The sequence below is a fragment of the Microbaculum mangrovi genome (genome assembly GCF_051390635.1).
Classification (GTDB): domain Bacteria; phylum Pseudomonadota; class Alphaproteobacteria; order Rhizobiales; family Tepidamorphaceae; genus Microbaculum.
Window position 1 is genome coordinate 903,160 of record NZ_JBPODT010000002.1, and the last position, 56,614, is coordinate 959,773.

Genomic DNA, 56,614 nt, shown 5'->3' on the forward strand with positions numbered 1-56,614 from the left:
GCCAAGGCTAGCGCATTCCCGCTATTCAGTTTGTTAACAGATTCTTAAATGGATTCGGGTCGCCACTTGACGACTCACTCGGCTGCTTCCTTGCGGGGAATCAGCGCGCCGTCGCGCTTGCGCAGGGCCGCTTCCGCATTGCCGATATAGCCGCGTGTCAGCGGAACGGTCTCCAGCTTCCTGGAGAGCTGGATCTGGAAGTTCATCATGCCCTGATTGCGGAACGAGATTTCCGATCCGGCCAGGTAGAATTCCCACATCCGGCAGAAGCGCTCGTCATAGAGGCCGGCCGCCTTCTCGCAATTGGCCAGGAAGCGGCGGCGCCACTCCTTCAGCGTCTCGGCGTAGTGCAGCCGCAGGATCTCGATGTCGGTGACGAACAGGCCGGTCTTCTCGATCACCGGCAGCACCTCCGACAGGGAGGGGATGTAGCCGCCGGGGAATATGTACTTCTGGATCCACGAGTTGGTCTCGCCGGGCGGGCCGAAGCGGCCGATTGAGTGCAGCACCATGATGCCGTCGTCGGTGAGCAGATCGCGCACCTTCTCGAAGTACTCCTGATAGTGGCCGACGCCGACATGTTCGAACATGCCCACCGAGACGATCCGGTCGAACTTGCCGTCGAGCGTGCGGTAGTCCTGAAGGCGGAAATCGACGCAGTTGTCCATCTCCATCTTTTCGGCGCGCGACCGGCTCAGCGCATGCTGTTCTTCGCTGAGTGTGACGCCGACGACGGAGACCGGATGGGTCTCGGCGATATAGAGGCCGAGACCGCCCCAGCCGGAGCCGATGTCGAGCACGCGCTGGCCCTTCTCGATCTGCATCTTGGCGGCCAGGTGCCGCTTCTTGGCGAGCTGGGCCTGCTCCAGCGTGGCCGTCGGGCTCTCGAAATAGGCGCAGGAATATTGCCTGTCGGAATCGAGGAACAGGTCGTACATGCGCCCGTCCAGATCGTAGTGATGGGCGACGTTGTCCTTGGCCCTGCCGATCGGATTGAACTGGCGGACGCGGCGGGTGAGATAGCGGTAGACGCGCTCGGCGATGATCCACCACGGCAGGTGCGTGGGATCGTCGCGGCGCAGGACTATGTCGAGGAAATCGTAGATCGAGCCTTTTTCGACGACGAAAGTGCCGTCCATGTAGGCTTCGCCTAGCTTCAGCTCGGGATTGGAAACAACCGCCCGTTCCACCGCCGCCGTCGTGAAGCGAACATGGACGGGTTCGCCCGTGCCGTCCCCGTAAACCCGGGTGACGCCCTTGTGATCCGTGACGTGCAGGTCACCTTCCCTGGCGACCTTCGACAGAACGTAGTGAAGCAGACCGTTCATTTCCCCCGGTCAACCCGATCCAGACTGCGACGCTGATCGAAATTAAAACATCAAGCGGCGGTCGGGTTCAATCGGGTGAATAGGGGTGACGGCCGGAAATTTCCGGCCGTCGTAATACCGGTGTTCAGGATTTTTCGGCGTCCGCGTCCTCGGCGGCGTCCGTTTCGGCGGACTCTTCCGACTCGGCCTCAGTACCTTCCTCGAAGAACTCTTCGGCTTCGGCCTCTAACTCTTCTTCTTCCTCTGCCTCGATCGTCACGTCCTCGCCGCGCGCCTGACGCTCGGCTTCCTCTCCGGAGCGGGCCGCATTGACGACGACGGTTGCGTCGACTTCCGGATGCAGGCGTACCGGGACCTCGGTCAGGCCCAGGGTCTTGATCGGTGCATTAAGAACGACCTGGCCGCGGGTGACCGAGAATCCGGCTTCGGTCAGCGCATCGGCGATATCGCGGCTCGACACCGAACCGTACAGCTGGCCGCGCTCGCTGGCCTGACGGATCAGCACGACGGCAAAGCCGTTCATCTTCGAGGCGACGGACTCGGCTTCCGACTTGAGCTCGAGGTTACGGGCCTCGAGCTGGGCGCGCTGCTGGTCGAAAAGCTGGCGGTTGGTCTCGGTGGCGCGCAGCGCCTTTTTCTGCGGCAACAGGAAATTGCGCGCGAAACCGTCGCGCACGCGCACGATGTCGCCCATCTGGCCGAGTTTGGCTATGCGTTCGAGAAGGATGACTTCCATCACTTTTACTCCCGGAATGGATTAGTGGATCCTGGTTCCGGCAGGACGCATGCCGATCGGCCGCTGGCACTCGGGTGCCCGAAACGCGCGATCGGCAAGTCCGGTACGATGGTCTTCGTCATCGTCTCAGCTGTCCCGCCGGTTCGGCGGTTAGAGCCGGCTATTCGATGGAATGCCGACCCAACCAGAAGCGCCGCGGACATGGCCCGCGGCGCGGCGAAATCGATACTTATTTCACGATATAGGGCAGAAGGCCCAGGAAACGGGCGCGCTTGATCGCCTTGGCGAGTTCACGCTGCTTCTTCTGCGACACCGCCGTGATGCGGCTCGGAACGATCTTGCCGCGCTCCGAGATGTAGCGCTGCAGCAGCTTCACGTCCTTGTAGTCGATCTTCGGCGAGTCGGCGCCGGAGAACGGGCAGGTCTTGCGACGGCGGTGGAACGGTCGGCGGACCGGCAGCTGTGCGATATTCGGAATGGACATTATTCTTTACCCCCCTCGCTGGCGGACCCTTCGCTGGCTCGCGGACGGCGATCGCCCCGGTCACCGCGGTCACCTCTGTCGCCCCGGTCGCCTCTGTCACCGCGGTCGCCTCTGTCACCACGGTCGAACCGGTCGCGCGGTCCGCGGCGGTCGTCGCGATCGCGGCGGGCCAGGATTGCCGACTGGCCTTCCTCGTGCTCTTCGACGCGGATGGTCATGAAACGAAGGATGTCGTCGCTGATGCGCATCTGACGCTCCATCTCGGCCACCGCGGCGTGCGGGGCTTCGATGTTCATGAGCGAATAATGCGCCTTCCGGTTCTTCTTGATCCGGAACGACAGGGGGCGGACGCCCCAATATTCCGTCTTTGCGATCGATCCGCCATTCTGTTCGATGACGGTCTTGTACTGTTCGGTCAGCGCCTCGACCTGCTGCGCCGACACGTCCTGGCGGGCCAGGAACACGTGCTCGTAGAGTGGCATTGTAACTTGCCTTTCCGTTTCACCGATGGTCGCCTTCGGCGCAAAGCCTCTTCGAAGCCTTAAAGGAAAGGCGTTCGAAACAAGGTCTCGAGAGCGGAGACACGGGAAGTCGGACAACGCGCCCTGCCGGTCTTGAAAGCCAGCCTTCCGTTCAGCCTCCGGCCAAAGCACGACCGGAACGGCGCTGATATACTCGATCGGTCCGAAAACGCAAGCATAACGGTGCATGCCGGTCCCGCGCGGATCCCTGCCGGCGATCGAAACCGCGCCAGCCTGAAAGCGGCGCTGTCAGGTGTTTTTCTCTGGCTATAAACCCACGGGGGTATACACAGCTACGCGGCGGCACGTCTTGACATACCGGCCGCCAGCGTGTCTGTGCGGGCCGCAATCCGGCGAGACGTGCCGGCACGAGGTATTTCAGGCAAGCGAGATGACTACGGCATTCGTGTTTCCGGGGCAGGGCAGTCAGGCTGTCGGCATGGGCAAGGCCCTGGCCGACGCCTATCCGGCCGCGCGTGCCGTATTCGAAGAGGTCGACGAGGCGCTCGGCGAAAAGCTGTCGGCGGTGATCTGGGACGGCCCGGAAGACCGTCTGACGCTTACCGAGAATGCCCAGCCGGCGCTGATGGCCGTCTCGATGGCCGTCGTCCGGGCTTTGGAAGCCGAAGGAATCGCGGTCGGGTCGGCGGCGCGTTTCGTCGCGGGCCATTCGCTCGGCGAATACTCCGCTCTGGCCGCCGCAGGGGCGCTGACCCTTTCCGACACCGCAAAGTTGCTACGGACCCGCGGCAAGGCGATGCAGGCCGCCGTTCCGGTCGGCGAGGGCGCCATGGCCGCGTTGCTCGGCCTGGACTACCAGGCGGCGCTCGAAGTGGCGCAGGAGGCGGCGCAGGGCGAGGTCTGCCAGGCCGCCAACGACAACGCTCCCGGTCAGGTCGTGGTCAGCGGCGCGAAGGCCGCGGTCGAACGCGCCTGTGAAATCGCGACCGCCAGGGGCGCGATGAAGGCGATCATGCTGCCGGTAAGCGCCCCGTTCCATTGCGCGATGATGGCGCCGGCCGCCGAGGTGATGCAGGCGGCATTGGCCGAAACCGCGGTGAAGGCTCCGGTCGTGCCGGTGGTCGCCAACGTCGTCGCGGGTCCCGTATCCGACCCCGACGAGATCCGCAGGCGGCTCGTCGAGCAGGTCACCGGCACGGTCCGCTGGCGCGAATGCGTCGAGTGGATGGCCGGGCAAGGCGTGACCGACTTCAAGGAAGTCGGTGCCGGCAGGGTGCTGACGGGCCTGACGCGCCGCATCGACCGTTCGCTCAAAGGCGCCGCCGTGGGCGCCCCGGACGACATCGCGGCGTATCTCGCCTCGCGATCCTGACGGCCGGAAGCGCAGGGCGCCGCCGTCATCATTTGGAGGTTACATGTTTGATTTGACGGGAAAGACAGCGCTCGTGACGGGCGCGACCGGTGGCATTGGTGGAGCCGTTGCCCGCACCCTTCATGCTCAGGGCGCGACGGTCGCCATCTCGGGAACGCGGCAGGAAGCGCTCGACGCGCTCGTCGCCGATCTCGGCGAGCGGGTTCACCCCGTCGTCTGCAATCTCCAGGACGCCGAAGCGGTCGACGGCCTCGTCGGCAGGGCCGAGGAGGCGATTGGCGACCTCGATATTCTCGTCAACAACGCCGGAATCACCCGCGACAACATCTTCATGCGCATGAAGGACGAGGAATGGGACACGGTTCTGGCGGTGAACCTGACTGCGGCCTTCCGGCTCACGCGCGCCGCGGTGAAGGGCATGATGCGTCGTCGGTCCGGGCGAATCATCGGCATCACCTCGGTCGTCGGCGTCACCGGCAATCCCGGTCAGGGCAACTACGCCGCGGCGAAGGCGGGCATGATCGGCATGTCCAAGTCCCTCGCCCAGGAAGTCGCTTCCCGCGGCATTACAGTTAATTGCGTCGCTCCCGGCTTCATCGAGACGGCGATGACCGACGCACTCAACGAGAAGCAGCGCGAGGCTGTTCTCGGCCGGGTTCCGGCCGGGCGTCTCGGCACCTCTGACGACATCGCCGCTGCGGTCCTCTATCTGGCCAGCGACGAGGCGGCATATGTGACAGGGCAAACCCTCCATGTGAACGGAGGAATGGCAATGATCTGAATGCGTTCGCCGCCGATCCCCAACAGGCTGGATCGAGGCGGGCGAATTCTGGTCAATATCGGGAAAGTGTGTTACTAGCCGCGAGCCTCGGGTATCGGCCGCACGGTCGAGAACCCGGACAGAATACGGATGCGGCATCCGAAGGAGGCTTGGTCCGCCTTGCGCCCTTCCCGATAATCTGAACGGCACTAGTGTAAACGATATTTGCTATCGGGGATGACAGGATGAGCGACATTGCAGAACGTGTGAAGAAGATCGTCGTCGAGCACCTCGGCGTTGAGGCGGACAAAGTCACCGAAAACGCCAGCTTTATCGACGATCTTGGCGCCGACAGCCTTGATACGGTCGAGCTCGTGATGGCCTTCGAGGAAGAGTTCGGCTGCGAGATTCCGGACGATGCCGCCGAGACCATCCTCACGGTCGGCGACGCGGTAAAGTTTCTCGAGAAGAACGCGTCGTGACATCGGGCGGGACAATCGGTTCATGGTCCGTTTGTCCCGCGCCGCTTGCCAGTCAGTGAAGCATAATCCGGATCGTCCTAGATGAGGCGTGTGGTCATTACCGGCCTCGGCATGGTTACGCCGTTGGGCTGTGGCGTGGAGCCTACCTGGAATCGGCTGCTTGCCGGCGAGAGCGGCGCGAGCAAGGTCGAGGATTTCGACGTCTCCGACATTGCCTGCAAGATCGCCTGCCGCATTCCGCGCGGCGACGGCACCGACGGCACCTACAATCCGGACGACTGGATGGAGCCGAAGGAGCAGCGCAAGGTCGACGACTTCATCATCTTCGCGATGGCGGCCGCCCAGCAGGCGCTCAACGATGCCGACTGGCATCCCGAATCCTATGAGGATCAGACCCGCTCCGGCGTGCTGATCGGATCAGGAATCGGCGGACTGTCCGGCATCGCCGCCGGTGCCAAGCAGCTCGAGGAGAGAGGCGCGCGGCGTTTGAGCCCGTTCTTCATTCCTGGCCGACTGATCAATCTGGCGTCGGGCTATATTTCGATCCGCCACGGCCTCAAGGGCCCCAACCACGCGGTCGTGACCGCCTGCTCGACGGGCGCGCACGCGGTCGGCGACGCCTCGCGCATGATCATGCTGGGCGATGCCGACGTCATGGTCGCCGGCGGTACCGAAGGCGGCGTGTGCCGGCTGGCCTTGGCGGGCTTCGCGTCCTGCCGGGCGCTCTCGACCGCCTTCAACGATGATCCCAAGCGCGCCTCGCGGCCATATGATCGCGATCGTGACGGCTTCGTCATGGGCGAGGGAGCCGGCGTCGTCGTGCTCGAATCGCTGGAGCACGCCCAGGCGCGCGGCGCCCATATCTATGCCGAGGTGATCGGCTACGGCATGTCCGGCGACGCCTACCATATCACCGCGCCTTCGGAGGACGGAGACGGCGCCTACCGCTGCATGCAGGCGGCGGTGAAGCGGGCCGGCATCGACGTTTCCGAGATCGACTACGTCAACGCGCACGGCACGTCGACGCCGTTGGGCGACGAGATCGAGCTGGGCGCGCTGTCCCGCCTCGTCGGCAATGCCGCGGGCCGCATTTCGATGTCGTCGACGAAGTCGGCGATCGGCCACCTGCTCGGTGCCGCGGGCGCCGTCGAGACGATCTTCTCGGCATTGGCGATTCGCGACAACGTGGCCCCGCCGACGCTCAACCTCGACAATCCCTCCGTGGACACGCCGATTGATCTCGTGCCGCACACCGCGCGCAAGCGTGAGATCAATACGGTCCTGTCGAATTCCTTCGGATTCGGCGGCACCAACGCATCTTTGATTCTCCGTCGCCTCAACGGCTGATCGCACGCGTTCTGTTGGCGGCGAAGCGTTCCACCGTTTCGCCGCAATCCGCAATACCATCAGGGGTGGTTTTCCGTGCGCGGGATATTCAGGAGTCGTAAGGTGACCGAGGGCCATTCCGAAGAGCCGGTCGACGGACACCGGGTTTCGCCGCGCAGTCCGCGCGAAGCCTTGCAGCCCGAACCGGCGCCGCCGCCGCCGGCCGCCTCGCGACGCGCCAAGAACAAGTTCGTCGTCATGGCGAGCGGCATCTTCACGTTCCTCATGCTCCTGGTCATCGGTCTCGGCGCTGTGCTGTTCATCGGCAAGTACCAGTTCGACACGGCCGGCCCCCTCGATACGGCGGTGCATGTCAACGTCCAGCGCGGCAAGGGCGTGCGCGAGATCGCCCAGCAGCTCCAGCGCGAAGGCGTGATCGAGCAGGCCTGGGTGTTCGTCGGTGGCATTTTCCTGAACAAGGCGCAGGATGACCTCAAGGCAGGCGAATACGTGATCCCCGAGCATGCCAGCATGCGCCAGGTCATGGACATTCTGGTCGAGGGCAAGGCGATCCTGCATCAGGTGACGATCCCGGAGGGCTATACCAGCGAGCAGATCGTCGCCAAGCTGAACGCCGATGCGATCCTGATCGGCGAGATCGACGAAGTCCCCGCCGAGGGAACGCTGCTGCCGGAGACCTACAGTTTCGACCGCGGCACCAGCCGGGCGCAGATGATCGAGCGGATGAAGCGTGCCCGCGAGCGCGTGCTCGAGGAGATCTGGAACCGCCGCGTCGACGAACTGCCGGTCTCGACCCCCGAGGAGCTGGTGGTGCTGGCCTCGATCGTCGAGAAGGAAACGGGCAAGGCCGACGAGCGCCCGCGCGTTGCCGGCGTGTTCATCAACCGCCTGAACAAGGGCATGCGGCTGCAGTCGGACCCGACGATTCTCTACGGCCTCTACGGCGGCAAGGCGTTCTTCGAGCCGCGCACCATCACCCGCAGCGAACTCGATGCGCCGAACGCCTACAATACCTATCAGATCAACGGCCTGCCGCCGACGGCGATCGCCAATCCGGGCCGCGCCGCGCTCGAGTCCGTGGCCAATCCCTCGCGCACCGACGAGCTGTATTTCGTCGCCGACGGCACCGGCGGCCATACTTTCGCGGCGAGCCTCGAAGAGCATAACCGCAACGTCTCGAAGTGGCGGCAGCTGGAGAAGCAGCGCCGCGAGCGTTCCGCCGCCGAGGCCGAGGAAGCCGCCAGGCTCGAAGCCGAGCGCGAGGCCGCCGAGGAAGGCAAGGGCGGCACGTCGCTCAAGGGGCTCAATCTCAACGTGAACTGATCGCGCGCCGCCGGCCTCGGCTTGTCGCTGTGGCGGAGGCCGGATAAGTTCGCGCCGAACCGGCGGGAACCGCGTTTTCCGCTTTTCCTAGACCGTCGATCCGGAAAGAAAAAATGGCGCTCGCGAGCATGACCGGCTTCGCCCGGGTCGAAGGCACCTTCGGTGATTACCGCTGGCACTGGGAGATCCGCTCCGTCAACGGCCGCGGCCTCGATCTGCGCCTGCGCCTGCCGCAGGGCTTCGACCGCCTGGAGCCGGCGTTGCGCGAGCGGGCACAGAAGCGCCTGTCGCGCGGCTCGTTGTCCGTTAACCTGCAGATGCACCGGGCCCAGGCCGCGGGTACGGTCCGGATCAACACCGACGCGCTGGACGCGGTTCTCGCCGCCTGCGAGACGCTGACCGCGACAGGCAAGGTCGAAATGCCGCGCGCCGACGGGCTGCTGGCGCTCAAGGGGGTCGTCGAGACCGAGGACCAGATCGAGGACGAGGAGACGCGGGCCGCGCTCGACAAGGCTCTGCTTGAGACCTTCGGCGACGCCCTGGGCCATCTCGTCGAGATGCGGCAGAGCGAAGGCGCCCATCTGGCCATCGTCCTGGCGGCGCGCATGGACGAGATCGAGGCCCTGGCCGGCGAGGCCGGCGCCAATCCGTCCAGGACGCCGGAAGCGATCGAAAAGCGGCTCGCCGACCAGGTCCGGACGCTGCTCGAATCGGCCCCGGCGCTGGATCCGCAGCGCCTGCACCAGGAAGCGGTCCTGCTTGCCACCAAGGCAGATATCCGCGAGGAGCTGGACCGCCTGAATGCCCATGTAGAGGGCGTGCGGGCCTTGCTCTCGGGGACCGGCGCGGTCGGGCGCAAGCTTGAATTCCTCGCCCAGGAATTCAACCGCGAGGCCAACACGATCTGCTCGAAGTCGAACGACGTGGCGCTGACGCGGGTCGGGCTCGAGCTGAAGTCGGTCGTCGATCAACTGCGTGAACAGGTTCAGAATGTCGAGTGAGATGCCAAAGGGCGGGTCGCTGAAACGCCGCGGCCTGATATTGATCCTGTCCTCGCCGTCGGGGGCCGGAAAGACGTCGATCTCGCGCTCTCTCCTCGGCGAAGAGAACAAATCGGACCAGTCCATCCATCTGTCCGTGTCGGTGACGACCCGCAAGCGCCGGCCGAGCGAGGTCGACGGCGTCCACTACAATTTCGTCTCCACCCGACAGTTCGAGTCGATGCGCGACCACGACGATCTGCTGGAATGGGCGGAGGTGCACGGCAACTACTACGGCACCCCGCGCGAACCGGTCGAGAATGCGCTGAGCGAAGGCAAGGACGTCCTGTTCGACATCGACTGGCAGGGAACGCGTCAGGTCCTCGAAAGGATGCGCGCCGATACCGTCGCCGTGTTCGTCCTGCCGCCGACCGCCGCCGAGCAGCGCACACGGTTGGAGCGGCGCGCCGAGGACGACAGCGAGGTCATTGCCCGTCGCCTCGCCAATGCGCGCGACGAGATTACGCACTGGACCGAATACGACTACGTGCTCGTCAACAACGATCTCGACGAGAGCGTCGCCAAGGCGCGCGCCATCCTGAACGCCGAGCGCTGCCGCCGCGAACGCCTCGTGGACCTTCCCGACTTCATCGCGACGCTCGACCGCGACCTCGCCGCCGAAACCGGCTAGGCGGACGCGGCGAAGGCGCGCGTCAGCGCTAGGAAGTCGTCGACCGGTATGTCTTCGGCACGACTCGTCGGATCGATTCCGGCTGCCTCCAGCAGGGTTTCGGGGTGCGCGGCGAGGCTTTTCAGGCTCGACCGCAGCATCTTGCGCCGCTGGCCGAAGGCGGCCGCCGTCACCCGCTCCAGGTCCTTGAACCGGATTCCCTCAGGCATTTCCTTGGGCTCGATACGCACGACGCTCGACGTGATCTTTGGCGGCGGCGTGAAGGCGCGCCGGTCGACGTCGAACAGAATGCGGGCGCTTGAACGCCATTGCGACAGGATTGACAGCCGCCCGTAGGTCTTCGATCCGGGCGCGGCGACGATCCGCTCGGCGACCTCGCGCTGGAACATCAACGTCAGCGAGTCCCACCACGGCGGCCAGGCATCGGTACCGAGCCAGCCGACGAGCAGAACCGTGGAGATGTTGTAGGGCAGGTTGGCGACGATCCGGGCCGGCCGCTCAATGCGTTCACCGAGATCGAGTTTCGTCGCGTCGGCGGCGACGATTTCGAGCCGTCCCGGAAACGCGGCAGCCAGGTCCTCCAGAGCCGCGATGCAGCGATCGTCCTTCTCGATGGCGACGACCTTCCGCGCGCCCTCCAGCAGCAGTGCGCGGGTCAGGCCGCCCGGTCCCGGGCCGACCTCGGCGACCGTCACGCCATGGAGGGCGCCGGATGTCCGGGCGATACGGCGGGTCAGGTTGATGTCGAGCAGGAAGTTCTGGCCGAGCGACTTGCGCGCCGCGAGCCCGTGGCCGGCGATGACCTCGCGCAGGGGAGGCAGGTCCGGCGGCAGGTCGGGCTCGTCCGGCATCACGGCCGCGCGGACATGCGCCACGCCATCCGTATCGCGGCGACGAAGCTCGACGGATTGGCCTTTCCGGTGCCGGCGAGAGAGAGTGCCGTGCCGTGATCCGGCGATGTGCGCACGAACGGGAGACCGAGCGTCACGTTCACCGCGTCGTCGAAGGCGATCGTCTTGATCGGGATCAGCGCCTGGTCGTGATACATGCAGATGGCCGCGTCGTAGCTGCGTCTGGCGCTCGCGTGGAACAGGGTATCGGCCGCCTGCGGCCCGTGCGCGCCGATGCCTTCGGCGACGAGTGCCGCCACCGCGGGCGCGACGACGTCGCGATCTTCCGTTCCGATCCGGCCGCCTTCGCCTGCATGGGGGTTGAGTCCGGCGACGGCGAGGCGCGGGGCGGCGATACCGAATTTCGCGGTCAGTTCCCTGGCGACGATCCGCGACGTCTCTACGATCAAATCCTCGGTGAGCAGCCGCGATACGTCGGCGATCGGCACATGGACGGTGACTGGCACGACGCGCAGCTCGTCCGAGGCGATCATCATCACCGGATAGGCGTCGAGGCCCCGACGGCGGGCCAGATCGCCGAGGAACTCGGTATGGCCGGGAAACGCAAAGCCGGCATCGTAGAGCGTTTCCTTCTGCACCGGGGCCGTGACGACCCCGCAGGCCCGGCCGTCGATCACGTCGGTGACGGCGCGCTCGATCGCCTCGAGAACGGCAGGTGCGTCCTCAGTCGACGGATTGCCGGGTGTCCCGGCGCGGACGCGGCTTTCGAGCCGCATAACGGGTATCCCTTCGCCGAAGGCCGCGTCGACCTCGTCGGGGCATTCAACTGTGATGACGGGAACGGGAACACCGGCGGATTTCAGGCGTGAGGACAGGAAGTCCGGATCCGCGAGGCAGTAGAACGGGCAGGGCGGGCCAGCCCGCAGGGCTAGCCAGGAAAGACCGATGAGCTCCGGACCGACACCGGCCGGCTCGCCCATCGTCACAACGAGCGGATCGCGGGACATCTGTTGAGGCCCGCTCAGCGATACTCGATGACGGCGCTCTGCTTCAGGTCGATCAGGAGCCGGCGCGCCAGACGTTCGCCCTGTTCGTTCATGAGCTCGTTCTGGACCTGTTTGCGCGCGGCGGACGTATCCTGGATTTCCTCCCGGTCGCAGACGCCGAGTAGGTCGATCGCGATCGGGCCCTTGTTCGGGCTGGTAATCCCGCCGACCGGAATATCCTTCAACTCGCCGACGACGTTCGGGGCAATGTCGGCCAGGTTCCGGCGAACCGAATCCTTGACGACGATATCGCGGAACGACTTGGCGAGATCGCGGGCGCTGTCGCAACCGGTGTATTTGGACCGGAACGCCTGGGCATCCGCCGTGCGCTGGCGGATATAGGCGTCGGAACTGTCCTGCGGAATGATGAAGATGATCTGCTGAATCTCCAGCTCGACGCTGGTCGACGGCAGTTCCTCGCCCTTGCGGGCGAGGGCGACCTCGATGTCGCGGTCGCGGATATTGACGCTGGAACGGAACCGCGCCCGCACCACGTTGCGCCATGTCAGGTCGGCCTCAAGGCGCTTCTTCAGGGTCGAGGGATTGACCCCCAACTGCTGGAGGGCCTGGCCGAACTGGCTCGGCGACAACTTCACCCGGCTGGCGATGGCGTCGAAAGCCTGATCGACTTCCGCCGAGCTCACCGAAATCCCGACGCGCCGGGCGGCCTGCATCTTCAGCCGCTCGTCGATAAGCTCGTCGATGGCCTTCTGCTTCGGGTTTGCAGTCCCGCGGGCGGTCGCCTGGATCAGCTTCTGCCGTTGCACGATGTCGTATTCGGTTACCGGCTCGTCGTTGACGAGAATCGCGATCGACGTGGCGAATGCGGTTTGCGCCGAACCGGCGACGATAGCGCTCGCCGCGCCCGCCGCCATCAGCGCCGAGAACGCCACTGCGCGGGAAAACCGCAGAAAACCAGAAAGTCCGGTGAAGTCATTCATCCGATATGCCCAGATATCATGATCAGCGCATGCCATTCGATTGTGGCAGGCACATGGCTGGCCGGGGCCAGCCCCTGGCCTCGGCTTTCAATGTCTAGTCGTTTCGGTTGCCGATGGATTGCGAGAACTTGCCTTCCGTCAGGGAGCGCAGGGCAAACCGGAACGTAATCCGCTCGTCCGGCTCCTGATCCAGATCGCGCGCATATTGCCTCTGATACGCCACGGCGATCGTCACGCACTCGTTTTCGTAACCGAAACCGAAGGAATTCGAAATCCATTGCGGAGAATGGTTCGGCTGCGGGGATGACGGCGGTGTGCCGGAGATTTCGTAGCGACCGCCCGCCCAGACCGACCAGTTCTCGTCGATTTTCAGCTTGGCGACGCCCTGGATTTCCTCGCGATCGACGATGAAGCCCTGTTCGGGGTCCGCGGCGATGTTCGAGTAGATGACCGACGACGATACCGCGCCGTAGCCGCCGCTGACTTCAAGGTCGTAGCGCTTGTTGTCGAAATCCGACTCGTCGAGACGAATGCGGTTGACGATCTGAAGCGACGAGATCGGCGAGAAGTAGAGCGAGGCCACATAGTCGGACCGGTCGGTTTCCAGTCCGGAGCCTGTCGGGAACGGGTTGTCGCCGGCGAGCAGGTAGGACTGGCCGAACACACCGCCGATCTCGATGCCGGACTCGGTCTGAGCCGTATAGCGCACGCCGACATTGGCGCGCGTGCCGCCGTCCATCCGGTCGTATCCGGAGAACTTGTCGATCTGGAACAGGTTGGTGTCGTCGAACACCAGGCTGAGCGCGTCGTTGTTCGGGATGATCGCGTTGTCCTGCGCGTCGGGCCGCGCCACGAGTTGGGCGATCGGTTCGACGATCTGATAGCCCCAGTTGTTCGAGATCAGGATCGGATAACGATATTCGATGCCGACCGCAGCCATGCCGCGGATGATCGTATCGTCACCGTTCGGCATGAAATTGTTGAGGACGCTGATGTTGGTGTAGCCGTCGCTCAGGTACGGATCGTCGACGCTGAACGCATAGGCGTCGCCGCGCATCGACACGAAGGGGGTGAACACCTGGCCGAAACTGTCCGTGATCGACCGCTCCCAGCGCAGCTCCGCTATGGCCCGATTGGTCGTGCCCGGGACGCCGATCAGTTCGCAGGTCGTCGACCGCGCCTGGGCCAGGATGCTTGCCGATGTCACGCCGGCGGACAGATCGGAAAGCCTGCTCGGATTGTTCAGGTAGCCATAGGGACATCCCAGATCGGGGTCGAGCTGCCTGGCATACGGGAACAGCGGCCGGAATTCGGCATCCGAGCGCGACAGGCTGAGCGAATTGAAGTCGAGCGACAGCCGTCCGCCCAGGACGGATTCATCGAATATGTAGTTGTAGTCGATGATCGGGTGAATGACCGGCTGCGAGTCCTCGTTGAACCGGTAGGGATCCTGCAGGATCTGATAGTGCACGATCCGCGCGTCGAACCAGTTCCGGGCGCTTTGCCCCGTCAGGAAGAGCTGGTCGCGGAGTTCGTTGCGGTTCGTCAGGTTGTACGTCCGCATGAAGGTCTGGTCGGTCTGCAGCGTCCCGTCCCAGCCCCATTTCCAGAAGTCGTTGATCTGGAACAGGCCTTCCGTCTGCACGACGCCGCGGAATTCCTTCTGGCTGTCAATGCGGTAAGGCTCGAACTGATCCGGATCGAGCTGGTAGATGCCGGCGCCGCGCACCAGGTAGCCGCCTTTGGCGAAACGCTGCCGCCATTCGAATTCGCCCAGCGGCCCCTGGATCGTATAGGGCGTCACCGAGACCGTCAGGTCGTAGTCGGGCGCAAGGGCAAAATAATAGGGAACTTCAACGCCGTAGCCCAGGTTCTTATTGTAGATGAAGCCGGGGCGGAGGAATCCGGACCGCTGCTTCACGGTCGGGTCGGGGTGGCTGAAGAAGGGCAGGTAGGCGATCGGCATGCCGAACAGCTCGAAGCTGGCGTCCTCGTAATAGACGGTCTGCTCTTCCTGATTGTGGATGATGCGCTTCGCCTTGATCTGCCAGAACGGCGGCTTCTCCGGATTCTCCTGGCACGGCTTGCACGCGGTATAGACGCCCGTGTTGAACACGGTGACGTTCTCGTCGAAACGCTCCGCAGAGGTCGCGGCGAAACGAGTCTCGTCGGGCGTCACCAGGGTCAGCTCGTTGACGAATCCGTCGCGGAAATCGTCGGTCAGCTCGACCGCGTCGGCATAGATCACGTTCTTGTCAGGCGCCGTGATCTTCACGTTGCCGCGGGCGAACACTTTGCCGGTCTTCTGGTCGTAGTCGACCCGCTCCGCCTCGACGGTATAGCCCTTGTAGTAGATATCGACCGCGCCCGCGGCCGACACCATGTCGTTGTCCAGGTCGTAGATGAGTTCATCAGCCTCGAGCAGCATCCGCGCATTGGGATCGCTGTCGATGATATCGGTCATCGTCGAGGTCGTGGGGACCTGGGCAAACGCCGGCGGCGCCGCGGCGACAAGCGCCACGCCCATGAGAACTGCGACAATGCCTGGCATCGTGCAGCGAGTCCGATCGAGAATACGCGGATCGGCAGCCATCACTAGCCGTCTTCCTGGTACAGCAACACAGTCGTTCCGATGAGCATGGCCACCAGAGGTGGTGTCCACGCAGCAGCAAACGGCGTCACCGCACCGGCGGCGCCGAGATCCCCCACCAACTTTGAAACTACATAAAGCACGAAGCCGGCAACCACGCCACCGAGAATCATTCGTCCGATATTGCCGAACCTGAACACGCGAAGCGAGACGGTTGCGGCAATCAGCACCATTGCGCACAGGAGTAAAGGACGCGCTAAGAGAGTCTGATATTGCAGCTGGTACTGAAGGGCCGGCAAACCGGCCTTTCTGGCCGTATCGATCTGTTTGGGCAGGTCCCAGAACGAGATTGTGTCGGCGGATGCCAGCCGCTCGGAGACCTGCGTCTTGTCCAGATAGGTGCTGAGCAGATAGGAGCGGTGGAACTGGGGCGGCAGGCCGGGCTGAATCAGCCATCCGTTGTTAAGACGCCACCGTCCGTCTTCCAGAATGGCCGATTTGGCCTCGAATCGTTCGCGAAACGCGCCGTTCTGGTCGAAGATGATCGCGGTCACGCGGCGAAGCTTCCAGCCGTTCGGCGAAGCGCTCCTCGCGTGCAGCACGGACTGGCCGTCGACGCCGTCCTGGCGCAGCCAGATCGCCCGCCCGCCCCAGCCGAACGGGCCCGAATAGTCCCCGAATGATTCTTCGAACAGCGCCTCATGCCGCCCCTTCAGATTCGCCGCGAGCGGATTGTAGAGCGTCGTCGCCGCGATGCCGAGAACGAGCGCGATGATCAGCGCCGGCGCCGTGAACTGCCATACCGACAGACCGGCCGCGCGCGCCACGACCAGCTCCAGGCTCTTGGTCAGCACCAGGAACGTCATCATCGCCGCGAACAGGACGGAGAAGGGCAGCACCAGCTCGGTCAGCGAGGGCAGGCGATAGAGCGAGAGCAGCAGCACGACGCCGATGCCGACATCGTGATTGCCGGCCCGGCGCAGGTTCTCCACCGTGTCGACCAGGAAGATCAGCGCGATACAGGTGCCGAACACCCCGATGAGGTTCAAAAGGAACCGCTTCGACATATAGGTCGCGAGGGTCTTGTCGAAGATCATCGCGACGCCCCCCGGCCGGTGAGGCCGCCGCGGCGCATCAGGTCGGTCACCGCCTCTGAGATGGAGGCGAGCGCGCGCAAAGGCCTGAGGGTGTTGAGGTCGATCTTCGGCAACGTGGGAATCGCATCGGCGATCAGGGCCATCCGCTGCCCGTTGCCGAACGCCATCCAGGCGGCGCCGGCAATGCCGACGAGCGGCGTCACGTACATCGGAACCACCGCCCAGGCCTCGCGGGCGGCCATGTTCGACGCGCTGAAGCCGATCGTGCGCAGGATGGCCATGGCGGCGATCGCCAGGACGATCGAGTTGCCGCGTCCGGTGCGGTTGGTGCGCGGATAGCCGAGCGTGGCCAATGTGATGAACACGAAGGCGAGCGGGTAGAGGATGCTGGAGATCCGTTCATGGATCTCGGCCCGGAACTTGCCAGGAAACTTCTGATAGTACTCGTCGTTCGGATCGGGATTCAGCAACTCCGACATGCGCATTTCGCGCGGCCGGTACGCCACTTCCCCGCTGCCGACCGTCAGGTTGGAAAGATCGAAGATATAGCGATCGAAATTGATGACCGTGATCTCTTCCGGTTTGCCTTCCTGCTGATGCATGCTGCCGCGGTGCATCGTCAGGTAGGCGCGCTCGCCGGTGCGCACGATGCGGCCTTCCTCGGCGAGATAGGTCATCAGCTTCTTCGGGTCGCGCTCGTCGTGGACCAGCAGGCCCGCCAGCGTGCCGTCGGGGTTTCGGTCGCGGATATGGAACGTCAGGCCGTTCTCGACCGTCGTGAACAGGCCTTCCTTGACGATGTAGGTCAGCACGTCGGCGCGGATCGAGGCGATCGTGTTGCGCAGCGTTCGCGCGCTTTCCGGCATGACGTAGAGGCTGATGAAGCCGGTCAGGATCGTGACGATGAGACCGAGGACCACGAAGGGCTTGAAGACGATCCAGGGCGACGTGCCGGCGGCATGGACGATGACCAGCTCGCTGTCGGCATTGACGCGGTTTAGCGCGTAGAGGCAGGCGATGAACAGCGCCACGGGCGCGATGACCATGATCAGCGCCGGCAGGGCGAGCATCGTCATATAGAGGAACAGCCACAGGGTCTGTCCCTGTGTGGTCAGCAGGTCGATTTCCTTGAGCGCCTGCGTAACCCACACGACGCCGGTCAGCACCAGGAGTGCTATCACGAAGGCGCCCGCGACGATGCGGAATATGTAGCGGCCGATAAGGTTCATCCGCTTAAAGCCTTACGCGCCTCCAACTCGCCGGCACCACGCCGACCCTGCATTCGCTAATCCGTCTTGATGGCGAGAATGCGCCGTTTTCGGGCCGCGCTCGCGCACCGACGGTCCCGCCCCCTCGCACCATCTTGTCGGATGGTGTATTGGGAGACGCTGCGCCGATCAAGCGATTGTAACATCTTGAAATAGATTTGAACCAGTCGAGGTCCCATCTGCCATGTCAGACCTGCCGAAAGTCAGTTTTTCGAAGCTTTCCGAGCCCTCCAAGGGTGTCGCCGTGCTGTTCGCGGGCGAAAAGGCCGCTTTCGGCCCCATCGGAAAGGCGCTCGACGACTCGTCCGGCGGCGCGCTGTCCAGGGCGGCGAAGACGGCCGAGTTCACCGGCAAGTCGAAATCGTTTCTCGACGTCATCGCGCCCGCCAACCTGGCCCTCGACCGGGTCCTCGTCGTGGGAACCGGCGACGCCGCGAAGCTCAAGGATCTAGACTGGCAGAACCTCGGCGGGGCGATCGCCGCGCGGCTGACCAATGGCACGCAGACCGCGACGGTGGTGATGGAACTGGCCGACGGGACATCGCCCGGCGAGCAGGCCGCCGCTCTGCTCGGTGTCGGAGCCAAGCTCTCCGCCTACCGTTTCGACCGTTACAAGAAAAAGAAGCCGGACGACGAAAAGCCGAAGAATCCGCCGCGCAACGTCGTGGTGGCGACGGATGGCCACACCGCCGCCCGCAAGGCGTTCGCGCGGCTCGATGCGGTCAGCGACGGCACACTGCTCGCCCGTGATCTGGTCAACGAGCCTGCCAACGTGCTCGGCCCCGAGGAATTCGCCAAGCGGGCGAAGGCGCTGACGTCTCTCGGCGTCGACGTGACGGTCCTCGACGAGAAGGAAATGGGCCGGCTCAAGATGAACGCGCTGCTGGCGGTCGGGCAGGGCAGTGCGCGCGAGAGCCGGGTCGTCGTGATGCGCTGGAACGGTCTCGGCAAGACCTCGAAGAAGAAGCCCGTCGTCTTCGTCGGCAAGGGCGTCGTCTTCGATACCGGCGGCATCTCCATCAAGCCGGCCGCGGGCATGGAGGACATGAAGGGCGACATGGCGGGCGCGGCCTGCGTCGTCGGCCTCATGCACGCGCTCGCCGCGCGCAAGGCAAAGGTCAACGCGGTCGGCGTCATCGGTCTCGTCGAGAACATGCCCGACGGCCTGGCGCAGCGTCCCGGCGATATCGTCACCTCGATGTCGGGCCAGACCATCGAGGTCATCAATACGGACGCCGAAGGCCGTCTGGTGCTTGCCGACGCGCTGACCTACGTCCAGAAGAAGTTCAAGCCGGGCTTCATCATCGACCTCGCGACCCTGACCGGCGCCATCATCGTTGCGCTCGGCCACGAATATGCCGGCATGTTCGCCAACGACGACGAACTTGCCGCGCGTCTCACCGCCGCCGGCGAGGCGACGGGCGAGAAGGTCTGGCGGATGCCGCTCGGGCCCCAATACGACAAGATGATCGACTCCCGCTTCGCCGACATCAAGAACACCGGCGGCCGATTCGCGGGCTCGATCACCGCGGCGCAGTTCCTCAAGCGCTTCGTCGACGACGAGACACCATGGGCCCATCTCGACATCGCCGGAACCGGCATGGCCTCGCCGAAGACCGACGTCAGCAAGACCTGGGCCTCCGGTTTCGGGGTCGGCCTGCTCGACCGGCTGGTTGCCGACAACTACGAGGATTAGTGGCGGCCGGCCCGGCCGCGGGACGCGAAGGCCATGACCGAGGTCCTGTTCTATCATCTGGAACGCCGCCCGCTCGAGGCGGTCCTGCCCGCGCTCCTGGAGAAATGCCTCGAGCGCGGCTGGAAGGCGGTGGTACAGGGCGGCACGGCCGAGCGCCTCGACGCAATCGACGGGGTTTTGTGGACCTATCGCGAGGATTCCTTCCTTCCCCATGGAACGGTGGCCGACGGGGATCCGGCGTTTCAGCCGATCTATCTGACGACCGACACCGACAACCTGAACGACGCGACGGTCCGCTTCCTGGTTGACGGCGCCGAACCGCCGGATCTCGCCGGTTACGAGCGGGCGATCTTCATTTTCGACGGCCGTGACGAGGAGGCGGTTTCGCAGGCACGCGTTCAATGGAAGCAGGCCAGCGGCCAGGGGCACGACGTGACCTACTGGCAGCAGAACGACGCCGGCCGCTGGGAGCGCAAGGCGTGACCGGGTCGGACGGGCGCGGAGACCGGCTGGCCTGGTTCGACGAGCTCTATCGCCGCGCCGGCGACGATGCCGATGCCGTGCCCTGGTCCCGCACCGGACCGCACCCGGGGCTGGATCGCTGGGCGAAATCCGCGGTCGGCCAGGGCGCCGGTCATACCGGCAGGGCGATCGATGTCGGTTGCGGGCTTGGCGACAACGCGGAGTTTCTCGCCGGCCTGGGCTACGACGTGACGGCCTTCGACCTGTCCGAAACCGCGATCGGCTGGGCGAAACGCCGGTTTGCCGAAACGACCGTGGATTATGCGGTCGCCGACCTGTTCTCGCTGCCTGCCGCGTGGCTCGGGGCCTTCGATCTCGTCAGCGAGGTCTACACATTGCAGGCGCTGCCCGCCGACCTTCGCCAACGGGCGCTGCGGGCGATCGCCGGTCTGGTCGCACCCGGCGGGCGCATCGTCGTCGTTTGCCTGGCCCGGGACGAGGACGAGCATGCCGACGGGCCGCCGTGGCCGCTGGCGCGATCGGAACTGTCTGGATTTGGCGATGCCGGATTGGTGCTGGCCTCCTTCGATGAGGCGAGGCTCGGCGACAACCAGCGACGCCATTTCATCGCCGTCTACGAGAGGACATAGCCGGAACCGAAAGCCGTTCGGCTCTCGGCTTCAATCGATGCCCGCTCGGTCCCGCCTTTGCGCGGATTCACTGAGGCGGCGGGCACGTGGCCGTCCGGACCGTCGTACCGTTTATGTCTAGGCCGTGGCTCCCTCGAGCGCGGCACCGGCGTCCAGCCAGTCTTCCTCCGCCGCGGCGAGGGCTTCGACCGTGCGTGCCCGTTCGCGCGACAGGTCGGCGCCCTTGGCCGGATCCTTCGTGAACAGATCCGGGTCGGCGAGGCGACCGTCGAGATCGGCGATCTTCGATTGCAGCGTCTCCATCCGTTTCTCGGCGCTCTTCTGCCGATTGCGCAGCGGCTGCAATTCGGCGCGCTTCTGCGCCGCCGCGCGGCGCTGATCGCCCCGATTGGCGGTGATCGTTATCGTTTCGGTGTTTTCCGGTACCGAGTCGTCGCCGGACAGGACCCGCTTGCGGTAGTCCTCCATGTCGCCGTCGAACGGCACGACGGTGCCGCCGGTGACCAGCCAGAGCCGGTCCACCGTCGTCTCGATCAGATGCCGGTCGTGGCTGATGACGATGACCGCGCCTTCGTACTCGGCGAGCGCCCGCACCAGCGCCTCGCGTGCGTCGACGTCGAGGTGGTTGGTCGGCTCGTCGAGGATCAGCAGATGCGGACCGAAGAAGGTGGCCAGTCCGAGCAGAAGCCGCGCCTTTTCGCCGCCCGAGAGCTTGCTGGCCGGAATATCCGCCTTTTCGATACCGAATCCGAGTTGTGCGGCCTTCGAGCGCACCTCGGCTTCCTTGGCGTCCGGCATCAGCCGGCGCACCTGTTCGGTCGGCGACAGGTCCGCGGAGAGCTCGTCGAGCTGATGCTGGGCGAAGAAGCCGACGGTGAGCCTGTCGGCGGCGTGCATCCGTCCGTCGCTGGACTGCAACCGGCCGGACAACAGCTTGGCCAGCGTGCTCTTGCCGTTACCGTTAGATCCCAGCAATCCGATGCGGTCGTCATGATCGAGCCTGAGGCTCAGGTGCCGCAAGACCGGCTTGTCTTCGTAGCCCACCGCGGCGCTGTCGAGCTGGATGATCGGCGAGGCCAACGGTTTCTCGGGCGAGGGGAAGTTGAACGGGCGAACGGACCCGTCGACGAGCGCCTCGATCGGCTCCATCTTCGACAGCGCCTTCAGGCGGCTCTGCGCCTGCCGCGCCTTCGAGGCCTTGTAGCGGAACCGGTCGACGAAGGCCTGCATGTGCTTGCGCTGCTCGTCCTGTTTCCTACGCGCCTTTTCGGCGAGTGCCTGTTTCTCGCGCCGCTGCCGCTCGAACTGGTCGTAGGTGCCGCGATAGACGGTGAGCGATCCCTGATCGAGGTGGACGATGGTGTCCACGGCCGTGTTGAGCAGATCGCGGTCGTGGCTGATGACGATCATCGTGTGCGGATAGCGGGCGAGATAGCTCTCCAGCCACAGCGTGCCTTCGAGATCGAGGTAGTTGGTCGGCTCGTCCAGCAGCAGGAGGTCCGGTTCGGTGAACAGCACGGCCGCGAGCGCCACCCGCATCCGCCAGCCGCCGGAGAAGGATTCCAGCGGGCGCTGCTGCGCGGCCTGGTCGAAGCCTAGGCCGGAGAGGATTCGGGCCGCCCGCGACTCCGCCGAATAGGCGTCGATCTCGCTCAGGCGCGCGTGGATTTCGCCGATCCGTGTCCCGTCCTGCGTCGAGTCCGCCTCCGCCATCAGGCGCGCGCGCTCGGTGTCGGCCGACAGCACGAAGTCGATCAGCGAGGTCGGGCCCGCCGGCGCTTCCTGTTCCACCGTGCCGATCCGCGCTTTCGCCGGGAAGCCGACCGTTCCCGACTCCGCGGCGACCTCGCCCTTGATGAGTCGGAACAGGGTCGTCTTGCCGGTCCCGTTGCGCCCGACGAGACCCGCCCGCGCGCCGGCGGGCAGGATTACGGTGGCGCCGTTCAACAGCGTGCGGCCGGCGATGCGGTAGGTAAGGTCGGTGATCTGCAGCATGGCGCTTATTTGCAGGTTGCCGGGGCTCTCGGCAAGGCCCCGCGCCTCTCTCTTTTGGTCATTCTGCCGTTTGGTCCGCTCGTGCTAGCATTTTCCGGCCGGCCCCGTGTGGGCTGGCGTTTTACGGGGAACCGAAAAGAGGGAGAGCGAACAATGTGCGTACCTGGCTGTCATGAAGCGGTAATGCATCAGTTGAGCCGTCGCGGTTTCTTCAAGGGGGTGGGAGCAGCCGCGCTGGCTGCGACTGCGGTGCCGGCGGCCGTGGCGCCGGCGCGGGCCGCCCCGACGAGCTTCTCCAAGGTCGTCGACCTGACCCATGCGCTGCCGGAGGACTTCCCGACCTTCTTTGGCCAGCCTCAGCTTGAGATCGAGAACGTCTACAAGTTCGACAAGGACGGCTTCAATCTGAACATCTGGCATCTCAACGAGCACACCGGCACCCACATGGACGCGCCGATCCATTTCTCCAAGGACGGCCAGACCGCCGATCAGGTCGAAGTCGAGAAGCTCGTCGTTCCGATCGCCGTAATCGACGTGAAGGCGAAGGCCGCGGAGAACGCCGACTATCAGTTGACGCCCGACGACATCGCCGCCTGGGAGAGCGCCAACGGCCAGCTTCCGGACGGCTGCTGCGTCGCCATGAACTCCGGCTGGGACGCGCACGTGAAGAGCGACAAGTTCCGGAATGCCGACGGCGACGGCGTCATGCACTTCCCTGGCTTCCACGCGGAAGCCGCCGACATGATGATCAAGGACCGCAACGTCCTCGGCATGGCGGTCGATACGCTGTCGCTCGACTTCGGCGGATCGAAGGATTTCAAGACCCACTACACCTGGCTGCCATCCGGTCGCTGGGGCATGGAATGTATCGCCAATCTCGACGCGATACCCGCAACCGGCGCCACACTTGTCGTCGGGGCACCGAAAATTGTAGGAGCGACGGGCGGCCCAAGTCGTCTGATCGCGCTGATTTGACGTACCGGGCCGGTGGAGCGTTTCCGCCGGCCCACTAATCTTCTGGTTTTCGGCGGCGGGGCGCGCGTTGAACTCAAGGAGGCTTTCGCCATGCGGATATTAGCGCTTGCACTGTTCGCCGTCGCCCTGGCTCTTCCGAGCACGGCATTCGCCGAGGGCCCGGGTAGCTTTGCCCGCTACAAGGGATATTACGGCGGGGCCATACGCCTCGAAGCGAACTATGTGGCCCGCGACACCTGCCAGGCGGCGATCGATGCCCGACGCGGCGCACCGCCAGGCCAGGCCGTCGCGCCGCTGACGATCCCCGTCACCATCGTCATCGGCCCCAATCCGCGCGGCTGCGGCCAGAGCCGCCTCGTCCAGAGGGTGATGACGGTCGGCGGCCCCACCAGCACCGAGCTGATCCAGATTTTCTTCGTCAATCCCGCCGGCCGTATCCTGAAAATAGAGAAAATCTCAATCTCGACATTTTAGTCTGGCAAATGAACGAAACGAGGGCCCCGGCGTCGCACCCGGGGCCCGAGTCGTGCGATAATCGTGCTCGCCGAAACTGTGAGGGCTTATATGCCGTTTTCAAAACTGACCGGGCTCCGGAGCCTGTTCGCCGCGACCGCGCTGGTCGCGATGTCGTCCGCATCCGCTATCGCAGGGCCGCCGTTCTGGGGCGCGACCTACGCGACCAGCTACGGCGTCGACGCGCCGGACAGGTTTGGCGGTGGCCTGCCGGTTCATGTCTCGGCGCGCCTGCCGGGCAATCTGGCCTGCACGCGTCTCGTCAGCGCGAAGCTCAACGACCCGCCGCCCTATCCGCGTGTCACCGACTCGCTTCGTGCCGCGCGTGTCGACGTGGTGGTGGAACCGTCGTCCTGTCCGCCGGACGGAAAGGCCAGCTGGTTGAAGTTCGTCGTTCCGCACCCCGTCCAGGCCGATATCCTCAACCTCGTCTACATGACGCCGGACGGAAAAGTGATCCACAGCGAAAAGGTGCACATTTCCCTGGGCACCGGCGGCAAGTACGCGAAGTAGCGCGACGTGCGGCGCGATCCGGTTTCTCAGTCCAGACCGATCCCCGTCTCGCGCTGATACAGGATCAGATCGAGGGACGGGGCATCGCCTGCGAGTTGCGTCAGCAGGCAATGCACCTGGCCCCGGTGATGGGTCTGGTGATTGAAGAAATGCGTCAGGGCCGGCGACAGCGGCTGATGGATGTCGGTCGGGTTGGTGATGGTGCGATAGCGGAACCGGCCCGCGAGATCCGTATCCGACAGGCTGCCGACATAGGCCTGGATGCGGTCGTCCTCCGACCGCCGGGCCATGCGCAGTTCCGCGAAGTCGTCGAACAGGACCGCGTCGAGCCGGGTCGGCGCGCCTTGGGTCCTGGTGAACCGCCCCATCCAGATGCGGTCGCCCACGAGGATATGGTTCAGGGTACGGTGGATGGACCCGAAGAAAGCCCCGTGCTCCTTGCGGTACAGATCGTCGGGCATCGCCGCGGCGGCGGCGTAGAGCCGCTCGTTGGCCCAGCCGTTATAGCCCGCCATCATCTCGAAATGCGATTTCACGGCCGCGCGTCCTCCCTATTAGGTAAGTAACGCTGTCATAAATTGACGTCGCGGTAAAGCGGGACCGGCACGGGACCGGGTGCGGGCGGGACGCGATCGTCGCGCCTTGCGAGGGCGCGGCGAGCCCGGTATAAGCCGCGCGACCGCCGGTATCCGGCATTTCCAAATTCAGCGAACCCACCATCAGCAAACGAGGTCGAGCCGACATGGCGATCGAGCGCACCCTTTCCATCATCAAGCCCGACGCGACGGCGCGGAACATCACCGGCAAGATCATCGACAAGCTGGAGAGCGCCGGCCTGCGGGTCGTCGCCCAGAAGCGCGCCAAGTGGTCGCAGGCCGATGCCGAGGCGTTCTATGCCGTCCACAAGGAGCGTCCGTTCTTCAACGATCTGGTTGCCTTCATGACCTCCGGTCCGATCGTCCTCCAGGTCCTGGAAGGCGAGGGCGCCGTTGCCAAGAACCGCGAAGTCATGGGCGCCACGAACCCGGCCGACGCCGCCGCCGGCACGATCCGCAAGGACTTCGCCGAGAACATCGAGCGCAATTCGGTGCACGGCTCCGACAGCGTCGAGAACGCCGCCAATGAAATCGCCCAGTGCTTCAAGGCCGAGGAAATCGTCGGCTAGCGCGGGCCTCCGCTCGCTCTTCCCAGAGGCCGGCCGCTTGGCCGGCCTTTTCTTTTGCCCGGCCGCCTATTACCGTTCCGCGTCCCCGGAGACCCGGTGAGAAGGAGGGGGCGTCCGATGAACAAGCCGCTCGATTTGCGGATCGGCCACTCGGCCTGTCCGCATGATTGCCCGTCGACCTGTGCCCTCGACGTCGAACTGATCGACGCGCGCACGATCGGTCGCGTCCGCGGCGCCCGTGACAACGACTATACCGCCGGCGTCGTCTGCGAGAAGGTCGCCCGCTACGCCGAGCGCATTCACCATCCAGACCGGCTTCTGCATCCGCTGCGCCGCACCGGCGCCAAGGGCAGCGGCGCGTTCGAGCGCATTTCCTGGGACGACGCGCTCGACATCGTTGCCGAGAAATTCCTGGAAGCGGAGCGCGCGCACGGCGCGACGTCGGTCTGGCCGTACTACTACGCCGGAACGATGGGTCTCGTGCAGCGCGACGGCATTCACCGGCTGCGCCACGCCAAGGGCTACGCGGGCCAATTCGACACGATCTGCACCAACATGGCCTGGACCGGTTTCATCGCCGGCACGGGCCGGCTCGCCGGGCCCGATCCGCGCGAGATGGCGAAGTCGGACTTCGTGGTGATCTGGGGCACGAACGCGGTCTCGACACAGGTCAACGTGATGACGCACGCGACCAAGGCGCGCAAGACCCGCGGCGCCAAGATCGCCGTCGTCGACGTCTACATGAACGAGACGATGCGCCAGGCCGATCTCCCGCTGCTCCTGAAGCCGGGGACCGACGGCGCGCTCGCCTGCGGGGTCATGCATGTCCTGTTCCGGGATGGCTTCGCGGATTGGGACTATCTGGAGAAATACACCGACCGACCGCGCGATCTCGAGGCACACCTGAAAACCCGGACGCCGGACTGGGCGGCCGCGATCACCGGCATCCCCGCCGAGACGATCGAGGCGTTCGCCAGGCTGATCGGCGAGACCAAGCGCACGTATCTGCGTCTCGGTTATGGCTTCTCGCGCAGCCGCAACGGCGCCGCCAACATGCACGCCGCCTCCTGCATCGCCGCGGTCACCGGCGCCTGGAAATACGAAGGGGGAGGCGCCTTCCATAACAACGGCGCTATCTACAAGCTCGACAAGTCGATGATCGAGGGCACCGACCTGCGTGATCCCGCCATTCGCAAGCTCGACCAGTCGCGCATTGGCGCGATCCTGACCGGCGACGCCGACGCACTGCACGATGGCCCGCCGGTCACCGCCATGCTGATCCAGAATACCAATCCCGTCTCGGTCGCGCCCGAACAGGAACTCGTGAAGCGCGGCTTTGCCCGCGACGACCTGTTCGTCTGCGTCCACGAGCAGTTCATGACCGAGACGGCGAAGATGGCCGACGTCGTGTTGCCGGCGACGATGTTTCTGGAGCACGACGACATCTACAAGGGCGGTGGCCACCAGTATCTGATGCTCGGACCGAAGCTGGTCGACGCGCCGGGGGAGGCGCGCGAGAACCATGTTGTCCATGCCGAGATCGCGCGCCGCGTCGGCGCGGAGCATCAAGGCTTCGCCATGAGCGCGCGGGAGCATATCGACTGGATGCTGAAAGCGTCCGGCTACGGCACGCTTGCCGACCTGGAGGCCGATCGCTGGCGCGATATCCAGCCGGATTTCGAGACCGCCCACTACCTGAACGGCTTCGCCAATCCGGATGGCAAGTTCCGGTTCTCGCCCGACTGGACGAATATCGTTGCGCCTAACGACGGCCCGATGGGGCCGTGGCGGACGCTACCCGAACTGCCCGATCATTGGACGGTGATCGAGGAAGCCGATTCCGAACACCCGTTCCGGCTGGCGACTTCGCCGGCGCGCCGGTTCCTCAATTCCACGTTCAACGAGACGCCGACGTCGCGCGAGCGCGAAGGCCGGCCGGAAGTGATGATCCACCCGGAAGACGCCGCCGCCCTGGGTGTCGGGGACGGCGATCGGGTCCGTATCGGCAATCGCCGCGGCGAGGTTCGCCTGCATGCCCGCCTGTTCGACGGGGTGCGCCGCGGTGTGCTGATCTCCGAAGGGGTGTGGCCGAACGAGGCCTTTCCGGACGGCAAGGGCATCAACACCTTGACCGGAGCCGATCCGGTTGCGCCCTATGGCGGCGCGGCTTTCCACGACAACCATGTTTGGCTGCGCGGGGCAGGCTGGTAAGTTAACTACTCTACGGTGCGTTTTTCAGACTGGGAGGCCGGATGATGCGGTTCGGTGCTGGTATTTTGCGTTTCGGGTATTTTCTGGTGGTGGTCGGCGGTCTGCTGCTGGCGACCGGACATCAGGCGGTGGCGCTGAGCGATCCCGAGGTTCCGCCCGAGGAGGGCGCCCGCCTTGCCTTGATCGACTATTGTGTCCAGCAGGAAAGCGGCAAGCACGGCCAGTACGGCACCTACGTCAACACCTGCAAGTGCGCGACGAACCGGGTGCTCAAGGAAATGAACCAGGACGAAATGAAGGGCGTCGCCAAGTGGAAGAAGCCCACCTCGGCCGTCAAGAGCCGCTGGGAAAGCGCCTGGGAAGGCTGCAAGTAGAGCCGGTCAGCGCGGGGCGTCGGTTAGTGGCGGAACCGCGAGCGCGGGCTGCTCGGCTATGTCCTCGTCGACGATGACCCGTTCGTCGACGAGCCTTGCCTTTCCGGATGCGATCAGCTCCAGCGCCAGCGGATAGATCCGGTGCTCGTAGGTCAGGACGCGCGCAGCCAGCGTGTCCGCCGTGTCGCGGTTCGAGACGGGGACCGCGACCTGGGCGATGATCGGGCCGTTGTCCATTTCCGGACGGACGAAATGCACCGTGCAGCCGGTGATGCGCACGCCGGCCTGCAAGGCGCGTTCGTGCGTTTCGAGGCCCGGGAAGGCCGGCAGCAGGGACGGGTGGATATTGATCACTTGGTCGCGCCAGCGCCCGACGAAATCCGCGCTCAGGATCCGCATGAAGCCTGCAAGGCAGATCAGGTCGACCTCGGCGTCTTCCAGTGCTTGCGTCGCGGCGTCCTCGAAGGCCTGTCGGCTGCCCTTGCCCCGAAAATCGATCACTTTCGTGGCGATGCCTGCAGCGGCCGCGGTTTCCAGTCCCTTGGCGTCGGGCTTGTTCGAGATGACGAGGACGATCTCGGCGGGATAGTCGGGCCTGCGGCACGCCTCGATCAGCGCGGCCATGTTGCTGCCGCGCCCGGAAATCAGTATTGCGACCCGCATCCGCCCGCTCACCGTGAAAGGCTCCCGGCGTAGCGGACCGAGGGGTCGTCGCCGGCACAAAGGCGGCCGAGCCGCCAGACCGTCTCGCCGAGGTCGCGCAGAAGGGTCTCCACCGCCTCGGCCTTGCCGGCCTCGACCACGACGACCATGCCGACGCCGCAGTTGAAGGTGCGCAGCATCTCCGCTTCCTCGATCGAGGCCGTTTCGGCGAGCCAGCGGAATACCGGCGGCAGCACGAAGCTCTCCAGATCGATATCGGCGACGAGGGTATCCGGCAGCACGCGCGGCAGGTTCTCGGTCAGCCCGCCGCCGGTGATGTGCGCGAGCGCCTTGACCGCACCGGTCTCGCGGATCGCCTGAAGCACCTGACGGACGTAGATGCGGGTCGGCGCCAGCAGGGCGGCGCCCAATGCCGTCTCCGTGGCGAACGGTGCGGGATCGGACCATGTCAGCCCGGCATCGGCGACGATCTTGCGAACCAGTGAGAAGCCGTTCGAATGAACCCCGGAGGAGGCCAGCGCCAGCAGCACGTCGCCGTCCGCGACATCGCCGCGCGGCAGCAGCTGGTCGCGTTCCACCGCGCCGACCGAGAAGCCGGCGAGGTCGTAATCGCCCTTGGCGTAGAGACCGGGCATCTCCGCCGTTTCGCCGCCGATCAGCGCGCAGCCCGCCTGCCGGCAGCCTTCGGCGATGCCCTTGACGATGCCGTAGCCGACATCCGATTCGAGCTTGCCCGCGGCGTAGTAGTCGAGGAAGAACAGGGGCTCGGCGCCTTGCACGACGAGATCGTTTACGCACATGGCGACGAGGTCGATCCCGACCGTGTCGTGGATGCCGGTCTCGATGGCGATCTTGACCTTGGTGCCGACCCCGTCATTGGCGGCGACCAGCAGCGGATCGCTGAATCCGGCCGCTTTCAGATCGAAAACGCCGCCGAATCCGCCGATTTCCGCGTCGGCACCGGCGCGAACCGTCGATTTCACCAGCGGCTTGATGGCGTCGACGAACGCATTGCCGCGCCCGATATCGACCCCGGCATCGGCATAGCTGACGCCGCCTCCGGCCTTTGCATCCTGTCCGCTCAATCGGACCTCCTTCGCGTTTGCGCCATACAAACAAACCCGATGGGAAAGGCAAGCGTGCGGTGCCCTGTGTCAACAGCCCGTTGCGCGCTTGCATGCGGTGCGCGAATAGGCCGGACTGTGGTCATGGGAGCACGCGGCGATTCGAAGGCGACGGGCCGGGCCTGGCTGGCGCTGCTGGCCGGGCTGCTTTGGGCCGCGCCCGCCTCCGGGATCGATTTCGCCAATCGGTTCGACCCCTATGTGGTGGATGGTATTGACGTTTCTGCCGTCGCTACCGATGCGGTAGCCGCCAAGGCGGCGGCGCTCGACGACGCGCTCGTGATGTCGGGCATGCGCGTCCTGCGCCGCGTCGCGGCGAGCGGAACCCCGCCGGAAATATCGCCGGAAACGGCCGAACAGCTGTTGTCGAGCTACGAGAATGCCAGCGAACAGGTCGGCACGACCGGTTATTCGGCCACCTACAAGATGGTCTATTCGCCGATGCTGGTGCGTGGCTTCCTCGCCAGGCGCGGCATCGCGGTCGTCGACCGACCGGCGCCGACCGTTCTGCTGATCCCGATCGTTGTCGAAGACGGCGAGGAGCGCTGGTGGGACGACGCGGCGGACTGGGCCGGCGCCCTCGGCGCAGTCGACATGGAGGAGCGCCTGACCCCGGTCCGTCTTCCGGGCAATACCGTCGAGGACAAGGCCGCCCGCCGCGATCGCCTGCTTGACGGTGATTTCCTGACCCTCGGCCAGTTCCGCGTGCGCTACCACACGCACTCGGCGGTGATCGTCCGGCTCGATCGCGCCTCGGACGGCGAGGGCATGCTTTTGACACTGAGCGGCGAGGACGCGGCCGGCCCGATCGACGTCACGACGGAGGTTTCATCGGGCGGACTGGACGCGGCCGCCGTCCGGGTCGGCGACATCCTGGCCGAACGCTGGAAGGAGGTCGCCATGGGCTCCGGCACCATCGGGCTGGCGCTCGGCAGCAGTCTTCCCGTGCGCGCCCTGCTGACGGGCGGCCCGGAGGATTGGGACGTGCTGAAAAGCCGCCTCGAGGCGAGCGGCGCGGTGAACGGGCTCGCGGTGGAAGGCGTCGGCGGCAGTGACGCCAACATCGTGATCTGGTTCACCGGAAGCGCCGCCGACCTGCCGCAACGCCTGTCTCGGGACGGCCTCGATCTGTTCGAGGCCGGCGGGGCCTGGCTTCTGCAGGCCTATTGAAGCTCACTATTGAGCTTTGTCTCCGCGTCGCTTAACTGCACCATGATGAAGCGCAGGACCCGACCTTTGAGGCCCTGGGCGTTTACGGAATCCTTGGTCCCGGAGCCGACTTGAGCCTTCCGAATTTCATCACGATCTGCCGGCTGCTCCTCGTACCGGCCGTGGTCTATCTGATCGTCACCGGGCAGCCGCTGGTCGCATTCTGGCTGTTTGTCGTCGCCGGCATCTCGGATGCGGTCGATGGTTTTATCGCCAAGCGATTCAAGGCAGAGACCGAGCTCGGCGCCTATCTCGACCCGCTCGCCGACAAGGCGCTTCTCGTCTCGATCTACGTTTCGCTCGGCATTTTCGGCGAGATGCCGATCTGGCTGGTATTCCTGGTCGTGAGCCGCGATGTGTTCATCATCGTCGCCGTCATGCTGTCCTGGATGCTGTCGCGTCCCGTCGCCATGGCGCCCCTGATGATCAGCAAGGCGAATACGGCCGGGCAGATCCTGCTCGCCGCCGTCGTGCTTGCCGATCTCGGGTTCGGATTGCATATGCGGGATCTTCGCGAATGGCTGGTGTTGCTGGTTGCGGGACTTACCGTATTGTCGGCCGCGGCCTATCTCGTCGAATGGCTTCGTCATATGGCGAAGGCCGACGGACCGGCTACGCCCGACAAACAGTGAGGCAGGGGGCCTGACATGACCTTCCAGAAGCAGGTGTTGTTCTGGACCGCCGGGCTCGTGGTGTTCATCCTCGCGCTATACGTGCTGAGCCCGGTTCTGCTGCCCTTCGTCGCCGGCATGGCGCTCGCCTATGCTTTGGACCCTATCGCAGACCGTCTGGAGAGATTCGGCCTGAGCCGGCTGGTCGCGACGGTCGTGATTCTCGTGGTGTTCGCGCTCGTCTTCCTGGTCGTGCTGATTGCCCTGGTGCCGGTTCTCTCCCATCAGGTCGCCCAGTTCGCCGAGCGGTTGCCGGACTATGCGCACAAGCTGCAGCTGGTGGTTCGGGATATCAGCCAGAGCTGGCTGCAGGTGGGTTTGGTGCGCGATCTGCTGGGCATGAATGGAGCCGAGGGGGCCTCGCCGATCAGCAACGCCGGCATCGTCGGCCAGGTGGCGGGATGGTTCGGCCAGCTGCTTCAATCGCTGCTTTCCGGCGGTCTGGCGCTCGTCAACCTCGCCGCGCTGCTGACCGTGACGCCTGTCGTCGCCTTCTATCTGCTCAACGATTGGGACCGGATGATCGCCCGGATCGACAGCTGGCTGCCGCGCGATCACGCCGAAACGATCCGGTCGCTTGCCCGGCAGATCGATGAAGCGCTCGCCGGATTTGTCCGTGGACAGGGCCTTGTCTGCCTGACACTTGGTGTCTTCTACGCGGCCGGGCTGTCGCTCGTCGGACTGAATTTCGGTCTCCTGATCGGCCTCGGCGCCGGCCTGATCAGCTTCATTCCCTATGTTGGCTCGATTGCCGGGTTCCTGGTTTCGATCGGCGTCGCCTCGGTCCAGTTCTGGCCCGACTGGCTCATGATCGCCGCCGTCGCCGTGGTGTTCTTCATCGGGCAGTTCCTGGAGGGCAATGTCTTGCAGCCGAAGCTGGTCGGCGGCCATGTCGGGCTGCACCCGGTGTGGCTCATGTTCGCCCTGTTCGCCTTTGGCTACCTGTTCGGCTTCGTCGGCATGCTGATCGCCGTCCCCCTTGCCGCCGCCGTGGGCGTGCTGGCCCGCTTCGGGCTCCGACAATATCTCGACAGCCGTTTCTACACGGGATCGGACAGCGACGCGCCTCGATCATGACCGCCGGCCGTCAACTCGCTCTGGACCTGCCGCATCGCGAAGCGCTCGGCCGGGAAGATTTCCTGGTGTCGGACTCGAACGCCGCCGCCGTGGCCGCGATCGATTCCTGGCCGGATTGGCCGCATTCGGGCCTCGTTCTGGTCGGGCCGGAGGGAAGCGGCAAGAGCCATCTGGTCTCGGTCTGGCGGCAGCTGTCGGGCGCGCGAAGGCTGTCGGCCGGTGACGTGACCGGCGATCCGCAGACACTGATGGGGCGCGCGGGGGCCGTCATAATCGAGGATTGCGGACCCGGGCTCGACGAGACCGCGATGTTCCACCTCTTCAATGCCGTCGAACGTTCGGGGGCGGACATTCTTCTGACCGCGCGAACCGAGCCGCGCGTGTGGGGGATCGGCCTGTCCGACCTGATGTCGCGATTGAGCCGATTGCCGGTTGTCCGGCTTGAGGCACCCGACGACTCCCTGCTGCTGGCCGTGATGATGAAGCTGTTCGCGGACCGGCAAGTGAGCGTGGACGTATCGGTGTTGCGCTACCTGGCGCCGCGTGTGGAACGGAGCTTTGCCGCGGTCCGCGACATCGTTGCCCGGCTCGACCGTGCTGCGATCGAGGAAAAGCGCCCCGTGACCCGGGCGCTCGCAGCGCGTATTCTGAACCAGGGTGAGCAGGAGACGGGCTGATCGGGTCATCAATGAATGTTCATAAAGCGCCATTAAGTTGCTGCGTTGATGAGCGAAAAAGTGACCATGGAACCGTATTTGAAAATCGCTGAAGCAAACGAGGTAGCCGAGCCGGTTGCCCCGATACAGTCCTTCGAGGACTGGATGGCGTCGCCGGACCGCTTCATTAATCGCGAGCTGTCGTGGCTCGGGTTCAACCGGCGGGTGCTCGAAGAGGCCTACAATCCCGGCCATCCTTTGCTGGAACGCCTGCGTTTCCTCTCCATTTCGGCCAACAACCTCGACGAGTTCTTCATGGTCCGTGTCGCCGGTCTGAAGGGGCAGGAGCGGGAGGGCATCACGACCCCCAGCCAGGACGGGCTGACGCCGCGCCAGCAATTGGCGAGGATCGGCGAAGGCGTCCGCGAACTGACGGAAGACCAGCAGAGGACGCTGACGACGTTGCGGCGCGAACTGGGCGATGTCGGTGTCGTCGTGATCGAGGCCGATCAGGTGACGGCCGTCGATCGCGAGCAACTGGAACAGTACTTCCTCGACTACATTTTTCCGGTGCTGACGCCGCTGTCGATCGACCCGGCGCATCCGTTTCCGTTCATCCCGAATCTAGGCTTCACGGTCGCGCTCGAGCTGCAGCGGATCGAGGACGGTCGGGCGATGCGCGCGCTCGTGCGCATTCCAAACAAGATCGAACGCTTCGTCCCGTTGGCCGAAGGGCGCGACGAGGACGGAAACTCGACGAACCGTTTCATCCGCCTCGAAAGCCTCATCGAGCTGTTCACCGGACGTCTTTTCCCCGGCTACAAGGTGATGGGCGACGGCGCGTTCCGGGTGATCCGCGACAGTGATATCGAGCTCGAGGAAGAGGCGGAGGATCTTGTCCGCTTCTTCGAAAGCGCGCTGAAGCGCCGCCGGCGCGGTTCGGTGATCCGGCTGGAGGTCGAAACGGGAATGCCGGAAACGCTGCGCGCGTTCGTCGCCCAGGAGCTTGGCGTCGGCGAAGACGCGACGCAGGTCGTGGACGGCGTGCTTGCGCTGAGCGAGTTTTCGCAACTCGTTTCCGTCGATCGGCCGGAGCTGAAGTTTCCGCCATATACGGCGCGCTTCCCCGAACGCATCCGCGATCACGGCGGCGATTGCTTCGCGGCGATCCGGCAGAAGGATCTGGTCGTCCACCACCCCTACGAGTCCTTCGATGTGGTGCTGCAATTCCTGCGTCAGGCTGCCGCGGATCCCGACGTGGTCGCCATCAAGCAGACGCTGTACCGCACGAGCAACGATTCACCCATCGTCCGCGCGCTCGCCGACGCGGCCGAGTCCGGCAAGTCGGTGACGGCTGTCGTCGAGCTGAAGGCGCGCTTCGACGAGGAAGCGAACATCCGCTGGGCACGCGATCTGGAGCGTGCCGGCGTGCAGGTTGTCTACGGATTCGTCGAGCTGAAGACCCACGCTAAGCTGTCCCTGGTCGTGCGCCGAGAGTCGGGTCAGCTCGCGTCATACGTGCATATCGGCACCGGCAACTACCATCCGGTTACCGCGCGCATCTACACGGATTTGTCGTTCTTCACGGTCGATCCGACGATCACCCGCGACGTGGTGCGGATCTTCAATTTCATCACCGGATATGCCGAGCCGCAGGGGCTCGAGATGATGGCGGTTTCGCCCTACACGCTTAAGAAGACGATCCTGAAGCGCATTGACGAGGAAATCGCCCATGCTGCCGCGAAACGGCCCGCGGCGATCTGGGCAAAGATGAATTCGCTCGTCGATCCCGACGTGATCGACGCGCTTTATCGTGCCAGCCGGGGCGGCGTTCAGGTCGATCTCATCATCCGCGGCATCTGCTGCCTCAGGCCCGGAATTCCGGGCTTGTCGGACAATATTCGCGTGAAGAGCATAGTCGGTCGCTTCCTCGAGCATTCGCGCATCTGCGCGTTCGGCAACGGCCAGGCGCTGCCGTCCTCCCAGGCGCTCGTCTACATCAGCTCCGCGGACTGGATGCCGCGCAACCTCAACCGGCGGGTCGAGGCGCTGGCGCCGATCACCAATCCCACCGTGCACGCTCAGGTGCTGGACCAGATCATGGTTGCTTGTCTCGAGGACAATCAACAGAGTTGGCAGCTCTTGCCGGATGGCGATTCGGTCCGCATCATCCCCGAAACCGATGAGGCGCCGTTCAACGTCCATCATTACTTCATGACCAATCCGAGTCTGTCGGGACGTGGTAAGTCTCTCCAGCAGCATCCCCCGAAGCCGATCGGCGGCGCGCCCCCTGACGCCTGAAGCCGCCATCGCGCTGAACGAGGCGCCGAGCCGGCTTCAGTATCTGGAGCCGGTGGCGGTCGTCGACGTTGGCTCGAACTCCGTTCGTCTCGTCGTCTACGAGGGGCTGACGCGCTCGCCCACGCCGATTTTCAACGAGAAGGTCCTGTGCGGCCTGGGTCGCCAGGTCGCCACGAAGGGTCTCCTCGACGATGCGGCCGTCGAAATGGCGCTGCAGTCGCTTCGCCGCTTCCATGCCCTGTGCCGGCAGATCGGCGCTGCCTCAGTCCACGTGATCGCCACGGCCGCGGTCCGCGAAGCGAAGAACGGCGAGGCGTTCGTGAGCCGGGTGGCGGAAATCTTCGGCGCGCCGATTTCCGTCCTGACCGGTGCGCAGGAAGCCGAATTCTCGGCCCACGGCATCATTGCGGGCATTCACGATCCCGACGGCATCGCCGGCGACCTCGGCGGCGGCAGCCTGGAGGTCGTCGACGTAAAGGGGCATACGGTCGGGATCGGCGAAACCCTGCCGCTTGGTGGCCTGCGCCTGCGCGACCTCGCCGGCCGCTCGATGAAGAAGGCCGAGAAAATCGTCGTCGATGCGATCGACGGATCGGAAATCGTAACGCGCTGCAAGGGACGCGCGTTCTACGCGATCGGCGGCACGTTCCGCGCGCTGGTGCGGCTCCACATGGCCCAGACCGGCTATCCTCTCCACGTCATGCACGGCTACGAGCTCGACGCCGCCCAGGCGCTTGAGTTCGTCAAGCTTGTCCGCCGGGTGAAGCCCGCGTCTCTCGACTCCATCGACGCCGTATCGACCGCCCGCCGGGAGCTGCTGCCATACGGCGCGATGGTGCTGGAGCACATCCTCCGGCGCGGCGAGCCCAAGTGCATCATTTCCTCCGCGCTCGGTGTCCGCGAGGGCCTGCTCTACACCCTGCTCGATGACGAGACGCGTCAGACCGATCCCTTGCTGGCGGCCTGCGCCGAACTTGGCTATCTGCGCTCCCGCTCGCCGCGTTTCGCCCGCGAGCTGTGCTACTGGACCGACCAGTTCATGGTGTCGAGCGGCCTCGAGGAGACCGAGGAGGAGAGGCGCCTGCGCCACGCCGCGTGCCTGCTCGCCGATATCGGCTGGCGGTCCCATCCCGACTATCGGGGCGGCCACAGTCTCAATATCATCGCCTATGCGGCCTTTGCCGGCATCGACCACCCCGGACGCGCCTACATGGCGCTCGCTGTCTATTACCGGCATTCCGGATTGTCGGACGAACATGTCAGCCCGCGTATCCGCGAACTCGCCACCGCGCGCATGATCGACCGCGCCCGCATCCTCGCCGCAGCCCTGCGTGTCGCCTACCTGATCAGCGGCGCCATGCCCGGCGTCATCGACAAGGCGGAACTCGCCGTCGAGCACGGAACCGTGACCCTGCATCTGCCCGGAGAGCTTGCCGCCCTGAACGGGTCGCGCGTCCTGACCCGGCTCAAGCAGCTCGCCAAGCTGATCGGCCGCCGCGCCGAGATCGTCGCCGGTTGAGGCTCGTCAGCTCTCGGCACTTTCCGGCGTCTTGCCCTTTCGGCGCGGCTTGCGCCGGCGGGTGGTCTTGGGCCGAGGCGGGGGCGCGTCCCGCGGCTCGAATGTCAACCGGTGCCCGTCGACGGCGACAGCGAGTTCGCCGCGTTTCAGCGCCAGAGCCATGTCTCCGAAGATCTCGCGACGCCAGCCCTTGAGGGCGGGCACGTCGGCCTCGTCGTCGGCGGCAATGGCCTCGATGTCGTCGCTGGTGGCGACCAGACGCGAAGCGACCTTGTTCTGCGCGGCAACGCCCTTGAGCAGCACCTTGAGCAGGTCCGACACCGGACCGGATACCCGCTGCGGGCCGTCATTGCGGGGCAGGGCGGGAAGGTCTTCCACGGGAAGCTTGCGGATCTCCTGGACGATCTTGAGGATCGCCCGTCCCCCGGCGGACCGCTCGTAGCCTTTCGGCACCGCCCGCAGGCGCGCGAGGGCGGCCTCGCTGTCGGGGGAATGCAGGGCAATCTCGTATAGCGCATCATCCTTCAACACCCGCCCGCGCGGTACGTCGCGGGACTGCGCCTCCTTCTCCCGCCACTCCGCGATGGCCATGAGAACGGCAAAGTCGCGCGGCTTGCGCACCTTGAGCTTCAGGCGCTTCCAGGCTTGCGCCGGATCGGTGCTGTAGGTCTCCGGTGAGGTGAGGATGTCCATTTCCTCTCGGATCCACTCGCGCCGGCCGACCCGGTCCACCTCTCCCTGCAATTTCTCGTAGATCGGTACCAGGTGGATGACGTCGGCCGCCGCGTAGGACAGCTGGGCTTCGCTCAGCGGACGCCGCGACCAGTCGGTGAACCGGTGGCTCTTGTCGATCGACGCATCGGCGATTTCCCGAACCAGCGCCTCGTAGCCGACCGACTCGCCGTGACCGCAGACGGCGGCGGCGACCTGCGTGTCGAACAGCGGGTGCGGGATCAGGCCGCCAAGGTGATGAACGATCTCGACGTCCTGACGGGCGGCGTGGAAGACCTTCACCACCGTTTCGTCGGCCATCAGGTCGAAGAACGGCTTCAGGTCGAGATCGGACGACAGTGTGTCGATCAGGGCCACCTGGCCATCTGGCGAGCCGAGCTGGATAAGGCAGAGCTTCGGCCAGAACGTGACGTCGCGCATGAATTCGGTGTCGACGGCAACGAAGTCGTGTTTCGCCATTTCTTCGCAGGTTTTGGCGAGTTTTTTTGTTTTCGTGATCAGTTCCATGAGAATCCTATGAACGAGGCGTCCAAGTGTGACGTTTTTCGTTGCGTTCGGCGAGACGGAATATCGCCGGAGAGGTTCTAAGCAGCGCGACGAACCGTGTTCGCGCGGCGCGTGGGATGCGCTGGCCGGCGGCAATACGCCACAGCGCCACGACGACGAAGCTGGCGTGTACGACGCTGGTGAACACGAACAGCGCGGATGCACCGTAGCGCTCCATCACCCAGGAGGAAACGAGCGGGCCGGCCATGGCCCCTACGGCGAAGAAGAAGGTCAGTCCCGCCGCCAGCAGTACGTATTGCCCGGGGGCGGCGAGGTCGTTGGCATGAGCCGCCGACAGCGAATACAGCGGTAGCGCGAAGGCGCCGAACAGGAAGATGCCGAGATAGAGCTGCCAGGCCGCGCCGACCGGCACGGTCGTCAGGTAGATGCCGGCAAGGATCGCGCCCGTCGTGGCGGCGAGCAGCGCCCAGCGGCGGTCGAGCTTGTCGGAAAATATGCCGAGCGGCATCTGCAGGGCAGCGCCACCGACGATCCCGGCACCCATGAAGGTCGCGATCTGGGCGACGTCGAGCCCCATGTCCTGGGCGTAGAGCGGACCGATCAGCCGGAAGGACGAATTGGTCAGCCCGATCGTCACGCAGCCGATGCTGGCGAGCGGTGAGATGCGCCATACCGCGCGCAGGTCGAAGCGGAACGCCTCCGGCGGGGCCGGCAGGGTCCGGTCGGCGACCGCCACCGGGACGAGGGAGAGGGCGAAGAACATCGCCACGATCGCGAACAGCTCGAAGCCGCCCGCCCCGAATGCCGGGATCAGGTACTGCGCCCCCGTGACGGCCCCGAGGTCGATCAGCCGGTAGATGCTCAGGACCCGGGCGCGGTCCGTCTTCCCGGCGCTGGCGTTCAGCCAGCTCTCCATGACCGTGAACAGGCCGGAGAAGCAGAACCCCATGGCGAATCGCAGCACGATCCACGCCCAGGCGTCGACGACGAGCACCAGCGCCAGCGTGCCCGCCGACGCGATCGCCGCGAGCGCGGCGAAGGTGCGGATGTGCCCGACGGCCTCGACCAGGCGCGGCGCATATACGCAGGCGACGATGAACCCGCCGAAATAGCTCGTTCCCATCAGACCGATCAGCCAGGGGTCGAATCCGGCGATCGAACCGCGCAGCGCGATCATCGTGCCTTGCACGCCGTTTCCGGCGAGCAGTATTCCGGCCGTGAGAAGCAGAGGGGCGAGCGGGCGTAGCGGAGTCATCTGCTTGCCTTATAGCAGAGCCGGCCGATACCGCACCCGGTATTGACATTCCTATGCCCCTATGCGCCTCTCCGCCCCGATTTCCACCCTTTATCCGCGACCCGCGAGGACGAAATGCACGCCTATCGTACCCATACCTGTGGCGCACTGCGCGAAGCCGATGTCGACACGACCGCGCGCCTGTCGGGCTGGGTACATCGCGTTCGCGATCACGGCGGTCTCCTGTTCATCGACTTGCGTGACCACCACGGCATAACCCAGTGTGTTGCCGATCCGGATTCGCCCGCTTTCGCCGATGCTGAGATGTTGCGCGCCGAATGGGTCGTGCGCATCGACGGCAAGGTCCGGCACCGGCCGGAGGAGACGGTCAATCCGGGACTGCCGACGGGCGCGATCGAGATGTTCATCTCCGAGATCGAGGTGCTGGGCGCGGCCGCGGAGCTGCCGCTGCCGGTCTTCGGCGAACCGGACTATCCGGAAGAGACCCGCCTCAAGTACCGGTTCCTCGACCTGCGCCGCGAGAAGCTGCACAACAACATCGTCAAGCGCGCGCAGATCATCTCGTCGCTGCGCCGGCGCATGACCGATCAGGGCTTCATCGAGTTCCAGACGCCGATCCTGACCGCGTCGAGCCCCGAGGGCGCCCGCGACTATCTGGTGCCCTCGCGCGTGCATCCGGGCAAGTTCTACGCCCTGCCGCAGGCGCCGCAGCAGTTCAAGCAGCTCACCATGATCGCCGGCTTCGACCGCTACTTCCAGATCGCGCCCTGTTTCCGCGACGAGGACGCGCGCGCCGACCGCTCTCCCGGTGAGTTCTACCAGCTCGATATCGAGATGAGCTTCGTCACCCAGGACGATGTGTTTGCCGCCGTCGAGCCGGTGCTGCGCGGCGTCTTCGAGGAATTCGGCGGCGACAAGCACGTGACCGGCGAGTTCCCGCGCATCCCGTGGTGGGAGGCCATGCGCAAATACGGCACCGACAAGCCCGACCTGCGCAATCCGATCGTCATGCAGGACGTCTCGAAGCACTTCTACGGGTCCGGGTTCCGCATCTTCGCCGAGCAGCTCAAGGACTACGCCAGCCTCGATCACGTCGAAGAATACGACCGCGAGCATTTCTACAAGAACCACTGCCGCGTCTGGGCCATTCCGGCAAAGGGTGGCGGCAGCCGCGCCTTCTGCGACCGGATGAACGCCTGGGCGCAGGCCGAGGGGCAGCCCGGTCTCGGCTACATCATGTTCCGCGACGGCGAGGGCGCCGGCCCGATAGCCAAGAACATCGGCCCGGAGCGTTGCGAGGCGATCCGCCAGCAGCTCGACCTGGCCGACGGCGACGCCGTGTTCTTCGCCGCCGGCATCCCGCGCAACTTCGCCGATTTCGCCGGCCGCGCGCGCAAGAAGGTGGGCGAGGATCTGAAGCTGATAGACGAGGACCGCTTCGAGTTCTGCTGGATCGTCGATTTCCCGATGTTCGAGTGGAACGAGGAGGAGAAGAGGGTAGACTTCTCCCATAACCCGTTCTCGATGCCGCAGGGCGAGCTCGGCGCGCTGGAAGCGCTCGATCCCCTGCAGGTGCTCGCCTACCAGTACGACGTGGTGTGTAACGGCGTGGAACTGTCTTCGGGCGCGATCCGGAACCACAAGCCCGAGATCATGCGCAAGGCCTTCGAAATCGCCGGATATGGCGAGGAGGTGCTGCAGGAGAAGTTCGGCGGCATGCTGCGCGCGCTTCAGTACGGCGCCCCGCCGCATGGCGGCATCGCACCCGGCGTCGACCGTATCGTCATGCTGCTCTGCGGCGAGGAGAACCTGCGCGAAGTCGTCATGTTCCCGATGAACCAGCAGGCGCAGGACCTGATGATGGGGGCGCCCTCGGAGGTCACCAACCAGCAGCTTCGCGAACTGCACATTCGTCTTGCTCCGCCGCCGAAGAGCTGACGACAGGGCTGACAGCGAAAACCCGACCAGGCCCGGATCGGGGTGTTTTCGCCCAAGCCATCGCGGTTGAAACAGGGCAAGCGGAAGCGGGAGAACGAGACCTTGGCCGATCTGTCCGATGAATTGCGCAGGGGGGCGCTGGTCTACCACCGCCATCCCAAACCCGGGAAGCTGGAAATCCGGGCCACCAAGCCGCTGGGTAACGCCCGCGACCTCGCGCTCGCCTACTCGCCCGGCGTGGCGGTCGCCTGCGAGGCGATCGCCGAAGACCCCGCCGAGGCCGCCAATCTGACCGCCCGCAGCAACCTGGTCGCGGTCGTTTCCAACGGCACCGCGGTCCTGGGCCTCGGCGCGATCGGGCCGCTGGCGTCCAAGCCGGTGATGGAAGGCAAGGCGGTCCTGTTCAAAAAGTTCGCCGGCATCGACGTCTTCGACATCGAGATTGACGCCAATACCGTCGATCGAATGGTCGATGTCATCTCGGCGCTGGAACCGACCTTCGGCGGCATCAACCTCGAGGACATCAAGGCGCCGGAGTGCTTCGAGGTCGAGGCGCGGCTGCGCGCGACCATGAACATTCCGGTCTTCCATGACGACCAGCACGGCACCGCGATCATCGTCGGCGCGGCCGTCCGCAATGCCCTGAAACTTGCCGGCAAGTCTGCCGATCAGGTCAAGGTCGTCGCCTCCGGCGCGGGGGCGGCGGCGCTCGCCTGCCTTAATCTTATGCTCGTGTCCGGCGTGCGCCGGGAGAACATCTGGGTCTGCGATATCGACGGCGTAGTCTACGAAGGCCGGCCGACCAACATGGACCAGTGGAAGGCGAAATTCGCCCAGGCGACCGACGCGCGCACGCTCGCCGATGTTATCGACGGCGCGGATATCTTCCTGGGCCTCTCGGTGGGCGGGGTTCTCAAGCCCGAGATGGTCAAGCGGATGGCGGACAAGCCGCTGATCATGGCGCTCGCCAACCCGGTGCCGGAGATCATGCCCGAGGAGGCGTTCGCGGAGCGACCCGACGCCATGGTGTGCACCGGGCGTTCCGACTACCCCAACCAGGTCAACAACGTCCTGTGTTTCCCCTTCATCTTCCGCGGTTCGCTGGATGTCGGGGCAACCGCAATCAACGAACAGATGAAGCTCGCCGCCGTCGAGGCGATTGCCGATCTCGCGCATGAGCCGTCATCGGACATTGCCGCCAAGGCGATGGGGGGCGAGGCGCGGTTGTTCGGCGCCGACAACCTGATCCCCAATCCCTTCGATCCGCGCCTGATCCTGCGTATCGCTCCTGCGGTGGCGCGCGCCGCCATGGAGAGCGGGGTGGCCACCCGGCCGATCGAGGATTTCGAAGCCTACAACGAGCGGCTGAACCGCTTCGTGTTCCGGTCGGGCTTCGTGATGAAGCCCATCTTCGTGAAGGCCAAGGCCAATCCGAAACGGGTGATCTACGCGGAGGGCGAAGACGAGCGCATCCTGCGCGCGGCCCAGGTCGCGATCGAGGAGGGCATCGCCACCCCGATCCTCATCGGCCGGCCGCATGTGGTCGAGAGCCGGCTCGAGCGGTTCGGACTGTCGATACGTCCCGGAAAGGACTTCGAGATCATCAACCCGGAGGACGATCCGCGTTATCGCGACTACGTCGATGCGCTGGTGAACCTGACCGGTCGCAAGGGGGTGCCGCTCGATCACGCCCGCACGCTGGTGCGCACCAACGCCACGGTCATCGCCGCGCTCGCCGTCCACCGCGGCGAAGCCGACGCGATGATCTGCGGGCTCGAGGGGCGCTATGAGCGTCACACGCGCTGGATTCGCGACATCGTCGGGCTGGCGGAGGGCGTCGACGACGTCTCGGCGCTGAGCCTGGTGATCCTGCCGAAGGGCATCTACTTCATCGCCGACACCTATGTCAGCTACGACCCGACCGCGGAGGAGGTTGCCGATACGGCGCGTCTGGCGGCGACTTATATCCGCCTTCTCGGCATCGAGCCGCACATGGCGCTGCTGTCCTATGCCAATTTCGGAGCCGCCGACACCCCGAACGCGCGCAAGATGCGGCGCGCGCTCGAGTTGCTGCAGCAGGACAACGTCGACTTCGAGGTCGAAGGCGAGATGCAGGGCGACGTCGCGCTCGATCAGGCCCTGCGCGAGCGCATCTTCCCGGGTTCGCGCCTGAAAGGCGGGGCCAACGTCTTCATCATGCCGAACCTCGACGCCGCCAACATCGCCTATCAGCTGATCAAGGGGCTGGCCGACGCGTTGCCGGTCGGGCCTATCCTGATCGGAACGGCGAAACCGGCGCATATCCTCACCCCGTCGGTAACCGCGCGCGGCGTGGTGAACATGACGGCCATCGCCGTCGCCGAGGCCCAGCAGGTCTGAGGCAGGATCGCCAGCGTGTCCCCATGTCTGTAACGAACGATCGCCGCCTACCGCTGTCCTGCTTCATCATCGCGGTCAACGAGGCGGATCGTATCGGGCCGGTGATCGAGAGCGTCATCGGCTGGGTCGACGAGGTCGTGGTCGTCGATTCCGGCTCGACGGACGGCACCCAGGACCTCGCCGCGAAGCTCGGCGCGCGTGTCATCCATCACGACTGGCCGGGCTTCGGACCGCAGAAGCGTTACGGTGAGGATCAGTGCCGCAATGACTGGGTCCTCAATCTCGATGCCGACGAGGTGATGTCGGAGGCGCTGATCCGGGAAATCAGGACGCTGTTTGAGCACGGTACGCCGCCGCACCCATTTTACCGCTTCCGGTTACGGCTCGTGTACCCCGGCGACACGCGGCCGCGATTGTGGGCCGACTACCACAACTACGTCCGACTCTACGACCGGCGGGCCGGCCGTTTCGCCGACAGCCTTGTGCACGACACCGTGCAGACCGGCGGTGTGACGCCGATCCAGCTGCGTGGCGACGCGTGGCACTATTCGTACCGGTCGTTCGGCTTTCTGGTGGAGAAGCTGAACTCCTACAGCGATCTGCAGGCCAAGAGCATCAAGAAGCAGAGCCGTATGGCGCTGACGCTCCGGCTGCCGTTCGAGTTTCCGCTGGCATTCGTGAAGTACTACTTATTTCGCCGCCATATAACCGGCGGGCGAAAGGGGTTCGCCTTCGCGATGATCAATTCGTTTTTTCGCTTCCTGCGCATCGTTAAGCTTCTCGATGCGATGGATGCCACCAGGAAATAGCCTGTCTGGACCGTTTTCGCGCCGATTGGCCTTAAGTCGCCCTTAACTGGCGCTGACCATCATTGCGCCTCGTTCGGGGCGCATGTTGTGGTGAATAAGAAAGCGATCAAGCTGGTTGTTGTTACGTGCTGCTTGATCATTGCAGGCGTGCCTCCGCTTGCGTTCGTCCGTTACCTGGAAAGCCACGCGGTCTACAGCGCCGAGGAGACGCTCGGGGACTACGCCGGCCGAATGGTCGACCATCTCGAGGTGACGATCGACGAAGGCGTGCTGGCGCTGACGGATCTGGCGGCCAACGGCGTGATCGCATGCGATCCCACCGCGATCGACGCGATGCGCCGGGCCATCTTCGATACCTATGTTCTGCGCGAGATCGCCGTCGTCGATAACGACGGCAACACGATCTGCGCCGACACGATCTTCAAAACCGAGCGGTGGACTCTGTCACGGCAGGATACCGTGAACCGCGCGATCGACGTTTCCGTGGTCACGGACGAGCAGACCTTCATGCGGTCGCTGGCGCTGCGCTATCGACCGAGCGAGCATCGGGCGCTCGTCGCCCACTTCGCCCCCAACAGCCTCGGCCTCGACGTGTTGCCGGACCGCTGGCGCTCTGCCGGCCTGGCACGGCTGACATTGCTCGACGGGACGGAGTTCCAGACGGTTCCGAACAGGATCGAAACCGCGTTCGAGCAGACCGGAGACACGATCGGCGCGATGGCCGTTTCGAACCGGTACCCGTTGAGCGTCGACGTCCGCGTCGACCGTGAGACGGTGATGCGCGACTACGAGAGCCTCAAGGCGTATGCGCTGGTGGCGATGAGCATCTTCGCCTCCATTGTCCTCGGGGTCGCCGTCTTCATCGCCCGGCAGCGCCCATCAGCCAGCGACGACATATCGCAAGGCCTCAGGGACGGCGAATTCATCCCGTACTATCAACCGGTCATAAACCTGAACTCCGGTCGGCTCGAGGGCTGCGAGGTCCTCGTGCGCCGCCGCCGCCGCGACGGCACGATCCAGTCGCCGGCGGCGTTCATCGCTCAGGCGGAGGCAGACGGGCAGATCGTTCCGCTGACCCGCCAGCTCATGCGTCTGACGATCGACGATCTCGGCGCGTGCTACGCCAGGCGCCGCGGCATGTCGGTCGCGTTCAATCTGTGCGCCCACCATTTCACAAGCGACCAGATCGTCCGCGACGTCGAAGCGATTTTCGCCGAATCGCCGATCAGCCCCTCGCAACTCGTCCTGGAAGTCACCGAGCGCTTCCCGCTGGATGACACGGTGACAGCCGTCCGGGTCATCGCGGAGCTGCAGGCGGTCGGCGCCAAGGTGGCGCTGGACGACGCCGGAACCGGCCACTCGGGTCTCGCCATGCTGCACCGGCTTGGCATGGATATCGTCAAGATCGACAAGCTGTTCATCGACCCGATCCAGGCGGACACGCAGAACGCTCCGATCGTCGACAGCCTCGTCGATCTTGCAAAGAAACTCGGCATGTCGGTGATCGCCGAAGGTGTCGAAACGCTCGATCAGGTAAACTACCTTCGCAGCCACGGGGTCGATTCGGCGCAGGGCTATCTGTTTGCCCCGCCGCTGCCCGCCGCGTCCTATATCGCGCTCGTCGAGGCGATGGGCACGGTTTCAGAGGAAGCCGACGAGCCGCAAAAGGGGATGGTCGCCTGACGTTTCCCCGGAAAAGGGAGGCAACCGGATGGAAGCGGGCTGGACGACGCCGATCGACATCTATTGCGAGCGGACCGATCCCGCCTACTGGTCCGAACCGGTCAACGCGATCACCAACGCTGCGTTTCTTCTTGCCGCTCTGGCCGCCTATCTGCGCTGGAGAAGCGCGCCCGGCCGCGACGGCCCGGCGCTGGCGCTCGTCCTCATCCTCACCGCGATCGGCATCGGCTCCTTCCTGTTCCATACCTTCGCTGACCGCTGGTCGGTGCTCGCCGACGTGATCCCGATCACGATCTTCATCTACGTCTATTTCTTCTTCGCGATCCGCCGTTTCTTCGCCGCGGGCAGGGCGATGGCCTTCCTGGTCACGGCGTTTTTCCTGGCCGGCTCGCTCGTCGTCGACGCGATCGTGCCGTCGCACGTCCTGAACGGTTCGGTCAGCTACCTGCCGGCGCTGGTCGCGATCCTGATCGTCGGCGCGCTGGTGATCGGCCAAAGGCCCGATATCGGCTGGCCGGTCCTCGCTGCCGGGGCAATCTTCCTCGTCTCGCTCACGTTCCGGTCGGTCGACATGGCGGTCTGTGACGCCCTGCCGCTCGGGACGCACTTCCTCTGGCACATGCTGAACGCGCTGACGCTCTACATGCTGCTTCGGGTGCTGATGGATGCCCGGCGTTCGTCGCCGGCGGCGTAAATGCGGCTCACTGCTTCAAGGCTTTGAAGGCCTCCAGCGCCCGCCGCCGCGCGGCCGCGTGATCGACGATCCGGGCAGGGGTGTCTCCACCGGCCCGCTCCGGCAGCCATTGCCGCACATAGGCGCCGTCGGGATCGAATTTCTCCGCCTGCAGCGTGGGATTGAAGACCCGGAAGAACGGCGCCGCGTCGGCGCCACAGCCGGCCACCCACTGCCAGCTCGCCGGGTTGTTGGCCATGTCCGCATCGACCAGCGTGTCCCAGAACCATGCTTCGCCGGCCCGCCAGTCGATCATCAGGTCCTTGATCAGGAAGGAGGCGGCGATCATCCGGACGCGGTTGTGCATCCAGCCGGTTGCCCATAGCTGCCGCATGCCGGCATCGACGATCGCATAGCCGGTTTGCCCGCGCTGCCAGGCCCGCAGGCCCTGGGGATCGTCGCGCCAGGGGAACCGGTCGAACCGGGCGTCGAGATTGCGGGTCGCCAGATCGGGATTGTGATATAGCAGGTGCCAGGAGAACTCCCGCCAGCCGATCTCGGCGAGGAGCTTGTCGGCGCCCAGCCCGTCGCCGCGCGATTGCACCGCGTGCCAGATCTGGTTGGGGCTGATCTCGCCGAACCGCAGATGCGGCGACATCATCGTGGTGGCGTCCTTGTCCGGCCGGTCGCGCAGGCGCGCGTAATCGGCAAGGCCGCCGTCAAGAAACCGCTTCAGGTGCGCGCGGGCCCCGTCCTCGCCGGGGACCCACATCGCGGCCAGCCCGCCGGACCAGTCCGGTGACCGTGGCAGCAGGGTCCAGTCGTCCAGGCGGTCGCCGGGAGGGGGCGATTCGAGTGGGGGGGATACGGGCGCGGGCAGGGCGCCTGGCGCTGGCACGAGCCGGCGCGGCGGTCCGGCGGCGCGCGCCGCCTTCCAGAACGGCGTGAAGACCCGGTAGTACGGTGCGCTGGCCGGTTTCAGCGTCCACGGTTCGTACAGAAGATTCGCCGCGAAGCTCTCGACCGTCACGCCGTTGTCGTTCAGGGCCGACTTCACCCGGGTGTCGATGGCCACTTCCGGCCCGCCGTAGCGTCGGTTCCAGGTCACGAGGGAGGCATTGATGGATGCGGCGAGGTCGGTAAGCACCGGTTCCGCCGCGCCGCGCCGCAGTACCAGCGGGATGCCGATCGCAGTGAGACTTTCCCGCAGGCGCGTCAGCGAATGATGCAGCCACCAGCGCGTCGCCCCGCCAAGAGGGCGGATGCCGGCGCTCTCCTCGTCGAGGACGTAGAGGGCAACGACCGGCAAGCCGCGCCGGACGGCCGCATCCAGCGCCGGATTGTCGGCGATCCGCAAATCGTCGCGAAACCAGACGATCGAACACGCTTGGGTATTTGACGGCACTGGCATTGCGATGGGATCCTGACTTCCGCTTTGCCGAGGCATACGCGTCCCTGCGCCGACCGGATTGCCGGTCGGAACATACAGGTTTCGCCATTTCTGCAGAAGAAGGGTGGCTCCCCGGGCCGGACTCGAACCAGCGACCCAGCGGTTAACAGCCGCTTGCTCTACCAACTGAGCTACCGGGGAACAGGCGACGCTTAACGTCGTCTCGGCACGGCCTATATCAAACCTTCACGCGGATGCAAAGGTCATCGAGGCTAAGATGTGGGCAAAAATCGGATATTCAACGAAATCGGAATCGGCGTGATGGTCGAAAACCGCATTCGCAACAGGCATCGGCAATGACATTGGACTCGGCAGATAACGGCGATCTGAGCCCGGACGCGCCCCCGAAGGGTAGGCGCGTGACCATCATGGGGCGGAAGTATCGCGTCCCGGATTCGCCGCGCATCCGTCTCGGCGCCGGCCTGGCGCTCATCGTCGGGGGCGTCCTGGGATTCTTGCCCGTCCTGGGTTTCTGGATGATTCCGCTCGGACTGGTGATTCTGTCTGTGGACATGCCGGCGGTGCGCCGCGTGCGCCGGCGCATGGAGGTCTATTTCGGCCGCAAGGCCAACGGACTGCGCGGGAACGGCAACGGACGCGGCAAAAACGGGCACGCGGATAGTCGCCGCGAGCGGTAATTTCGCTACAATCGCTCGAATTGTCAGGTAAAGCTGGAGGCCACGCCCGGAATCGAACCGGGGTATACGGATTTGCAGTCCGCTGCGTCACCACTCCGCCACGTGGCCAGCCGGGTCAGATACATATTGGCCGCAGGGATCAGACGCAAGCCTCTTGCGCACGCTTGTGTGACTAGCGTCAACGGAACGTTCCGATGGCGGCGGCGCGATGGCCGGCTTGCCTTTCGGACCGGTTTATGTAGCGTGCGGCCTCCTCGATCGACACGCCGGAGGCCGAGCCTCCACCGAAGGAATATGGCATGACGGATTTCTCACTCGCACGGCGCAACATGGTGGAATCCCAGATCAGGACCAATGGCGTCACCGACCGCCGCCTGATCGCCGCATTGCTGGAGGTGCCACGAGAGCGGTTCGTGCCGGCCACGATGCGGCAACTTGCCTATATCGACGATGACCTGCCGCTCAAGGAAGGGGCGTCCGCAGAGGACCGCCGCTGGCTCATGGAGCCGATGCCCTTCGCCAGGCTGGCCCAACTGGCCGAGATCGGGCCCAACGATCTCGTTCTCGATATCGGCTGCGCGTCCGGATATTCCACCGCGGTGCTGGCTCGCCTCGCCGAATCGGTCGTCGGCCTCGAGGCCGATGCGGACCTGGCCTCGCGCGCCGAAAGCCGGCTGGTGGACGAGGGCGTCGGAAACGCGGCGATTGTCACCGGTGACATGACTGCCGGCTACGAGAGCCAGGGGCCTTACGACGTGATCTTCATCGAAGGCGCCGTGGAGCAGGTTCCCTCGGCCCTGTTCGCCCAGCTGCGCGAAGGCGGCCGCCTCGTCGCCGCGATCACCGACGGGCCCGTGGGCAAGGCCACGCTGTTCCGGTCCATTGGCGGCGCCGTCAGCCATTGGGTCGCGTTCGACGTGAACGTGCATCCGCTGCCGGGATTCGAGAAGACACCGGAATTCGTCTTCTGATCGCCGTAGGGATTCGACGATTCGCGGAAATCGCGGGGTTTGGCGCGCTTTTGCCGCGTTTAGTGTGGCTCTAATGCGGCACCAAGCCGCAAATAGCCGCCCGCCGATCAAATAAACTTCTCGATCCGGGAACGACTCGTTAATGTCTGCTCGAACCGTCGCAAGAGCGGATCATTCTAGAAAACGGGACTGCGCCGCACGTGCTAGGCATGGGAAAGAACGAATCCGTCCGGAGAAAACGTAGCGGAACGGGGCGGCTGACCGCTGCGTTCGCCGCTATTCTGTGCCTGAGTGCCGCGGCACCATCGGCAAGAGCGGAAACGCTGATATCGGCGCTTTCCGCCGCCTATATGAGCAATCCCGACCTCAATTCCGCGCGAGCGGGTCTGCGTGCGACGGACGAACTCGTCCCGCAGGCACTGTCGGCCTGGCGGCCGCAGATCTTCGGTGGCGGATCGATTCAGCAGTCCACGACCAATGTTCCGATTCTCGGAACCTCGAATCTCACGACCAGCGCCGTCGGCGTGTCGGTCAGCCAGTTTCTGTTTCGCGGCTTCCAGACGGTGAACAACACGAAGGCGGCCGAAGCCACGGTTCAGGCCGGCCGCGCGACCCTGGACAATACCGAGCAGAACACTCTGTTCAGCGCCGCCCAGGCCTATATGAACGTGCTGACGTCTCAGGCGATCGTCGAGCTCAATCGACAGAACATCGAAGTTCTGTCCGAGCAGCTCCGCGCCACCCGGGACCGCTTCCAGGTCGGCGAGGTGACCAACACCGACGTCGCCCAGGCTGAAGCCGCCCTGAGCGGGGCCTACACGCAGTTGAACTCCGCCGAGGCCAATCTGCTCGCGGCCAAGGCGGTCTACCGGCAGATCATCGGGCGGGAAGCGGCGAATCTGGCCCCGGCCACGCCTGCGGCCAGCGTTCCCTCGACCCTGGACGAGGCCCTTCGCCAGGCGCATGCGACGCACCCGGCCATCGTTGCCTCAGTCTATGCCGAAGAGGCTGCCGCCTATCAGGTCAAGTCCGCCGAGGGCGCGCTGCTGCCGACCGTCAGCCTCCAGGCCTCGGCCGATTACGTGAACAATCCCTCGGGCATCATCGACCGGTCGTCGTCGGCGAGCATAACGGCCCAGCTCACGATCCCGATCTATCAGGGCGGCATCGAATATTCCCAGGTTCGTGAAGCCAAGGAGAACCGCGCGCAAGCCACGTTGCAGATCGATTCGGCCCGCCAGCAGGTTCGTGCAGCCGTGGTTTCGGCCTGGGGCGCGCTGCAGGCGGCCACCGCCTCGATTTCCTCCGCGCAGGCACAGGTCAACGCGGCACAGATCGCCCTCAACGGCGTGCGCGAGGAAGCCAAGGTTGGCCAACGCACGACGCTCGACGTCCTCGATTCCGAGCAAACGCTTCTCGATGCGCGTGTGTCGCTGGTGACCGCCGAAAGCGATCGGGTGGTGGCATCCTACGCGCTGGTGTCGGCGATCGGGCGTTTGACCGCCCAGGCACTGGCATTGGCCGTCGACACCTACCAGCCGGCCGTCCACTACGACCAGGTGCGTGACAAGTGGTTCGGACTTCGCACGCCGAGTGCGCAATAAGTCGGACTGGTTTCGCGATATCCCTGCATTTTTTTCGAAAGGCTCGCCAAAGGCGTTGCCGCGAATCATGCGGTGGATGATGCTTGTCGGCAGGTTTGCAGCGAATTGCCGGCGTGCAATAGTCGGCATGGGTGTTTGTTCTACTGAATAGGGCTGAAGGCCCCGTTTCGTGGCGGCGGAGTGAGGGGGACTATGAACAAGCCAAATCCGGCTCCCGAGCCGACGATGGAGGAGATTCTCGCCTCCATTCGACGGATCATCTCCGACGGCGATGAGGGCGGGGCGGCCTCGGATGCGAACGTGCCCCCGGCGGTACTGACGCCGCACGCGCTTGATGAGGATTCGGAGGAAGACCCCGCTGACGACGCGGATATTTTCGACCTGACCGATGACATGGTTGCCGAAGACCGGGCCGAAGAGCGCGAAGAACCGCAGGCGGCCTCCGAGGAAATGTCGGCTGACGATATCGAAAGGCTGATGGCGTCGGGCGACGAAATGGACGCCGACGACATCGACAAGCTGATGGCGGCCGATCCCGTCGCCGAAGCCGGTGAGCCCGGGCAGCCGGACAGCATCGAAATCGACTTCAGCGAATCGGAACCTGAACCGAAACCGGTGAGACCCGAGCCGGCCGCCGCCGCGGCGCCGCGGGCACAGAAAGACGAGACGCCGGCGCTTCTTTCGCCCCGGTCCGATGCCGCCGTGGCCTCCGCGTTCGGCCAGCTTGCCGACACCATCCTGAGCCGTGATCCGCGCACGCTGGAAGATCTTGTCGGCGATATGTTGCGGCCGATGCTCAAGGATTGGCTCGACGACAACCTGCCTGCGCTCGTCGAGAAATTGGTCCGCGAGGAGATCGAACGCGTCTCGCGCGGTCGCCGGTAGGGACGCCGATCGGTCCCCCCGGTCGGGCGGAATTGACCCTGCTCGGTTGACTTGACCCGGGCAGTCGGGTTTATCCCTCGCCGGTTTCCCAACAGCCCGCGACGGATCGTTTCAATGCTCGACAAGACGTTCACGCCTTCCGAGGTCGAATCCCGGATTTACGAATCCTGGGAGTCCGCGGGCGTATTCCGCGCCGGACGTCCCGAGCGGATTCAGGCCAAGCCGTACACGATCGTCATCCCGCCGCCGAATGTCACCGGCAGCCTGCACATGGGCCACGCGCTCAACAACACGCTGCAGGACGTCCTGATTCGGTTCGAGCGTATGCGCGGCCGCGACACCCTGTGGCAGCCGGGCATGGACCATGCCGGCATCGCCACGCAGATGGTCGTCGAGCGGCAGCTCGAGCAGAGCGGTGCCCACCGCCGCGACCTCGGCCGCGAGGAGTTTGTCCGCCGCATCTGGTCCTGGAAGGAACAGTCGGGCGGCATGATCATCAACCAGCTCAAGCGACTGGGTGCCTCCTGCGACTGGAGCCGCGAGCGCTTCACGATGGACGAGGGGCTTTCGGACGCCGTCCTGAAGGTGTTCGTCGAACTCTTTCGCGCCGGACTGATCTACAAGGACAAGCGGCTGGTCAACTGGGACCCGAAGTTCCTGACGGCCATCTCCGACCTCGAGGTCCAGCCGGTCGAGACCAAGGGCCATCTCTGGCACCTGCGCTATCCGGTCAAGAATGGGGGAGGGCGCTATGTCGTCGTCGCCACCACCCGGCCGGAAACGATGCTCGGCGATACCGCGGTCGCGGTCCATCCCGAAGACGAGCGCTACAAGGACCTGATCGGCAAGCATGTCGTCCTGCCGCTTGTCGGCCGCGAGATCCCGATCGTCGCCGACGAGCACGCCGACCCGGAGACCGGGTCCGGCGCCGTGAAGATCACTCCTGCCCACGACTTCAACGACTTCGAGGTCGGCAAGCGGCACGACCTGCCGATGATCAACGTTCTCGACGCCCATGCCCGTATCAACGAGAACGCGCCCGACAAATACGTCGGCATGGACCGGTACGAGGCGCGCGCGCTGATCGTGGAGGATCTGGAGGCGCTCGAACTTGTCGACAAGATCGAGGACCACGTCCACATGGTTCCCTACGGCGACCGCTCGAACGTCGTCATCGAGCCGTGGCTGACCGATCAGTGGTATGTCGATGCCGCGACGCTCGCCAAGCCCGCCATCGAGGCCGTCGAGCGCGGCGAAACCGTCTTCGTCCCGCGCAACTGGGAAAAGACTTATTTCGAGTGGATGCGCAACATCCAGCCCTGGTGCATCTCGCGCCAGTTGTGGTGGGGCCACCAGATCCCCGCCTGGTATGCGCCAGACGGTGAGGTCTTCGTCGCCGAGAGCGAGGAGGCCGCGCTGGCCCAGGCCCGCGAGAAGTACGGCGAGGACGTTGCGCTGGAGCGCGATCCCGACGTGCTCGACACCTGGTTTTCGTCCGCTCTGTGGCCGTTCTCCACGCTCGGCTGGCCGGACGAGACGCCGGAACTGAAGCGCTACTACAAGACCGACGTTCTGGTCACCGGCTTCGACATCATCTTCTTCTGGGTCGCCAGGATGATGATGATGGGCCTGCACTTCATGAATGAAGTGCCGTTCCACACCGTCTACATCCACGCCCTGGTCCGCGACGCAAAGGGCCAGAAGATGTCGAAGTCGAAGGGCAACGTCATCGATCCGCTCGACCTCGTTTCCAAGTACGGTGCCGACGCGCTGCGCTTCACCCTGTCGGCGATGGCCGCCCAGGGCCGCGACATCAAGCTGTCGGAACAGCGGGTCGAGGGCTATCGCAATTTCGCCACCAAGCTCTGGAATGCCGCCCGCTTCTGCGAGATGAACGGCTGCATCCGCGTCGAGGGGTTCGATCCCGCCGGCGTCGAGGATACGCTCAATCGCTGGATCGTCGGCGAGACCGAGACCGCCGCCCGTGCGGTCACCGAAGCCATCGATGCCTACAAGTTCAACGAAGCCGCCGGTGCCGCGTACCGGTTCGTTTGGAACGTCTTCTGCGACTGGTTCCTCGAGCTGGCCAAACCGGTGTTGTCGGGCGAGGACGGGCCGGCCAAGGATGAAACGCGCGCTACGACGGCCTGGGTGCTCGACCAGATCCTGAAGATCCTGCATCCCTTCATGCCCTATGTCACCGAGGAGCTGTGGACGCGCCTGGGCGAACAAGGCCCGGCGCGCGACGAGGTCGTGGCGCTGTCCGCCTGGCCGAACCTGTCCGGTCTCGTCGACGCCAAGGCCAAGGCCGATGTCGACTGGCTCATCGACCTCGTGACTGCAGTGCGCTCGGTGCGTTCGGAGATGAACGTGCCGGCGGGCGCCAGGCTGCCGCTCGTTCTTGTCGGCTCCGGTGCCGAGGTGGCGGACCGCGCGGGCCGGTACGACGAACCGCTGAAGCGGCTCGCTCGCCTGGAGGCCGTGTCGCTCGCCGACACCGCGCCCGCCGGCTCTGTCCAGACCGTGGTGGGCGAGGCGACCGTCGCGCTGCCGATCGCCGATGTCGTCGACCTCGGCGCCGAGCGCGAGCGTCTGCAGCGGGAGGTGAAGAAGCTCAGCGACGAAATCGGCAAGATCGACGCCAAGCTCGCCAACGCGAATTTCGTGTCCCGCGCCCCCGAACAGGTCGTCGAGGAGCAGCGCGAACGCCGCGCCGAAGCCGAAGATGCACGCGCTAAACTGACGCAGGCTCTGGAGCGTCTCGCCGGCGCCGCATAGGGCCCGTCGCCATCGCATCGCCGTATTCGCGGAAGAATTAGGCGGGCCGGCAATCGCCGGCATAGCTTTGCGCGCGAAACGGGGCGACGCGGGTCCGATGCTCAAGAACGAACTTGTCCGCCAGGGCAACTGGCTGTTCCGCTGGCGGTCCTATCTGCCATTGGTCATCGTCCCGGTCGCCGTGATCGCGTTCATGCAGTCCGACTGGGTCAACCGCGTGCTCGGTGACACGGTCGAGGACGTTTGGGATTACGCCTGCTTCGCGATTGCATTATCCGGCCTGGCCGTGCGTGGGCTGATCGTCGGCTTCGTACCGCGTGGAACGTCGGGGCGCACCAGCGAGCAGAAGGCCGAGGCGCTGAATACGACCGGCATGTACTCGCAGATGCGTCATCCGCTCTATTTCGCAAATTTCCTGGTGTTCCTCGGCTTCATGCTCGTGTTCAAGAGCGTGGTGTTCGTCCTGTTCGGGACGGTCGCCTATTTCCTCTACTACGAGCGCATCATGCTCGCCGAAGAGACCTTTCTGGAGGGGAAATACGGCGATCAGTACCGGCGCTGGGCGGAGAAGACCCCGGTTTTCCTGCCGCGCTGCTCCGGCTGGGTGCGGCCGGCGCTGCCGTTCTCCTTCAAGTCGGTCCTGCGCCGCGAGTATCCGGGTTTCTACCTGATCACGATCTTCTTCTTCGTCGTCGAATGGCTGGAAGCGACCATCCTCGACAAAGAGAACTTCGTTGCCTGGATCGCCGAAGAGCCGGCC

General features: G+C 65.1%; 51 protein-coding genes and 2 tRNA genes (1 of these 53 cut by a window edge). 33 read left to right on the forward strand and 20 right to left on the reverse strand.

Annotated features, from left to right (window positions below; all coding sequences use genetic code 11):
* Nucleotides 1-74: 74 nt before the first annotated feature.
* The 4 genes from ACSF9G_RS10695 to rpsF form a co-directional block, all read right to left on the reverse strand.
* Entirely contained in the window at nucleotides 75-1,328 is a 1,254-nt protein-coding gene (locus ACSF9G_RS10695; protein WP_436641328.1) for a cyclopropane fatty acid synthase, read from the reverse strand.
* Nucleotides 1,329-1,452: 124 nt separating this feature from the next.
* Nucleotides 1,453-2,064 carry a 50S ribosomal protein L9 gene (gene rplI, locus ACSF9G_RS10700; protein WP_436641330.1) on the reverse strand — a complete coding sequence of 204 codons (612 nt, stop codon included), beginning with the start codon at nucleotides 2,062-2,064 and terminating at the stop codon, nucleotides 1,453-1,455.
* A gap of 229 nt (nucleotides 2,065-2,293) precedes the next feature.
* The gene (gene rpsR / locus ACSF9G_RS10705; protein WP_436641332.1) at nucleotides 2,294-2,548 is read right to left on the reverse strand and encodes a 30S ribosomal protein S18; all 255 of its coding nucleotides are present in this window, start codon (nucleotides 2,546-2,548) and stop codon (nucleotides 2,294-2,296) included.
* The gene (gene rpsF, locus ACSF9G_RS10710; RefSeq protein ID WP_436641334.1) at nucleotides 2,548-3,030 is read right to left on the reverse strand and encodes a 30S ribosomal protein S6; all 483 of its coding nucleotides are present in this window, start codon (nucleotides 3,028-3,030) and stop codon (nucleotides 2,548-2,550) included. The genes rpsR and rpsF overlap by 1 nt, the downstream gene beginning before the upstream one ends.
* 430 nt (nucleotides 3,031-3,460) lie before the next feature.
* Here rpsF and fabD point away from each other — a divergent pair, with 430 nt between their 5' ends.
* The 7 genes from fabD to gmk all read left to right on the forward strand — a co-directional run bounded on the left by fabD (nucleotide 3,461) and on the right by gmk (nucleotide 9,985).
* Nucleotides 3,461-4,402, forward strand: a complete 942-nt coding sequence (gene fabD / locus ACSF9G_RS10715) for an ACP S-malonyltransferase (protein ID WP_436641337.1) — start codon at nucleotides 3,461-3,463, stop codon at nucleotides 4,400-4,402.
* Between the two features lie 43 nt (nucleotides 4,403-4,445).
* Complete coding sequence (gene fabG / locus ACSF9G_RS10720; RefSeq protein ID WP_436641339.1) at nucleotides 4,446-5,183, forward strand: 3-oxoacyl-[acyl-carrier-protein] reductase; 738 nt, start codon at nucleotides 4,446-4,448, stop codon at nucleotides 5,181-5,183.
* Between the two features lie 224 nt (nucleotides 5,184-5,407).
* Nucleotides 5,408-5,644, forward strand: coding sequence for an acyl carrier protein (locus ACSF9G_RS10725; RefSeq protein WP_132806146.1), 237 nt, complete (start codon nucleotides 5,408-5,410; stop codon nucleotides 5,642-5,644).
* An 81-nt stretch (nucleotides 5,645-5,725) separates the two neighbouring features.
* Nucleotides 5,726-6,991, forward strand: a complete 1,266-nt coding sequence (gene fabF, locus ACSF9G_RS10730; RefSeq protein WP_436641341.1) for a beta-ketoacyl-ACP synthase II — start codon at nucleotides 5,726-5,728, stop codon at nucleotides 6,989-6,991.
* 102 nt (nucleotides 6,992-7,093) lie between these two features.
* Nucleotides 7,094-8,314 carry an endolytic transglycosylase MltG gene (mltG, locus tag ACSF9G_RS10735; RefSeq protein WP_436641343.1) on the forward strand — a complete coding sequence of 407 codons (1,221 nt, stop codon included), beginning with the start codon at nucleotides 7,094-7,096 and terminating at the stop codon, nucleotides 8,312-8,314.
* A 113-nt stretch (nucleotides 8,315-8,427) separates the two neighbouring features.
* Nucleotides 8,428-9,315, forward strand: coding sequence for a YicC/YloC family endoribonuclease (locus tag ACSF9G_RS10740; protein ID WP_436641345.1), 888 nt, complete (start codon nucleotides 8,428-8,430; stop codon nucleotides 9,313-9,315).
* The gene (gene gmk / locus ACSF9G_RS10745) at nucleotides 9,305-9,985 is read left to right on the forward strand and encodes a guanylate kinase (protein WP_436641347.1); all 681 of its coding nucleotides are present in this window, start codon (nucleotides 9,305-9,307) and stop codon (nucleotides 9,983-9,985) included. Before ACSF9G_RS10740 ends, gmk begins: the two co-directional genes overlap by 11 nt.
* Here the strand turns inward: gmk and rsmA are convergent.
* The 6 genes from rsmA to lptF form a co-directional block, all read right to left on the reverse strand.
* A complete protein-coding gene (gene rsmA / locus ACSF9G_RS10750) occupies nucleotides 9,982-10,836 on the reverse strand; it encodes a 16S rRNA (adenine(1518)-N(6)/adenine(1519)-N(6))-dimethyltransferase RsmA (RefSeq protein WP_436642118.1) in 855 nt (284 codons plus the stop codon). The genes gmk and rsmA overlap by 4 nt on opposite strands.
* A complete protein-coding gene (gene pdxA / locus ACSF9G_RS10755; protein ID WP_436641349.1) occupies nucleotides 10,836-11,843 on the reverse strand; it encodes a 4-hydroxythreonine-4-phosphate dehydrogenase PdxA in 1,008 nt (335 codons plus the stop codon). The genes rsmA and pdxA overlap by 1 nt, the downstream gene beginning before the upstream one ends.
* Nucleotides 11,844-11,857: 14 nt before the next feature.
* On the reverse strand, nucleotides 11,858-12,823 hold the full coding sequence (locus tag ACSF9G_RS10760) for a SurA N-terminal domain-containing protein (protein WP_436641351.1): 966 nt from the start codon (nucleotides 12,821-12,823) through the stop codon (nucleotides 11,858-11,860).
* Nucleotides 12,824-12,917: 94 nt separating this feature from the next.
* A complete protein-coding gene (locus ACSF9G_RS10765) occupies nucleotides 12,918-15,374 on the reverse strand; it encodes an LPS-assembly protein LptD (RefSeq protein ID WP_436641353.1) in 2,457 nt (818 codons plus the stop codon).
* Between the two features lie 44 nt (nucleotides 15,375-15,418).
* A complete protein-coding gene (gene lptG / locus ACSF9G_RS10770; RefSeq protein ID WP_436641355.1) occupies nucleotides 15,419-16,510 on the reverse strand; it encodes an LPS export ABC transporter permease LptG in 1,092 nt (363 codons plus the stop codon).
* On the reverse strand, nucleotides 16,507-17,739 hold the full coding sequence (lptF, locus tag ACSF9G_RS10775; RefSeq protein ID WP_436641357.1) for an LPS export ABC transporter permease LptF: 1,233 nt from the start codon (nucleotides 17,737-17,739) through the stop codon (nucleotides 16,507-16,509). The genes lptG and lptF overlap by 4 nt, the downstream gene beginning before the upstream one ends.
* A gap of 223 nt (nucleotides 17,740-17,962) precedes the next feature.
* Here lptF and ACSF9G_RS10780 point away from each other — a divergent pair, with 223 nt between their 5' ends.
* From ACSF9G_RS10780 to ACSF9G_RS10790, 3 genes are read left to right on the forward strand one after another with little or no spacing between them, the layout of a single operon-like run.
* On the forward strand, nucleotides 17,963-19,474 hold the full coding sequence (locus tag ACSF9G_RS10780) for a leucyl aminopeptidase (RefSeq protein ID WP_436641359.1): 1,512 nt from the start codon (nucleotides 17,963-17,965) through the stop codon (nucleotides 19,472-19,474).
* 33 nt (nucleotides 19,475-19,507) lie between these two features.
* The gene (locus ACSF9G_RS10785; RefSeq protein WP_436641361.1) at nucleotides 19,508-19,957 is read left to right on the forward strand and encodes a DNA polymerase III subunit chi; all 450 of its coding nucleotides are present in this window, start codon (nucleotides 19,508-19,510) and stop codon (nucleotides 19,955-19,957) included.
* Nucleotides 19,954-20,586: a class I SAM-dependent methyltransferase gene (locus ACSF9G_RS10790; protein WP_436641363.1), complete on the forward strand. Its 633-nt coding sequence runs from the start codon at nucleotides 19,954-19,956 to the stop codon at nucleotides 20,584-20,586. The genes ACSF9G_RS10785 and ACSF9G_RS10790 overlap by 4 nt, the downstream gene beginning before the upstream one ends.
* 117 nt (nucleotides 20,587-20,703) lie before the next feature.
* Here ACSF9G_RS10790 and ACSF9G_RS10795 read toward each other — a convergent pair whose 3' ends face one another.
* On the reverse strand, nucleotides 20,704-22,581 hold the full coding sequence (locus ACSF9G_RS10795) for an ABC-F family ATP-binding cassette domain-containing protein (protein ID WP_436641365.1): 1,878 nt from the start codon (nucleotides 22,579-22,581) through the stop codon (nucleotides 20,704-20,706).
* 153 nt (nucleotides 22,582-22,734) lie between these two features.
* On the opposite strand from ACSF9G_RS10795, the gene ACSF9G_RS10800 reads away from it, so the two are divergent.
* From ACSF9G_RS10800 to ACSF9G_RS10810, 3 genes are all read left to right on the forward strand, one after another.
* A complete protein-coding gene (locus ACSF9G_RS10800; protein ID WP_436641367.1) occupies nucleotides 22,735-23,556 on the forward strand; it encodes a cyclase family protein in 822 nt (273 codons plus the stop codon).
* A gap of 90 nt (nucleotides 23,557-23,646) precedes the next feature.
* Nucleotides 23,647-24,030 (forward strand): hypothetical protein, encoded by a 384-nt coding sequence (locus tag ACSF9G_RS10805; RefSeq protein ID WP_436641369.1) that lies wholly within the window; start codon nucleotides 23,647-23,649, stop codon nucleotides 24,028-24,030.
* Nucleotides 24,031-24,120: 90 nt separating this feature from the next.
* Nucleotides 24,121-24,582, forward strand: a complete 462-nt coding sequence (locus tag ACSF9G_RS10810; protein WP_436641371.1) for a hypothetical protein — start codon at nucleotides 24,121-24,123, stop codon at nucleotides 24,580-24,582.
* 26 nt (nucleotides 24,583-24,608) lie between these two features.
* Here the strand turns inward: ACSF9G_RS10810 and ACSF9G_RS10815 are convergent, their stop codons facing one another.
* On the reverse strand, nucleotides 24,609-25,118 hold the full coding sequence (locus tag ACSF9G_RS10815; RefSeq protein WP_436641373.1) for a DinB family protein: 510 nt from the start codon (nucleotides 25,116-25,118) through the stop codon (nucleotides 24,609-24,611).
* A gap of 206 nt (nucleotides 25,119-25,324) precedes the next feature.
* On the opposite strand from ACSF9G_RS10815, the gene ndk reads away from it, so the two are divergent.
* From ndk to ACSF9G_RS10830, 3 genes are all read left to right on the forward strand, one after another.
* Complete coding sequence (gene ndk / locus ACSF9G_RS10820; protein ID WP_436641376.1) at nucleotides 25,325-25,747, forward strand: nucleoside-diphosphate kinase; 423 nt, start codon at nucleotides 25,325-25,327, stop codon at nucleotides 25,745-25,747.
* Between the two features lie 117 nt (nucleotides 25,748-25,864).
* Nucleotides 25,865-27,958, forward strand: coding sequence for a molybdopterin-containing oxidoreductase family protein (locus ACSF9G_RS10825; protein WP_436641378.1), 2,094 nt, complete (start codon nucleotides 25,865-25,867; stop codon nucleotides 27,956-27,958).
* Nucleotides 27,959-27,999: 41 nt separating this feature from the next.
* Nucleotides 28,000-28,332, forward strand: coding sequence for a hypothetical protein (locus tag ACSF9G_RS10830; RefSeq protein ID WP_436641380.1), 333 nt, complete (start codon nucleotides 28,000-28,002; stop codon nucleotides 28,330-28,332).
* A 6-nt stretch (nucleotides 28,333-28,338) separates the two neighbouring features.
* Here the strand turns inward: ACSF9G_RS10830 and purN are convergent, their stop codons facing one another.
* Nucleotides 28,339-28,995 carry a phosphoribosylglycinamide formyltransferase gene (gene purN, locus ACSF9G_RS10835; protein WP_436641382.1) on the reverse strand — a complete coding sequence of 219 codons (657 nt, stop codon included), beginning with the start codon at nucleotides 28,993-28,995 and terminating at the stop codon, nucleotides 28,339-28,341.
* A gap of 8 nt (nucleotides 28,996-29,003) precedes the next feature.
* Nucleotides 29,004-30,080, reverse strand: coding sequence for a phosphoribosylformylglycinamidine cyclo-ligase (gene purM, locus ACSF9G_RS10840; protein WP_436641384.1), 1,077 nt, complete (start codon nucleotides 30,078-30,080; stop codon nucleotides 29,004-29,006).
* A 123-nt stretch (nucleotides 30,081-30,203) separates the two neighbouring features.
* Between purM and ACSF9G_RS10845 the strand changes: the two genes are divergently transcribed.
* From ACSF9G_RS10845 to ACSF9G_RS10870, 6 genes are all read left to right on the forward strand, one after another.
* Nucleotides 30,204-31,289, forward strand: coding sequence for a DUF2066 domain-containing protein (locus tag ACSF9G_RS10845; RefSeq protein ID WP_436641386.1), 1,086 nt, complete (start codon nucleotides 30,204-30,206; stop codon nucleotides 31,287-31,289).
* 110 nt (nucleotides 31,290-31,399) lie between these two features.
* Entirely contained in the window at nucleotides 31,400-31,960 is a 561-nt protein-coding gene (locus ACSF9G_RS10850; RefSeq protein WP_436641388.1) for a CDP-alcohol phosphatidyltransferase family protein, read from the forward strand.
* 15 nt (nucleotides 31,961-31,975) lie between these two features.
* Nucleotides 31,976-33,076, forward strand: coding sequence for an AI-2E family transporter (locus ACSF9G_RS10855; RefSeq protein WP_436641390.1), 1,101 nt, complete (start codon nucleotides 31,976-31,978; stop codon nucleotides 33,074-33,076).
* Complete coding sequence (locus tag ACSF9G_RS10860; protein WP_436641392.1) at nucleotides 33,073-33,753, forward strand: P-loop NTPase family protein; 681 nt, start codon at nucleotides 33,073-33,075, stop codon at nucleotides 33,751-33,753. Before ACSF9G_RS10855 ends, ACSF9G_RS10860 begins: the two co-directional genes overlap by 4 nt.
* 60 nt (nucleotides 33,754-33,813) lie before the next feature.
* Nucleotides 33,814-36,033 (forward strand): RNA degradosome polyphosphate kinase, encoded by a 2,220-nt coding sequence (locus ACSF9G_RS10865; protein ID WP_436642120.1) that lies wholly within the window; start codon nucleotides 33,814-33,816, stop codon nucleotides 36,031-36,033.
* The gene (locus ACSF9G_RS10870) at nucleotides 35,972-37,552 is read left to right on the forward strand and encodes a Ppx/GppA family phosphatase (RefSeq protein WP_436641394.1); all 1,581 of its coding nucleotides are present in this window, start codon (nucleotides 35,972-35,974) and stop codon (nucleotides 37,550-37,552) included. The genes ACSF9G_RS10865 and ACSF9G_RS10870 overlap by 62 nt, the downstream gene beginning before the upstream one ends.
* A 6-nt stretch (nucleotides 37,553-37,558) precedes the next feature.
* Here ACSF9G_RS10870 and rnd read toward each other — a convergent pair whose 3' ends face one another.
* Both rnd and ACSF9G_RS10880 read right to left on the reverse strand, forming a co-directional pair.
* Nucleotides 37,559-38,791, reverse strand: coding sequence for a ribonuclease D (rnd, locus tag ACSF9G_RS10875; protein WP_436641396.1), 1,233 nt, complete (start codon nucleotides 38,789-38,791; stop codon nucleotides 37,559-37,561).
* Nucleotides 38,792-38,798: 7 nt separating this feature from the next.
* A complete protein-coding gene (locus ACSF9G_RS10880; protein WP_436641398.1) occupies nucleotides 38,799-40,046 on the reverse strand; it encodes an MFS transporter in 1,248 nt (415 codons plus the stop codon).
* A 114-nt stretch (nucleotides 40,047-40,160) separates the two neighbouring features.
* Between ACSF9G_RS10880 and aspS the strand changes: the two genes are divergently transcribed.
* The 5 genes from aspS (at nucleotide 40,161) to ACSF9G_RS10905 (ending at nucleotide 47,549) form a co-directional block, all read left to right on the forward strand.
* A complete protein-coding gene (gene aspS, locus ACSF9G_RS10885; protein ID WP_436641401.1) occupies nucleotides 40,161-41,984 on the forward strand; it encodes an aspartate--tRNA ligase in 1,824 nt (607 codons plus the stop codon).
* Between the two features lie 102 nt (nucleotides 41,985-42,086).
* A complete protein-coding gene (locus tag ACSF9G_RS10890) occupies nucleotides 42,087-44,363 on the forward strand; it encodes an NADP-dependent malic enzyme (protein ID WP_436641403.1) in 2,277 nt (758 codons plus the stop codon).
* 23 nt (nucleotides 44,364-44,386) lie between these two features.
* A complete protein-coding gene (locus ACSF9G_RS10895; protein WP_436641405.1) occupies nucleotides 44,387-45,172 on the forward strand; it encodes a glycosyltransferase family 2 protein in 786 nt (261 codons plus the stop codon).
* Between the two features lie 90 nt (nucleotides 45,173-45,262).
* Entirely contained in the window at nucleotides 45,263-46,855 is a 1,593-nt protein-coding gene (locus ACSF9G_RS10900; protein ID WP_436641407.1) for an EAL domain-containing protein, read from the forward strand.
* A 28-nt stretch (nucleotides 46,856-46,883) separates the two neighbouring features.
* The gene (locus ACSF9G_RS10905; RefSeq protein WP_436641409.1) at nucleotides 46,884-47,549 is read left to right on the forward strand and encodes a ceramidase domain-containing protein; all 666 of its coding nucleotides are present in this window, start codon (nucleotides 46,884-46,886) and stop codon (nucleotides 47,547-47,549) included.
* Nucleotides 47,550-47,556: 7 nt separating this feature from the next.
* Here the strand turns inward: ACSF9G_RS10905 and ACSF9G_RS10910 are convergent, their stop codons facing one another.
* Both ACSF9G_RS10910 and ACSF9G_RS10915 read right to left on the reverse strand, forming a co-directional pair.
* Complete coding sequence (locus ACSF9G_RS10910) at nucleotides 47,557-48,939, reverse strand: cryptochrome/photolyase family protein (RefSeq protein WP_436641411.1); 1,383 nt, start codon at nucleotides 48,937-48,939, stop codon at nucleotides 47,557-47,559.
* Nucleotides 48,940-49,043: 104 nt separating this feature from the next.
* Nucleotides 49,044-49,119 (reverse strand) — tRNA-Asn (locus ACSF9G_RS10915).
* A gap of 155 nt (nucleotides 49,120-49,274) precedes the next feature.
* On the opposite strand from ACSF9G_RS10915, the gene ACSF9G_RS10920 reads away from it, so the two are divergent.
* On the forward strand, nucleotides 49,275-49,616 hold the full coding sequence (locus ACSF9G_RS10920) for a hypothetical protein (RefSeq protein ID WP_436641413.1): 342 nt from the start codon (nucleotides 49,275-49,277) through the stop codon (nucleotides 49,614-49,616).
* Nucleotides 49,617-49,650: 34 nt separating this feature from the next.
* On the opposite strand, the gene ACSF9G_RS10925 is transcribed toward ACSF9G_RS10920, so the two are convergent.
* Together ACSF9G_RS10925 and ACSF9G_RS10930 are read right to left on the reverse strand one after the other, a co-directional pair.
* Nucleotides 49,651-49,724, reverse strand: a tRNA-Cys gene (locus tag ACSF9G_RS10925).
* A gap of 70 nt (nucleotides 49,725-49,794) precedes the next feature.
* Nucleotides 49,795-49,917: a hypothetical protein gene (locus ACSF9G_RS10930; protein WP_436641415.1), complete on the reverse strand. Its 123-nt coding sequence runs from the start codon at nucleotides 49,915-49,917 to the stop codon at nucleotides 49,795-49,797.
* Here ACSF9G_RS10930 and ACSF9G_RS10935 point away from each other — a divergent pair.
* The 5 genes from ACSF9G_RS10935 to ACSF9G_RS10955 form a co-directional block, all read left to right on the forward strand.
* Complete coding sequence (locus ACSF9G_RS10935; RefSeq protein ID WP_436641417.1) at nucleotides 49,916-50,587, forward strand: protein-L-isoaspartate O-methyltransferase family protein; 672 nt, start codon at nucleotides 49,916-49,918, stop codon at nucleotides 50,585-50,587. The genes ACSF9G_RS10930 and ACSF9G_RS10935 overlap by 2 nt on opposite strands.
* 209 nt (nucleotides 50,588-50,796) lie before the next feature.
* Nucleotides 50,797-52,191 (forward strand): TolC family outer membrane protein, encoded by a 1,395-nt coding sequence (locus ACSF9G_RS10940; protein ID WP_436641419.1) that lies wholly within the window; start codon nucleotides 50,797-50,799, stop codon nucleotides 52,189-52,191.
* 522 nt (nucleotides 52,192-52,713) lie between these two features.
* The gene (locus tag ACSF9G_RS10945) at nucleotides 52,714-53,076 is read left to right on the forward strand and encodes a PopZ family protein (protein ID WP_436642122.1); all 363 of its coding nucleotides are present in this window, start codon (nucleotides 52,714-52,716) and stop codon (nucleotides 53,074-53,076) included.
* Between the two features lie 114 nt (nucleotides 53,077-53,190).
* The gene (locus tag ACSF9G_RS10950) at nucleotides 53,191-55,854 is read left to right on the forward strand and encodes a valine--tRNA ligase (RefSeq protein WP_436641421.1); all 2,664 of its coding nucleotides are present in this window, start codon (nucleotides 53,191-53,193) and stop codon (nucleotides 55,852-55,854) included.
* Between the two features lie 97 nt (nucleotides 55,855-55,951).
* A protein-coding gene (locus ACSF9G_RS10955) for a methyltransferase family protein (protein WP_436641424.1) crosses the window boundary here: on the forward strand, nucleotides 55,952-56,614 show its 5' portion. 93 nt of this gene lie beyond the right edge of the window; 663 of the gene's 756 nt are visible here — the first part of the coding sequence; its start codon is at nucleotides 55,952-55,954; its stop codon lies off the right edge, out of view.

Excerpts from the sequence above, each read along its gene's own strand:
- ACSF9G_RS10695 (WP_436641328.1), bottom strand. The coding sequence starts at position 1,328 with ATGAACGGTCTGCTTCACTACGTTCTGTCGAAGGTCGCCAGGGAAGGT.
- rplI (WP_436641330.1), bottom strand. The coding sequence starts at position 2,064 with ATGGAAGTCATCCTTCTCGAACGCATAGCCAAACTCGGCCAGATGGGC.
- rpsR (WP_436641332.1), bottom strand. The coding sequence starts at position 2,548 with ATGTCCATTCCGAATATCGCACAGCTGCCGGTCCGCCGACCGTTCCAC.
- rpsF (WP_436641334.1), bottom strand. The coding sequence starts at position 3,030 with ATGCCACTCTACGAGCACGTGTTCCTGGCCCGCCAGGACGTGTCGGCG.
- fabD (WP_436641337.1), top strand. The coding sequence starts at position 3,461 with ATGACTACGGCATTCGTGTTTCCGGGGCAGGGCAGTCAGGCTGTCGGC.
- fabG (WP_436641339.1), top strand. The coding sequence starts at position 4,446 with ATGTTTGATTTGACGGGAAAGACAGCGCTCGTGACGGGCGCGACCGGT.
- ACSF9G_RS10725 (WP_132806146.1), top strand. The coding sequence starts at position 5,408 with ATGAGCGACATTGCAGAACGTGTGAAGAAGATCGTCGTCGAGCACCTC.
- fabF (WP_436641341.1), top strand. The coding sequence starts at position 5,726 with ATGAGGCGTGTGGTCATTACCGGCCTCGGCATGGTTACGCCGTTGGGC.
- ACSF9G_RS10740 (WP_436641345.1), top strand. The coding sequence starts at position 8,428 with ATGGCGCTCGCGAGCATGACCGGCTTCGCCCGGGTCGAAGGCACCTTC.
- gmk (WP_436641347.1), top strand. The coding sequence starts at position 9,305 with ATGTCGAGTGAGATGCCAAAGGGCGGGTCGCTGAAACGCCGCGGCCTG.
- rsmA (WP_436642118.1), bottom strand. The coding sequence starts at position 10,836 with ATGCCGGACGAGCCCGACCTGCCGCCGGACCTGCCTCCCCTGCGCGAG.
- pdxA (WP_436641349.1), bottom strand. The coding sequence starts at position 11,843 with ATGTCCCGCGATCCGCTCGTTGTGACGATGGGCGAGCCGGCCGGTGTC.
- ACSF9G_RS10760 (WP_436641351.1), bottom strand. The coding sequence starts at position 12,823 with ATGAATGACTTCACCGGACTTTCTGGTTTTCTGCGGTTTTCCCGCGCA.
- ACSF9G_RS10765 (WP_436641353.1), bottom strand. The coding sequence starts at position 15,374 with ATGCCAGGCATTGTCGCAGTTCTCATGGGCGTGGCGCTTGTCGCCGCG.
- lptG (WP_436641355.1), bottom strand. The coding sequence starts at position 16,510 with ATGATCTTCGACAAGACCCTCGCGACCTATATGTCGAAGCGGTTCCTT.
- lptF (WP_436641357.1), bottom strand. The coding sequence starts at position 17,739 with ATGAACCTTATCGGCCGCTACATATTCCGCATCGTCGCGGGCGCCTTC.
- ACSF9G_RS10780 (WP_436641359.1), top strand. The coding sequence starts at position 17,963 with ATGTCAGACCTGCCGAAAGTCAGTTTTTCGAAGCTTTCCGAGCCCTCC.
- ACSF9G_RS10785 (WP_436641361.1), top strand. The coding sequence starts at position 19,508 with ATGACCGAGGTCCTGTTCTATCATCTGGAACGCCGCCCGCTCGAGGCG.
- ACSF9G_RS10795 (WP_436641365.1), bottom strand. The coding sequence starts at position 22,581 with ATGCTGCAGATCACCGACCTTACCTACCGCATCGCCGGCCGCACGCTG.
- ACSF9G_RS10800 (WP_436641367.1), top strand. The coding sequence starts at position 22,735 with ATGTGCGTACCTGGCTGTCATGAAGCGGTAATGCATCAGTTGAGCCGT.
- ACSF9G_RS10805 (WP_436641369.1), top strand. The coding sequence starts at position 23,647 with ATGCGGATATTAGCGCTTGCACTGTTCGCCGTCGCCCTGGCTCTTCCG.
- ACSF9G_RS10810 (WP_436641371.1), top strand. The coding sequence starts at position 24,121 with ATGCCGTTTTCAAAACTGACCGGGCTCCGGAGCCTGTTCGCCGCGACC.
- ndk (WP_436641376.1), top strand. The coding sequence starts at position 25,325 with ATGGCGATCGAGCGCACCCTTTCCATCATCAAGCCCGACGCGACGGCG.
- ACSF9G_RS10825 (WP_436641378.1), top strand. The coding sequence starts at position 25,865 with ATGAACAAGCCGCTCGATTTGCGGATCGGCCACTCGGCCTGTCCGCAT.
- ACSF9G_RS10830 (WP_436641380.1), top strand. The coding sequence starts at position 28,000 with ATGATGCGGTTCGGTGCTGGTATTTTGCGTTTCGGGTATTTTCTGGTG.
- purN (WP_436641382.1), bottom strand. The coding sequence starts at position 28,995 with ATGCGGGTCGCAATACTGATTTCCGGGCGCGGCAGCAACATGGCCGCG.
- ACSF9G_RS10845 (WP_436641386.1), top strand. The coding sequence starts at position 30,204 with ATGGGAGCACGCGGCGATTCGAAGGCGACGGGCCGGGCCTGGCTGGCG.
- ACSF9G_RS10855 (WP_436641390.1), top strand. The coding sequence starts at position 31,976 with ATGACCTTCCAGAAGCAGGTGTTGTTCTGGACCGCCGGGCTCGTGGTG.
- ACSF9G_RS10860 (WP_436641392.1), top strand. The coding sequence starts at position 33,073 with ATGACCGCCGGCCGTCAACTCGCTCTGGACCTGCCGCATCGCGAAGCG.
- rnd (WP_436641396.1), bottom strand. The coding sequence starts at position 38,791 with ATGGAACTGATCACGAAAACAAAAAAACTCGCCAAAACCTGCGAAGAA.
- ACSF9G_RS10880 (WP_436641398.1), bottom strand. The coding sequence starts at position 40,046 with ATGACTCCGCTACGCCCGCTCGCCCCTCTGCTTCTCACGGCCGGAATA.
- aspS (WP_436641401.1), top strand. The coding sequence starts at position 40,161 with ATGCACGCCTATCGTACCCATACCTGTGGCGCACTGCGCGAAGCCGAT.
- ACSF9G_RS10895 (WP_436641405.1), top strand. The coding sequence starts at position 44,387 with ATGTCTGTAACGAACGATCGCCGCCTACCGCTGTCCTGCTTCATCATC.
- ACSF9G_RS10905 (WP_436641409.1), top strand. The coding sequence starts at position 46,884 with ATGGAAGCGGGCTGGACGACGCCGATCGACATCTATTGCGAGCGGACC.
- ACSF9G_RS10910 (WP_436641411.1), bottom strand. The coding sequence starts at position 48,939 with ATGCCAGTGCCGTCAAATACCCAAGCGTGTTCGATCGTCTGGTTTCGC.
- ACSF9G_RS10920 (WP_436641413.1), top strand. The coding sequence starts at position 49,275 with ATGACATTGGACTCGGCAGATAACGGCGATCTGAGCCCGGACGCGCCC.
- ACSF9G_RS10935 (WP_436641417.1), top strand. The coding sequence starts at position 49,916 with ATGACGGATTTCTCACTCGCACGGCGCAACATGGTGGAATCCCAGATC.
- ACSF9G_RS10930 (WP_436641415.1), bottom strand. The coding sequence starts at position 49,917 with ATGCCATATTCCTTCGGTGGAGGCTCGGCCTCCGGCGTGTCGATCGAG.
- ACSF9G_RS10940 (WP_436641419.1), top strand. The coding sequence starts at position 50,797 with ATGGGAAAGAACGAATCCGTCCGGAGAAAACGTAGCGGAACGGGGCGG.
- ACSF9G_RS10945 (WP_436642122.1), top strand. The coding sequence starts at position 52,714 with ATGGCGGCCGATCCCGTCGCCGAAGCCGGTGAGCCCGGGCAGCCGGAC.
- ACSF9G_RS10950 (WP_436641421.1), top strand. The coding sequence starts at position 53,191 with ATGCTCGACAAGACGTTCACGCCTTCCGAGGTCGAATCCCGGATTTAC.